Here is a 56641-nt window from a genome sequence, read left to right as displayed (position 1 = left end):
GACGTCCTCCGCGCCATCGCCGCGGAGTAGCGGCGCGGTCGTATTCCGTTCCCCTCAGGCGCCTGGGGCGACCCAGATCACAACCGCCCGGGAGTCACATTCGGCCGGGCCGTCCGGTCGTAAGAAGCGTAACCACCGATCACACAGGGAGGGCACGGTATGCGCTCTGGCATGCGACGCGCCACGGTTCTGGTCTCCGGCCTCGCACTGGCGGCGGGGGGCACGACCATCACCGCGACGGCGGCTTGGGCCGGCGAAGACGAGTCCATCACGACCGAACGCGGGAGGGTGGCCTGGGTCTCCTACGGAGACAAGGTCTACGTCTCCGACACCAAAAAGGACGGCATCTCCATCGTCGGGTACTACAAGGGACAGGCCGGCATCGAGCACGACCTCCGCGCCTCCGGCGTGGGCGAAACGGTGTACAAGACCTACGACCAGCGCGAAGGTTCCCCCGTGTACATCCAGATGTGCTACCGGGACGGCAACGTCATCATCAAGTGCAGCCAGTGGCAGAAGGGCACGGCATAACCGGATCGGCCACGGACGTCGGCCACGGACGTCGGCCCCGGACATCGGCCGGGGGCCGCCGCCACCGTCCCGGCGTTGATCAGCCCGGACGGACGGGCCCGAGCGCGGCGGCCTCGGCCGCCAGCTCGCGGATCCGCTCCCAGTCGCCGGAGCGGACGGCGTCGGCGGGGGTGAGCCACGTCCCGCCGACGCAGCCGACGTTCGGCAGCGCGAGGTAGTCGGCGGCGTTGCCCGGCTTCACCCCGCCGGTCGGGCAGAACCGCACCTGCGGGAGCGGGCCGTTCAGCGCCTTCAGGTACGGGATGCCCCCGGCGGGCTCGGCCGGGAAGAACTTCATCGCGGTGATCCCCGCCTCCAGCAGCGCGATGGCCTCCGACGCGGTCGCGGCGCCCGGCAGGAACGGCAGGCGTCGCCGCCATCGCCGTCTTGGAGGCGTTCGGTGCAGCCGGGGCTGACGAGGAAGCGGGCGCCCGCGGCGGGCGCGCGCTCGGCGTCGTCCGGGCGGACGACCGTCCCGCGCCGACGACCGCCGTCCGGCACCTCGGCGGCGATCCGGGTGATCGCCTCGATCGCGACCGGTGTCCGCAGCGTCACCTCGATCGCCGGGAGGCCGCCGCGGACGAGCGCGCGCGCGAGCGGCACGGCGGCGTCGGCGTCGTCCAGGACGACGACGGGGACGACGGGCGCGAGGTCGAACAGGTCTTCGGCGTTCAAGCGGACTCCAAGGGTCGTGCGGGTTCGGGGGCGGTCTGCGCGAGCCGCATGGCCGCGCCGACCAGCGCCGGGCCGGGGTGGACGATCAGTGCGGTCGGGATCGCGCGCAGGTAGCCCTCGACGGGGGGTTTCCCCTCGAAGCGGGCACGGAACGCGCTGTCCTTCAGGACATCGGTGATGCGCGGCAGGATGCCGCCGCCGAGGTAGACGCCGCCGGTCGCGCCGATCGTCAGCGCGACGTTCCCGGCGAGCGAGCCGAGCAGCTCGCAGAACATCGCGAGGGTCGCCGCGCAGCGCGGGTCTTCCTTGTTCTCGACGATCCGCGCGGCCGTGACCGGCTCCGGCGGAACGCCGTCGATGATCGCGAGGTAGCGGTGGATGCGGGCGAGGCCGTCCCCCGACAGCAGGTACTCGGCGGTCGCGGCGCCGCGCTCGGCGCGCAGCAGCCGGACGACCTCGACCTCCCGGTCGGTCCCGGCGGGCGCGTCGACCTGGCCGCCCTCCCCCGGCAGCGGCACCCAGCCGCCGCCCGGCGCGGGCACGAGCCCGCCGACGCCGAGGCCGGTGCCGGGGCGACGACCGCGAGCGGCCCGTCCGCCGCCGGGTACCGGTCGCCGACCGGGACCAGGTCGTCGGCGGCCAGCCGGGGCAGCGACATGGCGAGCCCGGCGAAGTCGTTGACGATCTCCAGGTGCGGGACGCCGAGGCGTTCGCGCACGTCGTCCGGGGTGCCGACCGGCCAGCCCGCGTTCGTCAGGTGGAACGTCCCGCCGGTGACGGGCCCCGCGACGGCCAGGCACACGGCGGACGGCCGGACGCCCGGGGCGTGCCGGGACAGGTACGCCAGCGCGGCGTCGGCGAGGTCGGCGTGCTCGCGGGTGGGCAGGGCGCGGACGTCGCGGGGCGCGCCGTCCGGGCCGTCCACGAGCGCGAACCGCGCGTTCGTCCCGCCGATGTCGCCGACCAGCCACGGGCCGGTCATCCGAACACCCCGGCGCCGCGCACGGCCTGGCCGACCGCCGCGCGGAAGGCCGCGAACAGCTCGCGTCCGGTGCCCGACCACCGGTCGGGGTCGGGCACGCCCCCCTCCGGCTCCAACGCGGCGAACTCCTCGTCGGCACCAGCACTTCGAGGAGGCCCTTGTCGGCGTCGAGCCGCACGACGTCGCCGTCGCGGACGCGCGCGAGCGGGCCGCCCGCCGCCGCCTCCGGCGTCGCGTGGATCGCCGCGGGCACCGCCCCCGACGCGCCCGACAGCCGCCCGTCGGTGACGAGCGCGACCCGGTGGCCGCGGTCCTGCAGCACGCCCAGCGGCGTGATCAGCCGGTGCAGTTCGGGCATCCCGTCGGCGCGCGGGCCCTGCAGCCGGACGACCGCGACGAGGTCCCGGTCGAGTTCCCCGGCGGCGAACGCGTCCTGCAGTTCCTCCTGCGAGCCGAACACGCGGGCGGGCGCCTCGACCGTCCGGTGCTCCGGCTTGACCGCCGACACCTTGATCACCGCGCGGCCGAGGTTGCCGCGGACGGTCCGCAGCCCGCCGTGCGTGTCGAACGGCTCCGCGACGGGACGCAGCACCGCCGCGTCGCCCGTGGCGGTGGGGCCGTCCTCCCAGACGACCCGGCCGCCGTCGAGGCGCGGGACCTTGCGGTATTCGGCGAGGGTCGCGCCGCCGACCGTCCGGGCGTCCTCGTGCAGGAGCCCGGCGTCGATCAGCTCGCCGATCAGGAACGCGGTGCCGCCCGCGGCGTGGAAGTGGTTGATGTCGGCCGTGCCGGACGGGTAGAGCTGCGTGAGCAGCGGCGTCACCTGCGACAGCTCGTCGAAGTCGTCCCAGGTCAGCTCGATGCCCGCGGCGGCGGCCATGGCGGGCAGGTGCAGGGTGTGGTTGGTGGAGCCGCCGGTGGCGAGCAGCGCGACGATCGCGTTGGCGAACGCGCGCTCGTCCAGCATCTCGCCGACCGGGGTGTACTCGTCGGCGAGGTCGGTGATCTGCAGGACGCGGCGTCCGGCGGCGGCGGTGAGGCCCTCGCGCAGGTCGGTGCCCGGCGGGACGAAGCTCGCGCCCGGCAGGTGCAGGCCCATGACCTCCATGAGCAGCTGGTTGGAGTTCGCGGTGCCGTAGAAGGTGCAGGTGCCGGGCGAGTGGTAGGACGCGGCCTCGGCGGCGAGCAGTTCGTCGCGTCCGATCTCCCCGGCCGCGTACCGCTTGCGGGTCTTCGCCTTCTCCGAGTTCGGCAGCCCCGACGCCATCGGCCCGGCCGGGACCAGGATCGCGGGCAGGTGCCCGAACGACAGCGCGCCGATCACCAGCCCGGGGACGATCTTGTCGCAGACGCCGAGCAGCAGCATGCCGTCGAACATGTCGTGCGACAGGGCCACCGCCGTCGCCATCGCCACCACGTCCCGGCTGAACAGCGACAGCTCCATGCCCGCGCGGCCCTGGGTGATGCCGTCGCACATCGCCGGGACGCCGCCCGCGAACTGCGCGGTGCCGCCCGCCCGCCGGACGGCGGCCTTGATGACGTCCGGGTAGTCCTTGAGCGGCTGGTGCGCCGACAGCATGTCGTTGTACGACGAGACGATCGCGACGTTCGGCGTGACGTCGCCGCGCAGCCACAGCTTGTCCTGGACACCGCACGCCGCGAAGCCGTGCGCGAGGTTCGCGCAGCCCATGCCGCCGCGCACCGGCCCGGCCGTCCGGGCGGCGCGGATCCGGCCCAGGTACTCCTCGCGGCGGTCGGCGCTCCGCTCCGCGATGCGCCGCGTCACCTCTGCCAGCACGGGATGCACAGCCATTCGATGCTCCAGACCAGGGGGAATGTCCGCTTCGCAAACTACCGAGACATACGCTGCCCGCACAACCCACTTTGAAAATCTGACTTACAAAAGTCTCCGCTGTTTCACCAACTGGACGTACCGAAGACGCGCATGCTTGACTGGCCGGATGCCCGTCACCCCGGCCACGACCGGCGACGTCCTCCGCCTCATCCGCGAGCAGGGCGTCGACACCCGCGCGGACCTCGCCCGCCACACCGGACTGTCGCGTCCCACCGTGGCGTCCCGCGTCGCCGACCTCATCGGCCGCGGCCTCGTGGTCGAACGCGCCGACGGGCCGTCCACCGGCGGCCGTCCCCCCGCCCGGCTGCGGTTCCACGCGGCGGGCGGCGCCGTGCTGGTCGCCAACCTCGGCCAGTCCCGCGGGCAGCTCGCCGTCTGCGACCTCGCCGGGACGGTCCTGGCCCGCGCCGACGGGCCCCCGGCCGACGTCACGCCCGACAAGACCATCCCGAACCTGCTCGACCTGTGGTGCGAGCTGCTCAAGAACACGGGCGTCCCGCTCGACCGCGTCCGCGGCGTCGGGCTCGGCGTCCCCGACGCCGTCGAGCACGTCGCGGGCCGCTGGGACGCCGTCGAGATCGGCCCGCGCGTCCGCGAGCGGTTCGGCGTCCCCGCCTACCTCGACAACGAGGTCAACGCGGCCGCGCTCGGCGAGCACCAGGCCCACCCCGGCGTGGACGACCTGCTGTTCGTGAAGATCTCCACCGGGATAGGCGCCGCGATCATCGCGGGCGGCGCCATCCGGCGCGGCGCGCTCGGCGCGGCCGGGGAGATCGGCCACGTGCCCGTCCCGTCCGACGTCGAGCGCCCGTGCCGCTGCGGCAACCTCAACTGCGTCGAGGCGATCGCCGGCGGCGCCGCGCTGCTCGCCCGCTCCAGCACGTCCGACCTGCCCGCCCTCGCGCGCTCGCCCGCGCCGGCGACCCCGCGACCGTCGCGCTGCTGCGCGACGCGGGCCGCCGCATCGGCGAGGTCGTCGCCACCGCGGTCAACCTGCTCAACCCCGCCGTGGTCGTGCTCGGCGGCGACCTCGTCGGCGCGGACGAACCGCTCATCGCGGGGCTGCGCGAGATCGTCTACCAGCGCGCCACCGGCCTGGCCACCCGCAGCCTGCGGATCGAGCCCGCCCGCCTCGGCGAGGCCGCCGGGCTCACCGGCTGCGCCGCGATGGTCCTCGGCAAGATCCTCTCCCCCGAGGCGATCGACTCGGCCCGGTAGGACCCCTCCGATACCGGTACGGGCGCGCGACGACGTCGCGCGCGTTCTCGTTTCCCCGAGATCGTCGCGAACATACTCGGACCAGGGCATTGACGATGTCGCCGAAATTGTTGACAATCTTGGCACCAGTGACGTCGACAGGAGGCGCCGAGCATGACCGACCACCCCGAACCGTCCGAACGGGCGCGTGCACTCGTGCGGGGCGCATACGACGTACACATCCACGTGGCCCCCGACGTGATGCGGCGGCGCATCGACGACCTGTCCCTCGCGCCGAAGTTCGCCGCGGCGGGACTGGGCGGCTTCGTGCTCAAGTCCCACTACCTGCCCACCGCGGAGCGCGCCGCCGTGGTGCGCGCCGCCGTCCCCGGCTTCGACGCGGTCGGCGCGATCACGCTGAACGGCTCCGTCGGCGGCATGAACCCCATCGCCGTCGAGATCGCCGGACGCGGCGGCGCCCAGGTCGTCTGGATGCCGACCGTGGACAGCGCCAACCAGCGCGAATGCACCGCGCACGACCCCGAGGGCGCCAAGCCGCCGATGTGGGCGCGCCTCCAGGAGGAACTGCGCGCCGACGGCATGGCCGCCGACCCCGTGGACGTCGTCACCGCCGACGGGACGGTCACCGAGGCGACCCGGCAGGTGCTGCGGGTGATCGCCAAGCACGACATGACGCTCGCAACCGGCCACCTCAGCCAGACCGAGATCGACACCGTCGTGAACGCGCGCCGCCCCAAGGCGTCCGCCGCATCGTCGTCACCCACCCCGAGTTCACCTCCCAGCGGGTCGGCGCCGAACGCCAGCGCGCCCTCGCGGCGAAGGGCGCCCTGATGGAGCGCTGCTTCACCACCCCTTACACCGGGAAGGTCTCCTGGGACCTCTGGATCGAAAACATCAAGGCCGTGGGCCCCGAGCACTCCGTGCTGTCGAGCGATCTCGGCCAGCCGTTCAACCCGCCCGTCGAGGACGGGCTCGCGCTGATGGCCGACCGGCTGCTCGCCGAAGGCTTCACCGAGGACGACATCGAGGTCATGGCCGTCCGCAACAGCCGCTGGCTCGCCGGTGCCGACCGAGCCGAGGAGGCTCGACAGTGACATCCGTACTCAAGACCCGGAACCTGCACAAACAGTTCGTCAAGGACGACCAGGGCATCGTCGCGCTCCGCGACTTCGACCTCGACATCGAGCAGGGCGGATTCGTCAGCGTCCTCGGCCGCAGCGGCTGCGGCAAGTCCACGATGCTGAACCTCCTCGCGGGCCTCACCACGCCCACGTCCGGCGAAGTCCTCTACCGGGACGAACCGGTCACCAAGCCGCGCATCGAGGTGGGCTACCTGACCCAGTCCGACACGCTCATGCCCTGGCGGACCGTCCGGCGCAACATCGAGATGCCGATGGAACTGCGCGGCGTCCCGTCCGGCACCCGCCGCGAGCGCGCCGACGAGCTGATCGAGCGGGTCGGCCTCGGCGGCTTCGACCGGCACTACCCCCGCGAACTGTCCGGCGGCATGCGCCGCCGGGTCAGCCTCGCCCGCATGCTCGCCTGCGACCCCGAGACCCTGCTGATGGACGAGCCGTTCGGCGCCCTCGACGCCCAACTCCGCCACGACCTGCAGAAAGAACTCCTCCGCCTGTGGCAGGGCAGCGGCCAGACCGTCGTGTTCGTGACCCACGACATCGAAGAGGTCCCTCTTGCTCGGCGACCGCGTCGTCGTCCTCGGCCGCCTCGGCCGCGTCGTCCTCGACGAGACCGTCGACCTGCCCCGCCCCCGCGACCCCGACGAGTCCCGCGTCGACCCCCGGTTCGTCGCCCTCCACCGCAAAATGACCGACGCACTCCGCGAGGGGGCACGATGAGCGCCGACACCATCAAGGGATCCGCGCCCGAGACCGTCCCGGTCCAGCGGAGCTTCTGGGCGAAGAACGGCACGACGGTCCTGGTGTGGACCGCCCGCATCGTCCTCGTCGCCGCACTGCTGCTCGTCTGGCAGTGGGCCGCCGACCGCTGGTTCGACGTCATCTTCACCAGCCGCCCGTCCGAGATCTGGAACCGCCTCGTGCAATGGCACCAGGACGACATCCTGTGGTCGAACACCTGGGTCACCGTCCAGGAGATCCTCTACGGGTTCGCGCTCGGCGCCGCGGCGGGCGTCGTCCTCGGCTTCCTGCTGGCGTCGGCGACGCTCGTCTACCGGGTGCTCGACCCGTTCATCATGGCCCTCTACTCGATCCCGAAGGTCGCGCTCGCCCCCCTGTTCATCGTGTGGTTCGGCATCGGCATGAACATGAAGGTGCTGCTCGCCGCCGCCACGGTGTTCTTCCTCGTGTTCCTCAACACCGTCGCGGGCGTCCGCCAGGTCGACCAGGGGCTGATCGACGCCGTCCGGCTGATGGGCGGCGGACGGTGGCAGATCACCTTCAAGGTCGTCCTGCCCGGCTCGATGACGGGCGTGCTCACCGGCCTCAAGGTCGCGATCCCGTACGCGCTGATCGGCGCGGTGATCGGCGAGCTCGTCGCGTCCAACCGCGGCCTCGGCTACCTGATCAACGACGCGGCCGCCCAGTTCGACACCGCCGGGGTGTTCGCCACCCTCGTCGTGCTGAGCGTCATCGCGGCCGTGCTGAACCTCCTCGTCGGCCTCCTCGACCGCAGGCTCAGCCGCTGGAAGCCGGTGGAAGCACGATGAAACGCCTGCTCGCAGCGCTGCTCGTCCTGGTCCTGACCGCCGCGGGATGCGCGAGCCGCACCTCCACCACCCCGCCGGGCGTGCTGAACGTCGGCCAGATCAGCAACTCGATCGCGTTCTTCCCGCTGTTCATCGCCGAGAAGAAGGGCTACTTCGCGCAGGAGGGCGTGAAGCTCGGCGACCGTCCCCGCCTCGGCACCGGCGCGAAGGTCGCCGCCGCCCTCAAGTCCGGCAGCATCGACGTCGGCGCGGGCGTCCTCACCGACGCCCTCAACCTCGCCCGCATCGACGACGGCACCCAGCTCGTCGCCAACCTCGTCGACAAGTACTACGTCGACATCATCGTGTCGGAGAACTGGAACGGCCCGCCGGTCTCGGCCCCGCTCGACCAGCGGATCCGCGCGCTGAAGGGCAAGAAGATCGGCATCACCGGCCCCGGCAGCGGCACCGAAGCCCTCGTCACCTACCTGTTCGAGCGCGTCGGGATGCGCTCCGACACCGACGTCGAACTCGTCAACCTCGGCGCCAAGGCCACCTCCGCCATCGGCGCCCTGAAGGCCGGACGCGTCGACGCCCTCTCCTTCTTCCAGCCGATCGCCCAGCAGGCCGAAGCGGCCGGCGCCGGGAACCTCTACATCTCCCCCTCCAGGGGCGACATTCCCGGCTTCGAGAAGACCGCGCACGGCGTCGTCTTCACCACGCAGAAGCTGATGGACAAGAAGAGCAAGGAGATCGCCGCGTTCCAGCGCGCCATCGCCCGCGCCGAAGCCGACATCCGCGAACGCCCCGAAGAGATCCCCGCTCTCCTCGCCGAATACAACAAGGCCACCGACCCCCAGGCCCGCGAGGCGCTCGTCCCGATCCTCCGCGAGGAGTCCCCGACCAGATCGGCTTCACGCGAGAAGCGATCGACACCGCCCTGGAGTTCCACCGCACGACCGGCCTCGTCGAACGCCTCCCGAAATACGAAGAGATCGTCCCCCCGAACCTCCGAGTCTCCGGAAACGACTGACCCCGCGCCCCGGCCGATCCCACCGATCGGCCGGGGCGACAATCGTCGACGCACCGGCCCCCGCCGCACTAGCCTGATCACGAACTGCCATCGTGCGGTCGAGGGGGCCGACACGTGAATTCGTTCTTCCCCGTGGTGCCGTCCGGTTCCGGAACGCCCGAACACCGGCGCGACGGCGAGATCACCGGACGCGACGCGCCCGCGACGCACCGTCCGGGCGAACTGTCGCTCGGCGGCGAGGGCACACGCGAGGAGAACTGGCGGACGATCGGCGCGCGAACCGTCCGACGCCTCACCGAACTCTCCGGCACCCCCATCGACTGGTTCGCCAACCTCGATACGTCCAGCGGAGACGGCCGCAGCTACGCGGTCACCCTCGGGGAGTCGGGGCTGTCGTTCGCCGAACCCCGGGTGAACGCCGAACACCGCCCGGTGTACGCGATCTCGTCGTTCCAGTTCGCCCCCGGCTCGCTGCGGCACGTCCCGGTGAACCACCGCCCGGCGCCGCGTGCGGCCGGACCGTCCGCGCCCGGCGCTCCCCCGCCCGACCTCGGCCTGTCCCGCCGGGCCCGCGAAGTGCTCGGCAACCTGCCCGCGCAGGCGCAGGAACTCCTGCAGGCGCCCTTCCTCCAAGGCCAGAAGATCCTCCGCAACCAGTGGTACTACGAGGGCTGGGAACAGCATCTACCCTGCTTCGTCTTCGTACTCGCCGGAGCGAAGGACGTCACCGCCGCCACCGGCTCCATGGTCGTCCCCGCGGGCCACTCCGCCGCCACCGCCCACTGGACGCTCACCTGCTACCGGGCCTCGGTCGCACGCAGGATCGGCCGCTGACCGTGTCCACCCTGTTCGGCGAGCTGGCGGGCAACGACGCCTACGAACTCCTGGACGTCCCCCCGGACGCCTCGGCGGACGAGATCCAGCGCGCCTGGCGTGAACAGGCGAGCGCGCACCACCCCGACCGCGTCACCGACCCCGCGGCCAAGGCCGCCGCCGAAGACCGCCTACGTCTGATCAACGCCGCACGCGACGTCCTCACCACCCGCCGCACCGCCTACGACGCCGCCCGCACCGAACCCGGGACACCGGACGCCGAGGAGATCATCGACGACGACCCCTGGGCCACCGCCGCCCCGGACGACCCGTGGGAAGGCGCGTCCCCCGGACGACGGCCGCCGCCCCCGCCTCGATACAGGGGGCCGCAGTACCGGGCCCGCAACGGCCCGGGTACTCGCTTCGCCATCGGCTGCGGGATCTTCTTCGCCATATGCTGGGTGCTCTTCCTGGGCACCGTCGTGGTGATCGCATTCCAGCCGGACGGCCCGAAGCCCGAGGCGTCCGTGCCCGACGACCTCACCGGAACGTGGGCGGGCACCGTGAAGCAAGTCGCGGGCGACCGGAGCTCCTGGGACGTGGAAATGACCCTTGAAGAAGGCCTGAACCTCGGCGAAGTGCGCTACCTGGAAGGTAAGTGCACAGGCACCGCCGTCCCGGTCGCCGACAACGGGAAGACCCTCACGGTCGAGACGGACTTCCCGGACGACAAGTCCGAATGCGACGTCGGCGCTTGCACCTCACGCCACGCAAGGACGGCGAAGCCGACATCGTCTATTACGCGGCGAACGGAGAGAAAGCCGCGACGGGTACCCTCCGCCGCCGTTGACCGGGCCGATGCCCCGGCGGCCACCCGTCACGGGTCCGGTGCTTGACGCCCTCAAGGAGCGCGTCTCCCCGGCCGGGCGTCTTGCACTCGCCGACGAGCGGATCCCGTTCACGAACAGGACCTCGTCCGGCACGATGCGCTTGCCCCTACGTCCCGGGCACGTCCACCCGGAACTGGGAGACGACGTGAAGTCGTTGCGGTCCCAGTGCCGCCAGTCGATCAAGCGGACGCGCTGGACCCGGCCGCCGTCCCACCCGGAAAGCCCCTCGACGGCCACGCCGTCCAGCAGCGGGGCGGACGCCTTCTGGGTGGCCTCCATCAGCCCGGGACGCCGCCAGCCGAGTCGAGCCACGATCCGCCGCCCGGCCGAACGTTGATCTCCCGCAGCGCCGTCCAAAGCCGGTCGACGAGCAGCACCTCAACGCATATCCCACGACCGGACGCCCCGGGCCCGCTCGGCACGGACGTCCCCGGCGGCGCCCCGACCAGGTGACCCCAGCCCATGTCCTCAAGCTGCCGGATCAGCGGCGCTTCCACCTGCGAATACTCGGGACCAGCCACGAACTACCCCGCTCACCTCGCCGTCGCTCCGGCCCCGTCCTCCCCGGATGGATCAAGGCTCGCCACTGGAATTCTCAGGAACCCGGACATCCGCCGGACTCAGTCGTCGAGTTCCCCACGCCGGATACGCGCCAGAAGCCCGCCGAAATCATCGCGACTGAACCCGAGCCGAGGCCCTTCCGGATCTTTCGAGTCCCGCACACCGACGTTCCCCTCTAGATTGGCCAGCTCAACACACGCGTCATCGTTGCCGCCGCCACTGTGAGAGCTCTTGCGCCACCGGATCACTCGTAGCTCCTCATTGTCTGCTCGATCAGTTCCCTCGAAGCATCCCTGGAAAGGGCAATTGCCCCGATCTGATCGAACCATAGCGCGAGGGTGCCAACCTCGTCACCAGCCTCGATCAAGCGTCCTCCGATCTGCGCGCCCGCATAGGCCAACTCCCGAGACTTGATCTTGAAGATCTGGAACGGGCCATCATGCCCCGGGTGCCATCCCACCTCGGTGGCCACGACCCGGACCATGGTGCGCGGGCTCTCCCCCATCTTGAGTAGATGCGCAAGCTGATCGCGCATAACCGATTTACCGCCGATCGGGCTTTCTAGAACCACCTGATCTAGCAAGATCCAGAGGTACGGAGGCTCCTTTCCCTCCAAGACCCCTTGACGTCCCATCCGCACCTTGGTCTCCATCGCGACCTCATGCGTTCGGCCAGCGGCTTGCAGCAACGCTTGCGCGTACTCTTCCGTCTGCGCCAGGAGGGGAATCGACTTCCCATGATAGACCTTGATTATATCCGCGGACTTCTCGTACTGGATGAACTGCTTGAACCAGTCCGGATCGTGACCAGTGCGGGCGTAGTACAGCAGTCTCCGGAAGTGTCCGCCTGTATCCCACGCCTCATCGAGTATGGCCATGCACTGCTCACTGGGGCGCAGCCGCCCCGCTTCCCAGTTGGAGACAGTTCCACGCGCAACGTGCACGATTTGAGCAGTTTGCGCGAGCGAGAGCCCTCGACGAGTCCGGTAGAACCACAGGTCGAAGGCCAACCAGGCCCAGAGCGAAGAGTTCGGGTCGATCGTTTCGCGGACGCTCATCAGGACCTCCGTGTATCCAACGGATTCCAATCCATCACACGCTAACTCTTCCGAGCCGATCCTGTGAAGCAGATTACCGAGAAACAGGACGGCAACAATGAATAATCAAGAACAAATACGCCAACTGCCCGAATCGGACGAAATCCGAATGAACCTCCTCGGAGTGAACTCCTCCGTCGTGTTCGCCCGTGAACTCGTCCGGTACGCGCTCACCAAGTGGGGCTACAGTCGCCCTCTGATCGACGAATCGATTCTCGTCATGAGTGAAATCACCACAAACGCCGCCAATGCGGCCCCCGGCCACACCCTCCGCATACGCGTCGCCGTGCACAACGGCGCCCCGCTCCTGGAGTGCTGGGACCCGGCTCCCGAAGTGCCCCTGGCCACCGCTCTCGACCTGGACGCCTTGAGCGGACGCGGCATGGCGATCGTCGCGGCCTACGCCAAGGACACCGGCGTCCGTCCGTCGGCTACCGGAGTCGGAAAGATCGTCTGGGCACTCATGCCCACGTGACCGACCAAACGATCAAGCCTTACACCAGAAGAGTCGCGGCAACCTTCAACGTGCGAGACGAGCAGCACTCACAGCGATAGCGGCCGCCCCGCCCTTTGCCGCACCACCGCCTCCGCACGCCAGACGCCTTACCTGACGGCAAGGAAACCGTCACCCGGCGCCAACCCAACACATCGGACCAATATCGCCCAGCACCACCAGCACCACCTCCCAACTCCACACATGGCGCCCACCTTGAGTCACGTGGCCCCATCCCAGCCCTCTTGTCGCTTTTGAGCACTTCTGCGAGAGTCTCAATAAGGGTGACGATAGGAAGTGGGTTCAGCATGACCAGACCGTGGGACGCCGACCATGACGCAGAGTTTCAGCGCAGACTGGGCAAGACGGCCGCAGAGGTGGGCGCCAGCCGAACCACTCAGGACTGCCCGGAGATCTGGGAGCTGGACAACGGCGATATCGCCGTGATCGGCCGCGAGGCGACCGACGCATATGCCGGCCGCCTCCCGAAGGGAGTAAGCATCGGACAGGACGAGCGCCTCGTCATCATCCCGGGTCGCATGCTCTCGGCCGCCAAACCAGACATCCGAGACGCCTGAGCCTCCCACCATCGAGAATCAGCGGTTCGACGCCCAAGGTGTCGCCTGTCCCGGCAGACGGACACGCCACCGCAGGGAGTGTCCTGAGCTTCACCAGCGACCACACTCGCTGAAAACCGCGTGATGCGACCGGTTCATGTTTGCGGCGGATGGCCCGGCATCCCGCGCATGGGCGATCCGCCGCAATCCGGACCATCACGCGAAACAACAAGCCGGTCACGTCGTCATCAGCCGCTTTACCAGCGAGCAAAACACCTTATGGCTCCGAGGAAGAAGAAGATCCGTATCGCATCGCCTTGAATACGAGCCGGCGCCCCACCAGCGAGCTTAGGCTCGCGCCATGTCCTCCGACCACCCGGGAAGCCGCGCGAGATCCACGTTCGTCCTCGTTCTCTCCATCCTCCTCACCGCCGCCCTCGTAGCCCTATTCACGATCGCTCTGCGGAACTTATTTCACGAGGAGTCGAACTGGATCGGCCTCACAACACTTGCGGGTGCCGCTCTCGGCACCGCCCCGGGAATCATTGCTCTACTCAACTTCCAAGCACGAGCCACAAAGGTCGAACGCGAAGAGGCACGGCGCATCGCGATAGCCGAACTCCTCAAGATGGCGATGGACGACCCCGACCTCGATGAGGCGTGGGGACCGGTACCGGCCAGGGAGGACCGCAAGACCCGGCGTCAACTCATGTACATCAACATGATCGTCTCCGAATGGCAGATGTCCTTCGAGACCAAAGCCCTCCCCGAGTCCCGCCTGCGCGCCATCTCCCGCGAGATGTTCAGCGGCCGTCCCGGACGCACCTACTGGCAGGACGCGCGCCAGGTCCGCATCGACACCTCGGAGACCAAGCAGGCCCGCCGCTTCCACCAAATCCTGGACGAGGAATACAACCAGACCACCGCTCCCCCGCCCGACAACCCAGGCTCACGCCGCTGAGAAGCCACCGGCACGGGAATCTACGCCACAGCCAAGCTTCGATACCGGTCAAATTGACGATCGGCTCCCGTAGCCCCACTGCCGCATTGCGTCGGCCAACTCACCCGCGAAATCAAAATCTGGGGGCATGACCGTGAAGTCCTGGCGGAGCCTGCAGAAGCCCCTCTTGGGACGTAAGACCGACGCCGCGGGCGCCGCCGGGCACAGACCGCTGCCGCATAATGAGGCCGTGGATTTCGAGGTGCATCGTGGCGAGTTGGTGGCGTTCTGTTATCGGATGATGGGCTCGGTGCACGAGGCCGAGGATCTGGTTCAGGAGACGTTGCTGCGCGCCTGGAAGGCCCGTGACCGGTACGATCCAGCGCGCGCGTCGGTGCGGACCTGGCTGTACCGGATCGCGACCAATGCGTGCCTGACCGCGTTGGAGGGACGCGGGCGGCGTCCGCTGCCGTCCGGGCTGGGAGCGCCGAGCGACGATCCCGAGGCGCCGCTGGCTCCGGCGCTCGACGTGCCCTGGCTGGAGCCCTTCCCCGACGCGCGGTTCGATGTGGAGGTCAGGGCGGATCTGCGGCTCGCGTGGGTGGCGGCGGTGCAGGTCCTTCCGGCGCGGCAGCGGGCGGTCCTGGTGCTGCGCGAGGTGCTGGCGTTCACCGCGGCCGAGGTCGCCGAACAGCTGGGGACCACGGTCCCGGCGGTCAACAGCGCGCTGCAGCGCGCCCGGGCCGCCCTCGCGGACGCGGGCGACGCGGGTGCGGTCACCGAGCCGGACGATCCCGAGGTGCGGGCGGTGGTCCGGCAGTACATGCGGGCGTTCGAGGCGGCGGACGTACCCGCGCTGGTGCGGCTGCTGGTCGACGACGCGGTGCTGGAGATGCCGCCGGTGCCGTTGTGGTACCGGGGCGGCCGGGACTACGGCCTGTTCATGGAGCGGGTGTTCCGGATGCACGGCACGGGTTGGGGCGTGCGGGAGCTCACCGCGAACGGGCAGCCCGCGCTCGCCGCGTACGCGCCGGTGCCCGGCGGCGGGCGCCGTCTGCACACCGTGCAGGTGTTCACCGTCGCCGACGGCCTGATCGCGCGCAACGTCGTGTTCGCCGATCCGCGCGTCTTCGACGCCTTCGGTCTGCCGGACGAGTTCCGCCGGGAGCGATGAGTCCGGGCGGTGCGGCCGGTACATACCGGTGAACACCGAACCGAAGGGATTTCATCGTGAGCGTCATCGTGATCGAGTTCATCACCCTGGACGGGATCGTGTCCGACCCGGACGGGTCCGAGGGCACGCCGACGGGCGGCTGGGCGTTCCGGCACGGTCCGGAGGCGGTCGCCGGGGACAAGTTCCGGCTCGGCCGCACGCTGGACGAGGGGGTGCTGCTGCTCGGGCGCGCCACTTGGCGGTTGTTCTCGCGGCTCTGGCCGGGCCAGGACGACCCGTTCGCCGCGCGAATGAACGCCGTCCCGAAGCTGGTGGCCTCCCGCACCCTGAGCCGCGACGACACCTCGGCGTGGTCGAACTCCCGGCTCCTCGACGGGGATCTGATCGATGCCGTCGAAGCCGAACGGCGGGACGTGGTCATCGCCGGGAGCCTGAGCGTCGTGGACCGGCTGATGGCCGCGGACATGGTCGACGAGTACCGGTTGCTGACGTTCCCTACCGTTCTCGGCACCGGCCGGCGGCTCTTCCCGACCGACGGCCCCCACAGGGAGCTGGAGTGCCTGGCCGCCGAGCAGGCCGGTGCCGCCGTGCTCGGCCGCTACCGGAGGGCCGCCCGATGACCGATCGCCGTCATCGAATTTGACGCCGCTACCGCCTTCCGCAGCTCGCAGATGATTTTTCCAAGGAGGGGAAAGCGCGATCATTTCTAGCTCGTCGGAAAGATCTACCTTTTGCCGCTTGATCAGATGCTTCCGTTGTCGGGTGGTATGGGTATTTCTTTTACAGACGACGATGAAGGCGGTGGCGCTCCATTGGCGGAAAAGCGTGATGCGATCTTGTGGGGGGCGGCGGGCGACGATCTCAAGGGGTCGGGGTATTCGCGGCTGGACGATCGGTACGGGCCTCTGACGATCCGGCGCGTGTACCAGCGTCCGGACGACGGGATACCGAAATCGTGGGCGCGGTCGAACGCCGCGTCCGATGTGGGGAAGCGCGCGAGCTGCTGGTCGGGGAAGCCGGACATGGGCGACGTCGCGTCCGGGGCGCTGGACGAACGGATCGTCGGGTTCCTCCGCAGCATCCCGAAGCGCCATGTCGCGTTCGTCACGATCTGGCACGAGCCGGACGCGAAGCTGAAGAACGGGACGTTCTCGCTGTCCACCTACCGGAAGGGGTTCCGGCGGTTCTGCGGTCTGGTCAAGCAGGTGCAGGACGACGGGTGGCCGCGTCTGTACACGGTGCAGATCGTCACGACGTGGGCGGGGACGAATCCGTCGAAGGGGCGCACGTACGAGGACATGTGGCCCGGGGACGGCTTGGTCGACTGCTACGGCGCCGACGGCTATTCGCACGTCGGGTCGAAGGGATCGCTCTGGGGTCCGGCGGTGGAATTCGCTCGGGCACGCGGCATTCCGTGGTGCGTGCCCGAGATCGGCTATGGCAATAAGGGATCGCGGGACGTCTCGTGGATGAACGATCAGATCGCGTACATGACTTCGACGGCCGCGGGCGGGAAGCACACGCGGTGCGCCTTCGCGTGCTGGTTCGACACCGCAGGGCCGATCTCCCGCCCGACGCCCGGCGATAATGGCGCGTGGATCGCGGCGGCGAAAAAGGCTTCGCGGAAGTACTTCTTCGAGCCGGGCGAGTTCATGCTCTAATGCAGGGTCTCGTCCGGGGCGGTGAAGGTCGCGTCGGTGAAGCGGACGGTCAGGCCCGCGCGTTCGGGCGCGCAGCAGTAGAGGCCTGCGCGGGCCTCCACTCCCACGGGGAACGGGGCGAGGCGGATCATTCGCCATGGTTCGTCGCCGGGACGGGCGCGGACGGTGACGGCGTCGCCGGTGCGGCTCGCGCGGATCGTCACCTCGCGTCCCGTCCAGTCGACGGGCGCCGACGACCAGTCGGACGTCCCGTGCGTGACGACCGCTCCGAGTTGGAGGGCTCCGTCGCAGTACTCCAGCCCGGCCTTGATCCACGTCGCCGCGTCCAACCGGACGAGCAGTCCGGCCTGGTCGAACTGGTGGTCGTAGTCCGCGACGAACGACACCTCGATCGCGGCGTCGGCGGCGAACGGGGCGAGGAGCGCGTGCCCGCCGTCCCGGTCGTAGCCGTAGGAGGTCGTCCGCCAGAAGTCGCTGCCCCGGACGGCGGTGACGAGCAGGTCGTGCCCGTCCTCGACGACTCCGGCGGGCGCGTTCAGCCATTCGCCTTCGATCATGCCGCCAACATACGGGCGGTCAGGCCATCGCCTCGACCTCTTCGCGGGTGAGGACGGGGTCGGGCGCGGTGGGGGCGGTGGACGCGACGGGGGTGGTGGTGCCCTTCGCGACGCGGGCCTTCGCCTCGCGGAACTCGCGGATGGGGCCGGTGGCCTCGTACAGGCCGTTGATCGCGGTCCAGAGGGCGGCGCGGCGGGCGCGCAGGGCGAGGGGGTTCGGCGGCTTGTAGAGGGCGAGTTTCTGCGCCCATTCGGGGAGCATGTCGCGGGCGGCCCAGTCCATGAAGGCGCTGCCGGGCTCCCACGGCTTGGCTTCGCTGTCGCGGAGGTTGGGGCCGGTGCCGAACGCCTTGATCGGGGTCACGGCCAGGCGGGGCAGGTAGGACTCCAGGCATTCGGCGGTCTCGGCCTTGGTCGTCGGCAGGTCGGTGCCGCCGAGGGACTCGCCGACGCGGACGAACTCGCGGTAGTAGCGGTCGATGTCGCGCAGTGGGCGCCGGTGGTAGCGCTCGTGGGCGGTCGCGAGGCCCCAGACGACCGTGGCGTAGTTCCACCGGAGCCAGTCGGGGTCGTCGGCGTCGTAGGCGAGCCCGTCGGGGCGGGTGCCCTTGATGGTGTGGTGCATGGCGCGGACGGTGCGGGCGAGCCGTTCGGCGGTCTCGGTGGAGCCGTAGGCGGTTCCGATGAAGAACGAGACGGAGTGGCCGAGCCGGACGGTCGCGCCGTGGACGTCGACGTTCCCGGTGGGGATGCCGTTCTTGTCCCGTTCGGGGATGCGGGAGTGGTCGTAGGCCATCCAGCTGATGCTGGGGTCGAGCCCCTCGATGTAGGCGGCGCCGACGAGGCCGAGGATCAGCGTGGGCAGGTGCGAGTGCACGTACCAGACGGCGCTGCCGGGGCCGAACCAGCCGGGGTCGCCCTCGGGGCCGGCGAAGTCGAGGCCCTTGAAGAACTTCGCGCGGATGTCGGCATCGAACCCCTGCTCGAACTTGGTCGCGATGATGTTGCTCTTCGACGGCATCGCAGGCTCCTAATCTGGATACGACTGTAGCCAGAATAAGTGTCTGGTTACGTCCGTGTCCAGACTTGGTACTGTGACCCGCATGACGACCCGGTGGGCGGGCGTCCCCGCGTCCCGGCGCCGGGACGAGCGCCGCGAGATGCTCGTGCGCGCCGCGTTCGGCCTGTTCGGCGCGGGGGGCGAGGCGGTCCTGACCGTCCGCGCGGTGTGCCGGGAGGCCGAGCTCCACACGCGGTACTTCTACGAGAACTTCACCGACACCGGCGAGCTGCTCGCGGCCGTCTACGACCGGCAGGCGGAGGCGCTCGGCGAGGTGCTCGCGAGCGCACTGGAGGAGGCCGGGCAGGATCCGGAGGCCCGCACGCGCGCGGGCGTCCGGGACGTGCTGCGGTTCATCAGCGACGACACCGCGACCGCGGCCGCGTCCTGTTCGCCGAGGCGCCCGGCAACGAGCCGATGGCCGCGCGGCGCCGGGCGGCCGAGACGGCGCTGCTGGACGGGCTCGTGGCGATGGGCCCGCGCGACGACCCGACGGTCGTGATCGCCGCGACCATGTTCACCGGCGCGATGATCGAGCTGGCCCGGCAGTGGGCGGACGGACGGCTCGGCGACGACCTCGGCGCGGTCGTCGACACCGCCGTCGAACTGTCGACCGCCCTGCACGCCAAGGCCGTCGAGCGCCTCGGCCGGTGACCGTCAGGCGGCCCTGGCCGCGGCCGGGGACGTGACGTCGCGGGCGAAGCGGCCGATCTCGTCGATCGCGGGCAGTCCCTCGCGGGAGAGGTCGGCGAAGACCTGGAAGACGTGCAACTGCCCCTCCCAGATCTGCAGGGTGCAGGGCACGTCGGCGGCGCCGAGGCGTTCGGCCATCAACTCCGCGTCGGAGCACAGCACTTCGATGCCGCCGACCTGGATCAGGACGGGCGGCAGTTCGCGCAGGTCGGCGTGCAGGGGGGACAGCCGGGGGTCGGTCGGCTCGACGCCCGGGAAGACGGTCCGCACCAGGTCGCCGAGGCGGCGGGCCGGGATGAACGGGTCGAGCGGCTCGTTGGCGTGCGCGACGCGCGCGTCGAGGTCCAGGTCGATGAAGGGCGACAGCGCGGCGATCCCGGCGGGGCGGGGCAGCCCGTCGCGGACGGCGTCCAGGACGGTCGTCAACGCGAGGTAGCCGCCCGCCGAGTCGCCCGCGACCACGATGTTCCCGGGGTCGACGCCGCGGCCGAGCAGCCACCGGTAGGCGTCGACGCAGTCGCCGATGGACGTCGCGATGGGGACCTTCGGCGGCATGCGGTAGGCGACCGAGAGGACCGGCATCCCGGCGGCGCGGGAGATCCGCGCGATCAACCGGCGGTGGGTGCGCAGGCCGCACGCGACGAACCCGCCGCCGTGGAAGTAGAGGATCACCCGGCGGGGGTCGGCGGCGACTCCGCGCCCCACGACCCACTCGGCGGCGCAACCGAGACCGTTGACCGCGGCGGTCCGCGTGCCGCGCGGCGCGAGCAGGAGGGCGCCCGCGAGCTCGATCAGCCCGGCGAAGCGGAGGGTGAGCGGCGTCCACGGCAGCCGCGCGACGAACGGCCGCACGAACCGGCGCATCAGCGCGGCGAGCAGCCGCGCGCCCCGCCCGCATCCCGCGCGCTCTTCCACCACCGCTGCGACCGTCATCCCTGCCTCCCGTCGGGTGCCCGGCGGGAGATTACCCTAGTAAGCGCTTGGTTACAAGAGGTCAGCGGGCGGGGATCGCCAGGAGGTCCAGGTGCCGGACCTCCAGGGCGAGGTCGCCGGTGGCGCAGTCGGCGAGGCGGCGGCGCAGGTAGGCGGGCGCGTCGGCGGCGAGGGCCGGACGGTGCTCGACCGCGGCGGCGACCTGGCCGCGCAGCCGCTCCGCCGTCAGGACGGAACGGGCCGGGCCGAGCCGCCACGGGCTGGGCCGGGTGCGGACGGTCGCGCCGCGCCGGGCGAACGCGTCCGCGGCGGCGAACGCGAGCGTCGGTGCCGAGCCGGCCCGTCGCGGCGGCGGTGGGCGTCGGCCGCGGCGGCGAACTCGATGTCGAGCGGGTCCGCCGGATCCAGCCGGACCCGTCCGATCGGGGCGAGGGTGAGCAGCACCGGACGGCACGCCGTCGCGGCGAGCGCGTCGATCTCGGCGGCGTCGAGGCGGTGCAGCACGTGGCAGGCCGCGAGGACGGACGCGCCGAGGACATCGGCGGCGCGCAGGTCGGCGAGGTCGCCCGCGCGGGTCTCGACGGTGGCGGCGGTGCCGTCGGCGGAGGTGTAGGTCCGCCCGGCGCGCGGGCGAGGCGGGCCGGATCGGAGTCCTGCAGGATCCAGTGCTGCGGGCCGCGCAGGCGTCCGGCGAGCCACCGGGCGAGGGCGCCGTCGCCGCAGCGGGCGTTCCAGACGGTGACCGGACGGTCCGCGGGCAGTTCGGCGCGCAGGACGTCGAGCAGCGAGCCCGCGCGGGCGGCGGCGTCGGCGGGCTCGCGCAGTTCCGCCCAGGACGGGTCGGCCGGGCTGGCCACGGTCATGACGGCTCCCTTCGCGGACGGCTCCCCCGTGCCGTCCGCGGAGAAAGATCCCCTGGTCATCGGTGTCGCAACCCCACCGGAAGGTTCAGTCGTGGTATAGGTCGCCCAGCCGGGTCCGGACGACGAGGTCGTGCAGCGCCCGTCCCGCGCTCGGCCGCTCGGGGAGCGCGCTGCGGTCGCGTTCGTCTTCGAGCAGGGCCGTGAGCGCGGCAACGTCGGCCTGCAGGGTCGGACGGTCCGGGGCACCGGACGGGACGCCCGAGTGTTCGGCCTCGCGCTTGGCGGCGATGAGGTCGGGGACGTACGGCGGCGCGTCGTCGAGCAGCGCCGTCAGGTCGGTCACGAGCTCGCCCGTCCGCATGAGGTGCACGCCCGTCAGGAGGGTGCGGAACACGTAGAGCAGCGGCTTGAGCTCGTCGCGGTTCTCGAACATGCGCCACTGGCCGCGCGCGAAGCCGAGGTAGTGGCCGGCGTGCCGGGAGGTGAGCAGGCCCGGCATCAGGTCGCGCAGCTCGGCGTGCAGCGGCGAGGACTCCACGACGATGGACGAGCCGAGCTGCTCGACGGCGTGCCCGTTCGGCTTCAGCAGCATGTCGCAGAACTTGCCGAGGTCGTAGGTGACGATGTCGGCCTCGACGCCGCCGTGCTCCCACACGGCGGTGCACTGGTGGCGTCCGGTGAACAGGCCGATGACCTGGTCGAGGGGCAGCAGGTGGACGCCGCGCAGGTCGATGTCGGAGTCGCGGGACTCGAAGCCGTAGATGTGCGACCCGCTGACCGTCAGGAACGCCCGCGGGTAGGGGTGCTCGGCGGTGAAGCGGTCGAGCAGGCCATCGGGGAGTTTCACCAATCCAGGCTCCTTCGGCGGACGGAGATCAGGAAGTCCTCGACGCGGTCGCGGTCGGGGAGCTCGGGCAGCGGGCTCGCGTCGAGCGCCCCCTGCATCTGCGCGGTGAGGCCGGTGCGCCAGGCGTCCACCTCGTCCGGGGGCAGCTCGCCGCGCTTGACGGCGAGGAACCGGTCGCGCAGGTCGCCGACGTCGACGAGCGGCTCGCCGGTGCGGACGAGGCGCAGGCCGCTGTGCAGGAGGCGGAGCATGTGCATCACGTGCTTCCAGTTCGGTTCGCCGTCCTTGCGCAAGTCGCCTTGCATCTTGCGGAACTGGCTGTCGGCGTAGCGGAGGAACGTGCGGTGCGCCTGCCGGGACAGAAAGGCCGTGCGGATCGCCAGGAGCTCCTCGCCGATCGGGGTGACGCGCTCGACGAGCGGCGACCACAGGCACTCCAGGACGGTCGGGTTCGCGGCGAGCGCCAGCTCGCAGAGCCGTTCGAGCTCCCACGAGAACTGCTCGGGCAGCGGGCCGTCCAGGTGGGTGGGCGGCTTGTCGAAACGCCAGTACAGCGGGGCCGGGGCGACGAAGACGCCGCGCCGGTCGACGTCGCTGTCGGCGGTCGCGAGGCCGTACGCGCGCGAACCCGTCACGACGGACAGGATCGTGTGGTCGCGGACGAGCCGCAGGTCGGTGCTCACCGGATCGCTCACGGAACGAAGCCTGACGCAACGGGCGTCCCGCGTCGACCCGGTTTCGCGGCCGTTGCAGGACCTCCTGCAAGTTGGTTACAGCTCGGATACGAGCTTGCTGAAACTTTCTGCAAGCTATTTACCTCCTTGCAAACCGTTGCTAATGTCCCCGATCAACCACCACCCCCATCCACGGAACGGCGGGACGGCGGCCGGCACGGCCCGTCTCGCGAATGGAGGACCCCATGCGGCGCATCCCCCGGATCGGCGGCGCGGTCGTCGGCGCCGTCCTCGCCCTCTCGCTGGCCGGCTGCGGCGGCGACGACGGCGACGGATCGTCCGGCACGTCGGCGGACGACCTGCAGGGCCGCGGCCCGATCACGTTCGTCACGGGCAAGGACCGGTCCGGCAACCTGCAGAAGCAGGTGGACGGCTGGAACTCCGAGCACCCGGACGAGAAGGTGCGGATCATCGAGCTGCCCGACGAGCCGAACGAGCAGCGGCAGCAGATGATCCAGAACGCGACGACCAAGTCGGACGCGTACACGGTGCTCAACCTCGACGTCGTCTGGACGGCGGAGTTCGCGGCCAACCGGTGGCTGACCGAGCTGCCCGAGGAAAAGATCGACCTGTCGAAGATGCTGCCCGCGACGATCAAGACGGGCCGGTACCGCGACCGGCTGTACGCGGTGCCGTCCACGTCCGACGCCGGGATGCTCTACTACCGCAAGGACCTGCTGGAGAAGGCGGGGATCTCCGAGCCGCCGAAGACCTACCAGCAGATGTGGGACGCCTGCGAGAAGGTCAAGGACCTGGACGAGGCGAAGGACATCGACTGCTTCTTCACCGAGGTCAACAAGAGCGAGAGCATGACGATCTCGATGGTCGAGGCCATCGGAAGCGCGGGCGGCTCGATCATCGGCCCGGACGGCAAGCCGACCGTGAACACGCCGCAGGCGAAGCAGGGCCTGGAGTTCCTCGTCAACGCCTACGAGGACGGCATGATGCCGAAGTCGGCGATCACGCTCGACACCGAGGGCGGGCGCCGCTACTTCCAGGACGGCAAGCTCGTGTTCCAGCGGCAGTGGCCGTACCAGTACTCGCTGGCGAACGAGGACGACGGGTCGTCGAAGGTCGCCGGGAAGTTCGCCGTCGCGCCGCTGCCCGGCCCGGACGGCCCCGGCGTCTCCAACCTCGGCGGGCACAACCTCGCCATCTCGGCGTTCGCGAAGAACAAGGCGACCGGGCTCGACTTCGTCCGCTACCTGACCGGTGAGCAGGCGCAGCGCGACAACCTGCTGGCCACCTCGCAGGCCCCGACCGTCGCCGCGCTCTACGACGACCCCGAGCTGGTGAAGAAGTTCCCGTACCTGCCGGTGCTGAAGGCGGCGATCGAGAACGCCACGCCGCGTCCCGTCGCGGTGAAGTACGGCGACGTGACCGCCGCGATCCAGGAGGCCGGCTACTCGGCCGTCACCGGCGACGCGCCCGCCGACAAGGCCCTCGCCGACCTGCAGGGCAAGCTCGAAACCCTGACCGCCCAGAAGTGACACCCATGACGACGACGCACGACGAGCGGTCCGCCGCGGCGCACGCCGCGGCGGCACCGCCGCGCGGGCGGGGACGCAAGTCCCGCAAGGGCGGGGACGCGCGCAGCCAGCGGCGGCTCGCCGCGCTGCTGCTCTCCCCGACCCTGCTGGTACTGGCCCTGGTCATCGGCTACCCGGTGCTGGCCGGGTTCCGCGAGTCGCTGTTCGCGCGCGGCGAGGGCCTGGACGAGAACGGGTTCGTCGTCGAGGGGACCCGGTTCGTCGGCCTCGACAACTACACCGCGATCTTCAGCGGCGACAGCGCCGACGCGTTCTGGAACGCGTTCGGCAACACGTCGTTCTTCACCTTCACGACGGTGATCCTGGAGACGGTGATCGGCGTCGGGATGGCGCTGATCATGCACCAGGCGTTCCGCGGGCGCGCGTTCGTCCGGGCCAGCATCCTGGTGCGTGGGCGATCCCGACCGCGATCTCCGGCCTGCTGTGGCGGTGGATCTTCCAGGCGGACGGCGCCGCGAACGCGATCCTGCGGCAGCAGATCCTGTGGACGGCCGACGGTTTCCCGGCGAAGCTCGCGGTGATCACCGCCGAGGTGTGGAAGACGTCGCCGTTCATCGGGCTGCTGGTGCTGGCGGGGCTGCAGATGATCCCCCGGGACGTCTACGAGGCGGCCCGCGTGGACGGCGCGACCGCGTTCCAGCAGTTCCGCAGCATCACGCTTCCGCTGGTGAAACCGGCGCTGCTGGTCGCGGTGCTGTTCCGGATGCTGGACGTGCTGCGCATGTTCGACCTCCCGGCCGTCCTCATCGGCGTCAACCAGGACTCGGTGGAGACGCTCACGATGATCGCCTGGTTCGAGGCGTCCAACCTGCGGTACGGGTCGGCGGCGGCGTACGCGACGATCCTGTTCGTCTACATCGCGCTGATCGCGTACCTGTTCGTGAAGCTGCTCGGCGCCGACATCATCGGCGAGGCCCGCGAGCAGACGAAACGCGCGAGGCACACCGACCGGCGGCGGAAGAAGAAGGCGGACCAGAAAAAGGCGGACCAGAAAAAGGCGGTGGCCTCATGACCGGCTCCCGGGCCCGGCGGATCCTGTCGTACGTCGGGATCGCGGCCGTGGCGGTCTACTGCCTCGCGCCGTTCTACTGGATGACGATCTCGGCGTTCCGGCGCCCGCAGGACCAGTTCGACAACTCGATCGTCCCGATCCGCTGGTCGCTGGAGAACTTCACCGCGGTGTTCCAAGGCGACAACGGCTTCGGCCGGGCGCTGCTCAACAGCGTCATCGTCGCCGGGATCACCACCGTGCTCACGCTGATCATCGGCATCTTCACCGCGTACGCGCTGGCCAGGCTGCAGTTCCGGTTCAAGAACGCGCTGCTCGGGCTCATCATCGCCACGACGATGTTCCCCGGAATCTCCCAGCTCGTTCCGTTGCTGAAACTCTTCACCGACATCGGTTGGATCAACACCTACCAGGCGATGATCGTGCCGAGCCTCGGTTTCGCGCTGCCGCTGTCGATCTGGCTGCTGAACGCGTTCTTCCGGCAACTGCCGTTCGAACTGGAGCAGGCGGCCATGGTGGACGGCTGCACGCGCGGCCAGGCGTTCCGCAAGATCATCGTCCCGCTGGCGGCGCCCGGGGTGTTCACCACGGCGATCCTGACGTTCATCGCCGCGTGGAACGAGTTCCTCATCGCGCTGTCGATGGTGAACGAGAAGGACATGCAGACCGCCACGGTGGCGATCTCGAAGTTCACCGGCGTGTCCGGCTTCGACCAGCCGTTCGGCACCCAGATGGCGGCGGGCGTCATCGTGACCGTCCCGCTGATCGTCGTCGTGCTGATCTTCCAGCGCCGGATCGTCGCCGGGCTCACCGCCGGCGGCGTCAAGTGAGACCGGTCGAATGAGGACCGGTCGAATGAGGACCGGTCGAATGAGGACCGGTCGAGTGAAAGCCCGAAACCGCTCCCGACACGAAGGACGTTCATGACGCACGACACCCTCGCCGTCCCCGCGCCCCGGGACGGCGCCGAGAGCAGTGCCCGCTGGTGGCGGGACGCCGTCATCTACCAGGTGTACGTGCGCAGCTTCGCCGACTCCGACGGCGACGGCGTCGGCGACCTGCCGGGCGTCCGGTCGCGGCTACCGTACCTGGCGGCGCTCGGCGTGGACGCGCTGTGGCTGACCCCGTTCTACGTCTCCCCCATGGCCGACTTCGGCTACGACGTCGCCGACTACCGCGACGTCGACCCGCTGTTCGGGACGCTCGACGACGCGCGCGCGCTGGTCGCCGACGCGCACGGCCACGGCCTGCGCGTCATCGTGGACGTCGTGCCGAACCACACCTCCGACCGGCACGCCTGGTTCCGGGCGGCGCTCGCCGCCGAGCCCGGCTCGCCGGAACGCGCCCGGTACGTCTTCCGGGACGGCCGCGGCCCGGACGGCGCCGAACCGCCCAACGACTGGGAGTCGGTGTTCGGCGGCCCCGCGTGGACGCGGGTGCCCGACGGGCAGTGGTACCTGCACCTGTTCGCGGCCGAGCAGCCCGACCTCGACTGGGAGAACCCCGAAGTCCACGCGGAATTCGAGGGCATCCTGAAGTTCTGGCTCGACCTCGGCGTCGACGGGTTCCGGATCGACGTCGCGCACGGTATGGCGAAGGCCCCCGGACTGCCCGACGTCGGCCACCCGAACCAGGTCGAGATGCTCGGCACGGCCGTCCTGCCGTACTTCGACCAGGACCCGGTGCACGACATCCACCGCGCGTGGCGCCGCCTCCTCGACACCTACGACGGCGAGCGCGTCGCGGTCGCCGAGGCGTGGGCCCCGACCCCCGAGCGCCTCGCCGCCTACACCCGTCCGGACGAGCTCCACCAGGCGTTCAACTTCCACTACCTGTCGGCCCCGTGGGACGCCGCCGAGATGCGCGCGGTCGTCGACGAGTCGCTGCGCACCGCCGCGGCCGTCGGCGCCCCCGCGACGTGGGTGCTGTCGAACCACGACGTGAAACGGCACGTCACCCGGTACGGCGGCGGCGAGACGGGACTGGCGCGGGCCCGCGCCGCCGCGCTGCTGACGCTCGCGCTGCCCGGCTCGGCGTACGTGTACCAGGGCGAGGAGCTGGGGCTTCCCGAGGTGCTCGACCTGCCGGAGGAGTTCCTCCAGGACCCGCAGCGGCTGCGCGGCGAGGGCCAGGGCCGCGACGGCTGCCGCGTGCCGCTGCCCTGGGCCGGGGACGAGCCGCCGTTCGGCTTCGGGACCGGCGCGGCCACGTGGCTGCCGATCCCGCCGGCCTGGCGGTCCCTCACGGTCGCCGCGCAGGAGGCCGACCCGGACTCGATGCTCGCGCTCTACCGGGACGCGCTGCGCGTCCGGCGCGAGCACCCGGCGCTCGGCGACGGCCGCCTCCGCTGGCTGGACGGCCCGGACGACACGCTGGCGTTCGTCCGGGACGCCCCGGGCGGCGGGGCCGTCGGCTGCGCGGTCAACATGTCCGGACGGACGCTGCGCGTCCCCGCCCGCGGCACGCCGCTGCTGGCGAGCGGGCCCGTCCAGATCGGCGACGAAGGCGCGGATCTCCCCCCGAACACGGCTCTATGGTGGGAGATCGAGGAGCGATAATGAAACCCATGACGACGCGCCTGGCGGACATCGCGGCCCACGCCGGAGTGAGCGAGGCGACGGTGAGCCGGGTGCTGAACGGCAAGCCGGGCGTGTCCCCCACCACGCGCCAGGCGGTGCTGACCGCCCTGGACGTGCTCGGCTACGAGCGCCCGGCCCGGCTGCGCCAGCACCGGGCCGGGCTGATCGGGCTGATCATCCCGGAGCTGACCAACCCGATCTTCCCGGCGTTCGCGGAGGTCATCGAGAGCGCGCTGGCCCGGCACGGGTACATGGCGGTGCTGTGCTCGCAGGCGCCGGGCGGCGTCGCCGAGGACGACTACATCGAGATGCTGCTGGAGCGCGGCGTCGCCGGGATCATCTTCGTCAACGGCCTGCACGCCAACGCCAACTCCGACCGGGCGCGGTACGCGCGGCTGCTGGAGAAGGCGCTGCCGATCGTGCTGGTGAACGGGTACCGGGCCGACATCGACGCGCCGTTCATCTCCAACGACGACGTCGCCTCGATGGAGGCCGCGGTCGGGCATCTGGCCGCGATGGGCCACCGCCGGATCGGGCTGGCGATCGGGCAGGACGTCTACGTCCCGACCCGCCGCAAGACCGAGGGGTTCCGGCGCGGGATGGCGGCGCACACCGGCCTGTCCGCGGCCAAGGTCGACGCGCTGGTCGTCAACACCATGTACACGGTGGAGGGCGGGCAGGCCGCGGCGGCCCGGCTGCTGGACGAGGGTTGCACGGCGATCTGCGGCGGCAACGACATCATGGCGCTCGGCGCGATCCGGGCGGCGCGGGCGCGCGGGCTGCGCGTCCCCGAGGACGTGTCGGTCACCGGCATGGACGACTCGCTGCTGACGGCCTACCTCGACCCGCCGCTGACCACGATCCGGCAGTCGGTGCGGGAGATGTCGATGGCGGCGGTCAGCACGGTGCTGGACGAGATCCGCGGCGAGCGCGCGCCGCGCACCGAGCTGCTGTACCGGCCGGAACTGGTCGTGCGCCGCTCGACGGCGCCCGCGCCGGCGGGGGCGCGGCGCGGGGACGTCCCCGCGCCCGCCTCCGGGAACGTTCGCGGGCCGGTTCACCAGCCCGTTCCCGAAGGTTAGGCGGTCCGTCGGGCCGGCGTCGGCGGCGCCGGGCCCGGCGTGCGGCACGCTGATCGGTTCGGATTCGGCCGATAACGGTTCAGTCTCGGCGATTGACAGTGACGGCCATCACCGTCTTTGCTTCGTGGGAGCGCTCCCACACACGAGGTACATCACAACTGGAAGGGGTCCGCGATGAGGGCCAGCATGCGGCGCGGACTGAGCACGGCGGTGGCCGCGTTGCTCGTCGGCGGCCTCGCCGTCGCCTGTGGCGACGACGGCGACTCCGGCGGCGACGGCACGGTCGAGCTGACCGTCGACGTCTTCGGCGAGCCGGGCTACGAAGAGCTGTACAAGCAGTACGAGGCGTCGCACCCGAACGTCAAGATCAAGCAGCGCAAGGTGTCCAGCCTGGACGACTTCAAGCCGCGCATCCAGCAGTGGATGGCGACCGGCAGCGGCGCGGGCGACGTCGTCATGCTGGAAGAGGGCATCCTGCCGCTGTACATGCAGCAGCCGGACAAGTTCGTCAACCTCTTCGACCACGGCGGCAAGGAGCTCGAGCAGAACTTCGTGTCGTGGAAGTGGCAGGCGGGCGTCACCCCGGACGGGAAGCAGCTCGTCGGTCTCGGCACCGACGTCGGCGCGCTCGCCATGTGTTACCGGACCGACCTGTTCGAGAAGGCCGGGCTGCCGACCGAGCGCGACGAGGTCTCCAAGCTCTGGCCGACGTGGGACGAGTACCTGAAGGTCGGGCAGGACTTCCAGTCGAAGATGAAGGACAGCAAGTGGCTGGACGGCCCGACGGCCGTCTGGCGCGTCACCGTCCTGCAGCAGGCCGGCGCGGGCCCCGGCTACAGCTACTTCGACAAGTCGAACAAGCTGGTCTTCGACTCGAACCCGGCGGTGAAGAGCTCGTTCGACACCGCGCTGAAGTTCGAGCAGAACAAGCTCACCGCGGACATGTCGATCTTCACCCCGCCGTGGCAGACGGCGCTGAAGCGCGACACGTTCGCGACCGTGCCCTGCCCGTCCTGGATGCTCGGCGGCATCAAGGAGTTCTCCGGCGACTACGGCAAGGGCAAGTGGGACGTCGCCTCGGTCCCGGGCGGCAGCGGCTACTGGGGCGGCTCGTGGCTGGCCGTGCCGAAGCAGACCGACCACGCCAAGGAGGCCGCGGAGCTGGCCAAGTTCCTGACCTCGCCGGAGGGCCAGGTCGCGCGTTCAAGGCCGCGAACGTCTTCCCGTCCTCGCCGCAGGCCGCGAAGGACCCGGCGGTGGCCGAGGCCAAGGACGAGTACTTCAACAACGCGCCGGTCGGTGAGATCTTCGGCGAGATGGTGGCGAAGGCCCAGCCCGTCTACCTCGGCCCGAAGAACGAGGACGTGCGCCAGGCCGTCGAGAACGTCCTGATCAGTGTCGGCCAGGGCAAGGTCGACGCGGGCGAGGCGTGGAGCAAGGCCGTCGAGGAGGCGGAGAAGGCCGCCCGGTGATCCCGGCCCGGTCCTGATCCGCACGCCCCACCCCGGACGACCACCAGACCATCAGACGACCCACCACACCGGCCAGGCGGTGGCGCCGTGCCTCACCTCCCCGTGCGGCGCCACCGCCTCTTCCATGCCCCGAAACTTCCGTCCCGGACACCGGACGGACCGCCCCCGAAAGGAGGCGCATGACCACCGATCTGCGCGCCGGCCGGAAACGACCCCGGCCCGCGCCGGGCGACGCCGACCGCCGTCCACGCTCCACCTGGCGGGGCCGGCTGGCCAAACTCGACGTGAAGGCCGCTCCCTACGCCTTCATCTCGCCCTTCTACATCGTCTTCCTGATCTTCGGCCTGTTCCCGCTCCTCTTCACGCTCTGGGTGTCCCTGCACGACTGGGGGCTCGCCTCGGGCACCCGCGACTGGGTCGGCCTGGACAACTACGAGTACCTGCTGACCGACTCCGACTTCTGGCACGCGACGGTCAACACGCTCGGCATCTTCGTGATGGCGACGATCCCGCAGCTGCTCATCGCGCTGTTCATCGCGAACGCGCTGAACCGGCGCATCCGGATGCCCACGCTGTTCCGGATCGGGATGGTCGCGCCGCTGGTCACCTCGACCGCCGCCGTCTCGATCGTCTTCACCCAGATGTTCGACACCGACTGGGGCATGTTCAACTGGGCGATCGGCCTGGTCGGCATCGACCCGATCGACTGGAGCGCCAGCCGCGGCTGGTCCTGGGTCGCGATCGCCATGATGGTGAACTGGCGCTGGATCGGCTACAACGCGCTGATCTACCTCGCCGCCATGCAGTCGATCCCGCGCGACCTCTACGAGGCGGCCGCGATCGACGGCGCCTCCCGGACCCGGCAGTTCTGGCAGATCACGGTGCCGATGCTGCGCCCGACCGTCATCTTCACGGTGATCATCTCGACGATCGGCGGCCTGCAGCTGTTCACCGAGCCCGTGCTGTTCAGCGTCCGCACGCCGAACAACATGGACGGCGGCGCGCTGCACCAGTTCCAGACGATCACGATGTACATGTACGACAACGCCTTCGGGTCGGACCGGTACGGCTACGGCGCCGCGGTCGCCTGGGCGCTGTTCATGATGATCATCGTGTTCTCCCTGATCAACTTCCTGATCGTGCGACGCACGGGAGGCACGAAATGACGACGCTCCTCGCCGGTCCCGGGCAGCCCGGCAAGCACGCCCGCCCGACCGGGAAGATGCGCGGCCTGTGGGAGGCCAGCCCGCTCACGTACGTGGCGCTGATCGTCGCGGTCGCCATGTCGCTGTTCCCGATCTACTGGATGATCGTCGTCGCGACGCGGACCAACGACGTCGTCTCCGCCGTGCCGCCCCCGCTGCTGCCCGGCGGGGAGGGCGGCGACAACGTGGGGCGCCTGTTCGACAACCCCGACGCCTACTTCGCGCAGGGCCTGCTGAACTCGGCGATCGCCTCCACCGTGGTGACGGTCTCGACCGTGTTCTTCGCGTCGCTGGCCGGGTTCGCCTTCGCCAAGCTGCGCTTCAAGGGCAAGAACGGGCTGCTGCTGACCATCATCGCGACGATGATGATCCCGGTCCAGATGGGCATCATCCCGCTCTACATGATCATGGTGGAGCTGGGCTGGCAGAACCAGCTGCAGGCGGTGATCGTCCCGTTCCTGGTGACCGGGTTCGGCGTGTTCATGATGCGGCAGTACGCCTCGCAGGCCATCCCGGACGAGCTGATCGAGGCGGCGCGCGTCGACGGCTGCTCCACGTTCGGCATCTACTGGCGCGTCGTGATGCCCGCGCTGCGCCCGGCGGCCGGCGTCCTCGGCCTGCTCACGTTCATGCAGACGTGGAACGAGTTCATGTGGCCGCTCGCGGTGCTCGCCCCCGACAACCCCACCGTGCAGCTGTCCATCAACAACCTGGCGAACGCCTACTTCGACGACTACACGCTCATGTTCGCCGGTACGACCGTGGCGGTGCTGCCGCTGCTCGTCGTGTTCATCGTGTTCGGCCGCCAGATCATCGGCGGAATCATGGAAGGTGCGGTAAAAGCGTGACCTCGCTACAGGACGACACCGGTGCGGCCGAGGCCGCGCTGTTCCCGGCCGGGTTCCGGTGGGGCGCGGCCACGGCCGCCTTCCAGATCGAGGGCGCCGCGGCCGAGGGCGGGCGCGGCCCGTCCATCTGGGACACGTTCTGCCGGACGCCCGGCAAGGTCCTGAACGGCGACACCGGCGACGTCGCCGTGGACCATTACCACCGCTTCCGCGAGGACGTCGCGCTGATGGCCGATCTCGGCCTGACGGCGTACCGGTTCTCGGTCTCGTGGCCCCGGATCCAGCCGGACGGCGCGGGCGCCGTCAACGAGGAGGGCCTCGACTTCTACCGGCGGCTCGTGGACGCGCTGCTGGAGGCGGGCGTCGAGCCGTGGCCGACGCTGTACCACTGGGACCTGCCGCAGCCGCTTGAGGACGCGGGCGGCTGGCCCGAGCGGGACACCGCGCACCGGTTCGCCGACTACGCCGCGCACGTCCACGGCGCGCTCGGCGACCGGGTCCGGAACTGGATGACGGTGAACGAGCCGTGGTGCGGGGCGTTCCTCGGCTACGCGTCCGGGGAGCACGCGCCCGGACGGCTCGAACCGTCCGCGTCGCTGCTGGCCGCGCACCACATGCTCCTCGGGCACGGGCTCGCGGTGGAGGCGATGCGGGCGCGGCGCCCGGACAACCGGTTCGGCGCGGCCGTGAACCTGTACGCGGTCTCCCCCGCGTCCGACCACGAGGCGGACGTGGACGCGGCCCGCCGCATCGACGGCCTGCAGAACCGGCTGTTCCTGGACCCGCTGCTGCTCGGCCGCTACCCCGAGGACGTCCTCGCCGACACGGCCGAGCACGGGTTCGACCCGTCCGCGGAGGACCTGCGGACCATCAACCAGCCGCTCGACCAGCTCGGCATCAACTACTACACGCGGCACACCGTCGCGGGGACGCCGGGCGAGGCCGCGCAGACGGCGTCGTCGCCGTTCTCCACGCACTCCCCGTGGGTCGGCAGCGAGCACGTCCGGTTCGTCCCGGCGGGCCGTCCGGTGACGGGGATGGGCTGGGAGATCGACGAGCGCGGCCTGTTCGAGGTGCTGACCCGCCTGCACCGCGAGTACCCGGCCGTCCCGCTGTACATCACCGAGAACGGGGCGGGCTACGACGAGGTCCTGGACGGCGATGGCACGATCCAGGACACCGGACGGATCGCCTACGTCGACGCGCACCTGCGCGCGTGCCACGACGCGATCGCCGAAGGCGTCCCGCTGCGGGGCTACTTCACGTGGTCGCTGCTGGATAATTTCGAATGGGCCTGGGGCTATTCGAAGCGCTTCGGGCTGGTGCACGTGGACTACGCCACGCAGCGGCGCGTCCCGAAGGCGAGCGCCCGCTGGTACGCGGACGTGATCCGGCGGGGCGGGCCCGCGTCCGGCTGAGATTCCGGGGTGTGAACGGCGGGTTCCGACCGTTTCGGAGCAGGATCGACGGAGGGGGCGGGATGACGGGCAGGAGCACGCGGCCCACGTTGGAGGAGGTCGCTGCGCGGGCCGGGGTGGGCCGCGGCACGGTCTCCCGGGTGATCAACGGGTCGCCGCGGGTCAGCGCACAGGCCCGCGAGGCCGTGCTGAAGGCGATCGACGAGCTGGGGTACGTGCCGAACCGCGCGGCCCGCACGCTCGTCACCCGGCGCACCGACACGGTGGCGCTGGTGGTCGCCGAGTCCGACCAGCGGCTGTTCGGCGAGCCGTACTTCGCGGGCGTCGTCCGCGGGATCGGCAACGGGCTCGCCGACACGGGCCTGCAGCTCCTGCTCGCCATGGCCCGCTCCCCCGCCGAGTACGCGCGGCTGGAGAACTACCTCACCCCGCAGCACGTCGACGGGGTGCTGCTCACGTCGCTGCACGCCGAGGACCCGCTGCCCGCGAAGCTGGAGGCGGCGGGCGTCCCGACGGTGCTCGGCGGCTGCCCGCCGGGGGTGTCGCCGGTCAGCTACGTGGACGTCGACAACCGCAGCGGCGCGCGGGAGGCGGTCGGCCATCTGATCAGCGGCGGGCGGCGGCGGATCGCGACGATCGCCGGGCCGCAGGACATGGGCGCCGGCATCGACCGGCTCACCGGCTACCGGGACGCGCTCGCCGCCGCCGGGCTGCCCGAGTGCGTCGCGTTCGGCGACTTCGGTGAGGCCAGCGGCATCACCGCCGCCGAGGAGCTGCTCGCCCGGGACCCGCACCTGGACGCGGTGTTCGCCGCCGACGACCCGATGGCGCTCGGCGCGCTGCGCGTCCTGCACCGGCAGGGCCGCCGCGTCCCGGACGACGTCGCGGTGATCGGCTTCGACGACTCGGCCGCCGCCCCCCTCGCCGACCCCCCGCTGTCGAGCGTCCACCAGTCGCTGGAGGAGATGGGCGTGGAGATGGCGCGGCTGCTGGTGTCGCGGATCGGCGGCGAGACGGTCGCCGAGCCGGTGGTCGTCCTGAAGCCGCACCTGGTGCTGCGCGAAAGCGCCTGACCTGGGCGGGCGTAAGATCATCGGTATGGGCTACGAACCGACGCCGGAAGAACTGTCGTACCTGCGCCGCTGCGTGGAGCTGGCCGCCGAGGCGCTCGCGGACGGCGACGAGCCGTTCGGGTCCGTGCTGGTCTCGGGGGCGGGCGAGGTGCTGGCCGAGGACCGCAACCGGGTCGCGGGCGGCGACCGCACCCGGCACCCCGAGTTCGAGCTGGCCCGCTGGGCCGCCGAGCACATGACGCCGGACGAGCGCGCCGCCGCGACCGTCTTCACGTCCGGCGAGCACTGCCCGATGTGCGCGGCGGCGCACGGCTGGGTGGGACTCGGCCGGATCGTGTACGTCGCGTCGTCCGCGCAGCTCGGCGGATGGCTCGCCGAGCGCGGGCTGCCCCCGGCGCCGGTCCGTCCGATCCCGGCCGGGGAGGTGGCTGCCGGGCGTGCGCGTCGAGGGGCCGGTCGCCGCGCTGGAGGCCGAGATCCGCGCCCTGCACGCCCGCGCCTACGGCTGACCGCCCCCGCGTTTGCCGAGACGGCAAACGATTTTGCCCGTCCGCGCGTCCGTCGCCCAAGATGCGGGAAGGCAACGGACAGGAGGACCCATGGGCAACGAGACCGAGGAGTTCTGGGAGGAGCGCTACCGCTCCAGCGACCGGGTGTGGAGCGGCAACCCGAACCCCGTCATGGTGAGCGTCGTCGAGCCGCTCGACCCGGGCACCGCGCTCGACCTCGGCTGCGGCGAGGGCGCCGACGTCGTCTGGCTCGCCCGCCGCGGCTGGCGGGTGACCGGCGTCGACGTCTCCACCGTCGCCCTCGACCGCGCGGCCGCGCACGCGTCCGACGCGGGCGTCGACGCCGAGTTCCGGCAGCACGACCTGAGCCACGGCTTCCCGGAGGGCTCCTACGACCTGGTGTCGGCGCAGTTCCTGCAGTCGCCGCTGGAGTGGGACCGCGCCGCGATCCTGCGGAAGGCGGCCGCCGCCGTCGCGCCCGGCGGGCTGCTGCTGATCGTCGAGCACGCCGCCGCCCCGCCCTGGTCGGACCACCACGACCACCGCTTCCCCACGGCCGACGAGACGTTCGCCGACCTGGCCCTCGACCCTGCCGGGTGGACGACCGAGCGGTGCGGCACCCACGAGCGCGAGGCGAAGGGTCCCGACGGGCGGCCCGGCACCCTGCTCGACAACGTCATCGCCGTCCGCCGCACCGGGTGACGCCGCACGGGCGAGCCCGCCCCGGAACGGCCGGGGCGGGCTCGGTACCGGTTACTTCAGGGTGATGTCGCTCAGGCGGGTCTCGCCGTCGAACACCAGGTAGACGTCGTGCCTGCCGCCGGTGCGGCGCAGGTCGGCGGTGATCTCCCGGTAGGTGTAGATCCCGCCGGTGGACGGGACGGCGAGGGTGCCGATGCGCGGACCGTCCGGGCCGTCGAGGCGGACGTCGATCGTGGCCGCCTCGGTGCCCGCCACGCGGGCGGTGATCTCGCCGGTGCTGCGGCCGAGGTCCACGCCCGCGAACTCGATCCAGCCGTTCGCGGCGCCGCCGACGGCGTCGCCGTCGGTCTTGGTCTCGTCGACCAGGACGATGCCGTCGTGGTCGTCGAAGTCGGCGGCGCGGGTCGGCTCGGACAGGTCGCGGGCGGGGATCCGCTCGCCCCGGACGTTGATCTTCGCGCGCTCCCGGATGTCACCGGACGACGAGCCGATCAGGACGTCGTGGTGGGCGCGCTCGACCGTCCACTTGTTCCGCGTGACGTCCCAGAACGCCAGGTCGGACGCCTTGATCTCCAGCTTCACGCGCTCGGTCCCGCCCGGTTCGAGCGCGACCTTGGCGAAGTCGCGCAGCTCCTTGACCGGCTGCTTCACCCGGGACTTCCGCTGGTGGGTGTACAGCTGGACGACCTCTTCGCCCGCGCGCTTCCCGGTGTTGGTGACCGGGACGGTGACCTCGATGGTGCCGTCCGCGCTCATCGAGCGGCGGCTCAGCTTCGGCTCGCCGTACTCGAACGTGGTGTAGGAGAGGCCGTACCCGAACTCGTAGAGGGGGTCGCCCTCGAAGTACAGGTACGTGCGGTCGGAGTCGATGACGTCATAGTCGAGGATGCTCGGGAGCTGTTCCGCCGAGCGGTACCAGGTCTGCGGCAGCTTGCCCGACGGGTTCTCGTCGCCGAACAGGACGTCGGCGAGCGCGTTGCCCGTCTCGGCGCCGGCGTGGCTCGTCCACAGGATCGCCGGGACGTTCGCCTCCGCCCAGGTGAGGGTGGTGGGGTAGCTGTTCTCCACGACGACGACGGTGTTCGGGTTCGCCTTCCGGACGGCCTTGATCAGTTCGAGCTGGCCTTCGGCGAGGTCCATCGTGGTGCGGTCGTGGTCCTCGCGGCCGTTGATGAACGGCATGCTGCCGACCACGACGACGGCGGTGTCGGCCTGCTTCGCGGCGGCCACGGCGGACTCGGTGCCGCTGCTGACGACGTCCTTGGCGAACGGCGTCGCGTCGGCCTTCGCGGCGAGGGCGAGGGTGCCGTCGTCGAGCACCCGGACGTAGGCGTCGGCCGGGTTCTCGTAGCCCGCGTAGCGCAGCAGGTGATTGCCGTCGGACTGCTGCTCCAGCTCGAACATCTCCTGGACGAACCAGCCGTTCGGCTGCGCCTGGCTGTTCGACAGGTTCGAACCCCAGTTGTGACGGCCGACGGTCTTGCCGTTCGCGACGCTGCGCAGGGTCACGATCCCCTGGCCCCAGTCGAAGACGTCGAACTGGGTCGTGGCGTCCGGCGTGGTCGGGCCGGTCTTGAGGACGGCGCCGTCCGCGCCGGTACCGCCCGCGACGTACTCGCCCGTCCGGACGTCCTTGAGCGCGATGCGGTCGACGCCCTCGCTGGTGGTGACGTTCTCCGCACCGGCCCGGGCGCGGACGCCGTCGAGCGGGGTGACCTCGTACGGGAGGGCGCCGGAGTACCAGTCGGTGTAGAGGGTGTCGGAGAGCGGGCCGACGACGGCGACCTTGCCGCCGGAGGCGACGGGCAGCGCCTTCTTCTCGTTCTTGAGCAGCACCATCTGCTCCACGGCCGCCTTGCGGGCGAGCGCGCGGTGCTCGGGGCTGTTCACCGTCTTCATGGTGATGCCGGCGTAGGGGCCGCCGTCCGGGTCGAACTCGCCGAGCCGCATCCGGATGTTCAGGATGTGCCCGACGGCCTCGTCGATGTCGGCCTCGGTGAGGAGCTTCCGGTCGAGGGCCTCTTTCACGGCCCCGATCGTGATGGACGACTTGGTGTCGTCGACCGTGAAGCTGTCGACGCCCGCCTTGATGGTGGCGGCGTCGGCGGCGGGCAGGTCGGAGAAGTAGTTCTGCGAGCCGATGAGGTTGTTCGGGCCGCCCGCGTCGGTGACGTTGAACAGCGTCTCGTCCGTCCACGACCGGACGAGCCCGGCGGCGTCCGGCGTGACCGTCGCGGGACGGCCGTTGACCTTGTTGTACGCCGTCATGATGCCGGTGACCGCCTCATTGGAGATCGGCATCTTGAACGGGACCTCGTAGTACTCCTTCTTGTTGCGCGGGCTCAGGGAGGAGGAGGTCTCGGTGCGCTTGTACTCGTTGTTGTTCGCGAGGTAGTGCTTCAGGACGGGCGCGGTCTTGAGGTGCTCCGGGTCGTCGCCGCGCATCCCCCGGCCGTAGGCGGTGGCGAGCAGGCCGGTGAGCAGCGGGTCCTCGGAGTAGCCCTCCTCGTTGCGGCCCCAGCGCGGGTCGCGCAGCAGGTTGACGACCGGCGCCCACAACTGCAGGCCCCAGACGTCGGGATTCTCGCTGTTGTAGCCGCGCGCCTCGTCGCCGACGACCGCGCCGACCTGCTTCATGAGCGCCGGGTCCCAGGTGGCGCCGAGGCCGACCGACTGCGGGAACACGGTCGCCTTCGCGGTGCGGACGGCGCCGTCCGCGTGGACGTCGGTGGTCCAGGCGAGCCCGTGCAGGGCCTCGGTGCCGGTCTTGAACCGGCCGATGTCCAGGCGCGGGATCGGCGCCTGGTACTGGTGCAGCAGCCCGATCTTCTCGTCGAGCGTGAGCCGCCCGAGCAGGTCGTCGACGCGGGCGGCCACGGGAAGGTCGGGGTCGCGGAACGGGAGGGTCTCGCGGGCGCCGCCGGTGCGGCCTGGATCAGGGGCGCGCGAGCGCGGCGGCAAGGACGAGGGTCAGCGGCCGGCTGCGCCGGCCGGGGGAACGGGGTCTGCTTCGGCTGAGGTTCAACCTGGCTCCTTGGTGAACTCGCCCCCGATGATTCTTGAGTTGTCGAAGCGCTTCGACGATGAGCGCCCGGAAAGTCCTCCTTTCCCGGTCTGCGGTGGTGGTGGTGGTCGTAGTGGTCCGGTGGTCAGCGCGGGGCGCTGCTGGCGCGCGGCGTCAGCGTCGGCGGCAGCAGCGTCGCGGCCGGGACCGGCTCGCCGTCGAGCTTGGCCATCAGCAGCTCGACGGCCCGGCCGCCCACCTCCACGGCGGGGATCGCGACGGACGACAGCGGCGGATCGGCGTGCTCGGCCAGCTCGTCCGGGCAGATCGCCACGATCGACACGTCCTCGGGGACGCGGCGGCCCTCGGCGCGCAGCGCCCGCACGACCGGGTCGACGATCGGCTCGTTGTGGACGAGGATCCCGGTCAGGTTCGGGCGTTCGGCCAGCAGCCGTCCGACCAGGTCCTTCGCCGCGTCCGCGCTCGCCTCGCACGGGTGGACGTCGCCGGTCATGCCGTGCTCGCGGACGGCCTCGGCGAACCCCTCGGTGACCCGCTGCGCGAAGCCGGTCTCCCGCTCGTACACCTCGGGCGGCGAACCGATCATCGCGACCTCGCGGTGCCCGAGCGCCGCCAAATGCCGGGCGCAGGCCGCGCCCGCCGCGTGGAAGTCGAGGTCGATGCAGGTCAGGTCGTCGGCGTCGGCGGGGAACCCGATGAGGACGCTGGGCCGGTCGAGCGACCGCAGCAGCGGCAGCCGCGGGTCGCGCAACTGGACGTCCATGACGATCAGCGCGTCGACGAGCGCGCTGTCGGCGACGCGGCGCAGCCCGTCCTCGCCCTCCTCCTGGGTGAGCAGCAGGACGTCGTGGTCGTGCCGGCGGGCGGCGGTGACGACCGACGTCGCGAACCCCATCACGACGGGGACCGCGACGCCGCTGCGCAGCGGCAGCATCAGCGCGACGACGTTGGAGCGGCTGCTGGCGAGGGCGCGGGCGCCGGCGTGCGGGCGGTAGCCGAGCTCCCGGATGCTGGCGCGGACGCGCCGCCGGGTCTCCTCGGAGATCGAGCGCTTGCCGCTCAGCACGTAGGAGACGGTGCTCGGCGACACGCCCGCGTGCCGCGCCACGTCAGTGATCTTGACCACGGACCGTCCCGTCGTCGTCCGGGTCGTTGATCTTAGCCCCGTTCGCCGCGATCGTGTCGCGATACCAGAACGCGCTGTCCTTCCACGTCCGCTCGCCGGTCGGGTAGTCGACGCGGATGATGCCGAAGCGCTTCGAGTAGCCGTAGGCCCATTCGAAGTTGTCCAGCAGCGACCAGGCGAAATAGCCCCGGACGTCCGCGCCCGCGCCGATCGCGCGCCCGACGGCGGCGATGTGGTCGCGCAGGTACGCGACGCGGCGCGCGTCCCGGACGCCGCCGTCCGCGGCGACCTCGTCGTCGAACGCGGCGCCGTTCTCGGTCACCATCAGCGGGACGCCCGGGTACTCGCGGTGCAGCCGCAGGAGCAGCTCGTCCATGCCGGTCGCGTCGATCGGCCAGCCCATCGCGGTGTACGGGCCGGGCTGCACGGCGAACTCGACGTCGTCGCAGCCGACGAACGGCGTCGCCGCGCCCTGCCGGTGCCCGTCGGCGTACTCGCGCGGGGACGTCCCGTCGTAGGTCCGGACGAGGGTCGGCGAGTAGTAGTTCACGCCGAGGACGTCCAGCGGCGCGGCGATCGTCTCCTCGTCGCCGTCGCGGACGAACGACCAGTCGGTCAGGTCGGCGGTGTCGCTCTTGAGGTCGCCCGGGTAGCCGCGGCCGAGCATCGGGTCGAGGAACACCCGGTTCGACACGGCGTCCACCCGCCGGACGGCCTCGTCCTCGCCGCGCAGGTGGTGCAGGTTCAGGGTGACCGAGTGCAGCGCGGACGGCGCCACGACCTCGCGCAACGCCCGGTTCGCCATGCCGTGCGCCAGGTTGAGGTGGTGCGCGGCCTTCAGCGCGTCGACCGGATCGGTGCGGCCGGGCGCGTGCACCCCGGCCGCGTAGCCGAGGAACGCCGAGCACCACGGCTCGTTCAGCGTCGTCCAGGTGTGGACGCGGTCGCCCAGGGCCCGCCCCAGCCGTTCGGCGTAGTCGGCGAAGCGGTTCGCGGTGTCGCGGGCGGGCCAGCCGCCGGCGTCCTCGATGTCCTGCGGGAGGTCCCAGTGGTACAGGGTCGCGACGGGCGCGATGCCGTGGTCGAGGAGCTCGTCGACCAGCCGCGAGTAGAAGTCGATCCCCTTCCGGTTGGGGACGCCGCCGGGCAGGACGCGCGACCACGAGATCGAGAACCGGTACGCGCCGACGCCGAGCCGGGCCATCGCCGCGACGTCCTCGCGCCACCGGTGGTAGTGGTCGGTGGCGACGTCACCGGTGTCGCCGTCCAGCACCTTGCCGGGGGTGCGGCTGAAGGTGTCCCAGATGGACGGCGCGCGGCCGTCCTCGGCCGCCGCCCCCTCGATCTGGTAGGAAGCCGTGGCCGTGCCCCAGAGGAAGCCCTCGGGAAACCCCATCAGTTCTGCCCTTCTTCCAGCGTGATGGCGACTTCGCCGCCGGACGCCTCGACGAGCACGCCCAGCGGATGTTCGGCGGCCGCACCGCCCTCGACCGCGGCGGCCCGCGCGTTGATCAGAAGAACGTTCCAGGCGCCCGCGCCCGCGCCCGCACCCGCGCCCGTGCCCGTGCGCGTCACGCGGACGGTCGAACCGTCGCGTTCGGTGGTGAACGTCGCGTCCCCGACCTTCGTGACGACCCGGGCGCCGTCCGCCGGTTCGTACACCCGGAGCGTGACGCCGTCCGCGTGGTCGTAGTCGGGACGGTCGTCGACCGCGCCCTCCGCGATCACCGCGCCCGGACGGACGAGCAGCGGCACGCTCTCGAACCCGTGCGTCTCCCGCACCCAGCGGCCGCCCGCGACCCGTTCGCCCGTCAGGTAGTGCGTCCACGTACCGTCCGGCACGTAGTACGCGACGGTGCCGTCCGGCGAGAACACGGGCGCGACGAGGAGATCGTCGCCGAGCATGTACTGGCGTTCGAGGTGCGTGCAGGCGGGGTCGTCGGGGAAGTCGAGGACCATCGCGCGCATCATCGGCGCGCCCTCCTCGTACGCCTGCCGCGCGGCGCCCGCGAGGTAGGGCATCAGCCGCATCTTCAGCTTCGTGAAGGTGCGCAGGACGTCGACCGACTCGTCGTCGAACTGCCACGGCACCCGGTAGGAGTGGCTGCCGTGCAGGCGGCTGTGCGACGACAGCATCCCGAACGCGACCCACCGCTTGAACAGGGCCGGGTCGGGCGTGCCCTCGAACCCGCCGATGTCGTGACTCCAGTACCCGAACCCGGACATTCCCAGGGACAGGCCGCCGCGCAGGCTCTCGCCCATGGCCTCGAACGTCGATTCGCAGTCGCCGCCCCAGTGGACCGGGAACTGCTGCCCGCCCACCGTGGCCGACCGTGCGAACACCACCGCCTCGTCCTCACCGCGCCTCTTCTGGAGCAGTTCGAACACGGTCTTGTTGAAGAGGAACGTGTAGTAGTTGTGCGCGCGCTCTGGGTCGGACCCATCGTGGTAGACGACGTCCGTGGGGATGCGTTCGCCGAAGTCGGTCTTGAAGCAGTCGACGCCCATTTCGAGGAGTGCGTCGAGCTTCGCCGAGTACCACTCGCGGGCCTCGGGGTTGGTGAAGTCGACGACCGCGAGGCCGGGCTGCCACTTGTCCCACTGCCACACGTCGCCGTCCGGGCGCGTCAGCAGGTAGCCGTTCGCGCGGCCCTCCTCGAACAGCGGCGACCGCTGCCCGATGTAGGGGTTGATCCACACGCAGATCTTGAGGCCGCGGTCCTTCAGCCGCCGCAGCATCCCGGGCGGGTCGGGGAACACCCGCGGATCCCACTCGAAGTCGCACCACTGGAACTCGCGCATCCAGAAGCAGTCGAAGTGGAACACGCTGAGCGGCAGGTCGCGCTCGGCCATCCCCTCGATGAACGAGGTGACGGTCTCCTCGTCGTAGGACGTCGTGAACGACGTCGACAGCCAGAGCCCGAACGACCAGTCGGGCAGCTTCGCGGGCCGTCCCGTCAGCGCCGTGTACTTGCGCAGGATCTCCCGCGGGGTCGGGCCGTAGATGACGAAGTACCGCATCGACTGGCCCTCGACGCTGAACGACGTCCGCGTCACGACCTCCGACGCCACCTCGAACGACACGAGGCCCGGGTGGTCGACGAACACCCCGTAGCCCGCGTTCGTCAGGTAGAACGGCACGTTCTTGTACGCCTGCTCGCTGGCCGTGCCGCCGTCGGCGTTCCACACGTCCACGGCCTGGCCGTTCTTCGCCAGCGGCCCGAACCGCTCGCCGAGCCCGTAGACGAAGTGGTCGACGCCGAGGTCGAGCTGCTCGCGGACGTAGTGCCGGGCCCCGTGCGGCCAGCGCTCGTCGGTGTCGACGATCGCCGCGGCCTTCGGGGCGCTGCCGGTGAGCCGCCGCCCGTCCGCGAGGAAGTCGACGCCCCACGTCCCGTCCCGCCGGATCCGCACGGTGAGCGCGCCGGACGTCAGCGTCGCCGCGTCCCCGGGGGACGGCGCGTCCACGACGACCTCCGGCGACTCCGAGGCCAGCTCGAACGCGGGGCCGCGGGAGCGCTCCCCGGCGAAGTGCGTGAGCGTCACGCCGATGACGTCCGGCATCGGCGACTCCGCCGTCACCGTCAGCACCGGGCCCTTCAGCAGGTCGCCGCGGTGGCGGACCCGCTGGACGGGCGCGTGCACGGTGAGCGAGTCCCGTGCGGCGTCGACGCCCTGGACCTCCACCGGATGACTCGCGTGCACACCCTCGCGCATCATCCAGTAGCCGTCGCTGAACTTCATTACTTGACCGCTCCTGCCGTGAGTCCGCGCGACAGCGTGCGCTGGAAGATGAGGAAGAAGACGACGGTCGGGAGCAGGCCGAGCAGCGAGGCGGCGCTGGACATCGTGGCGTCCATCATCCGCTGGCCCTGCAGGACGCCGAGCGCGACCGAGACCGTCTGGTTGTCGTTGGAGATCAGGAAGACCATGGGGATCAGGAACTCGTTCCAGGTCCACACGAAGAAGAAGACCATCAGCACCAGCAGCGTCGGCCTGATCACCGGGACCACGACCCGCCACAGGATCTGGAACCGGCCGGCGCCGTCGATGCGGGCGGCCTCCAGCAGCGGGCGCGGGAACGCCGACAGCACCGACGACAGCAGGTAGGTGCCGAACGCGCTCTGGATCACCGTGAACACGATGATCACCGCGATGCGGGTGTCGTAGAGGCCGACTTCCTTGCCCAGGTAGTACAGCGGGTAGACCAGCGCCTCCTGCGGCAGCGTGTTCGCCAGCAGCAGCAGGACCAGCACCCACATGCGCCCCTTGATGCGGCCGATGCCGAGCGCGTAGGCGTTCAGGACCGACAGCAGCACCGCGAGGACCGCAACCGAGCCGCTGATGACGGCGCTGTTGACCAGCACCTGGCCGAACTCGGTCCGTTCCCAGAACGCGCGCAGCCCGTCCAGGTAGACGCCCTCGGGCAGCGACAGGGGGCCGTTGGAGGAGTACTCCTGCGGGGTCTTCAGCGCGTTGAACAGCACGACGACGAACGGGATCAGCATGATCCCCGCCATCGCGATCAGCGCGACCAGCACCGCGTAGGCGCCCGGTCCGCGGCGGCGCCGCTTCGGCGCGTCGCGGCGGTCGCGGGCCGGCGTGCGGGTGCGCTTGGCGAGGGTCGCGGTCACCGGTCCTCCCCCTCCAGCTCACGTCCCTGCGCACGCAGGAAGACGACGGTCAGTACGATGATCACCAGGGTCAGCACGGTCGCGATCGCCGAGCCGTAGCCGACGTCCTGCTTGTCGAAGAAGTTCACGTAGGAGTAGTAGGACGGCACGTTCGTCGCGCCGCCCGGGCCGCCCTTGGTGAGGACGAAGATCTGCGGGAACGCCTTCAGCGCGGCGATCGTCGTCCAGAGCAGGACCACGAAGATCTCCGGGCGGATCTGCGGGATCGTGACGTGCCAGAACCGGCGCGCCCACGACGCCCCGTCGATCTCGGCCGCCTCGTACAGCGACGGGTCGACCCGCTGCAGCCCCGACATGAAGATCACGAGCGGGAACCCGATCTGCGTCCAGACCATGACGGCCAGGACGGACCAGAGCGCCGTGTCCGGGTCGCCGAGCCAGTTGTGCGCGAGCGAGCCGAGGCCCACCGCCTCCAGCAGCGCGTTGACCGCGCCGTCGTCGGGGGCCAGCAGCCAGCTCCACACCACGCCCGCGATGACGACCGGCAGCACCTGCGGCAGGTAGATGCAGGCGCGCAGGACGGCCGCGGTGCGGGACCCGAAGTGCCGGTCGATCAGGTCGGTCAGCGCGCCGGCCAGCACCAGCCCGACGATCGTCGGGACGATCGCCATGCCGATGATGACGAAGACGTTGTTGCGGAAGGAGGACCAGAACTTCTCGTCCCCCATCAGCTCCTTGTAGTTCTCCAGGCCGACCCACTCGGGGCTGCCGACGCCCGACCACTCGGTGAAACTCGTCCCGATGTTCATCAGGAACGGGATCCCGATCACGCCGACGAACAGCAGCAGCCCCGGGAGCAGGTAGGGGAGGTAGGCGAGCCGGCCGCCGAGGCCGCCGGCCCGCCCGGGCGACCGTCCGCTCACTTCGGCAGGCCGTCCTCGTAGGTGGTCTGGAGGGGGGCGAGGGACTCCTTCGGGTCCTCCCCGTTCATGACCTTCTGGAACTGGGCGACCAGGGCGTCATAGAAGCCCGGCACCGGCCAGTCCGGGTAGTAGGCGAGCTTGTCGCCCTCCGTCAGCTCGTTGAAGTCGGCGATGAGCTTCTTGGACTTCTCGTCGGTGATCGCGCTCGGGTCCGCCGCGATCGGGATGCCGCCCGCGTTGCCGAGCTGGTTCTGGATGTTCTTCTGCAGCGTGATGTTGATGAAGTCGTAGGCGAGGTCCTTGTTCTCCGACCCCTCCGGGACGACCCACAGGTTGCCGCTGGAGCCGAGCGTGAACTCGGCCTCGGGCCAGACGAACGTGCCCCAGTCGAACTTCGACTCCGCGTTCACCCGGCCGAACCACCAGCTGCCGGAGAACATCATCGGGTACTCGCCCTTCATGAAGGCGACCCCGGCCTCCTCGGCCTTCTGCCCGACGGTGTTCTTGTCGACGTAGCCCTTCTCCACCCACTGCTGGAACGTGGTCGCGCCGTGCGTCCAGGCGTCGTCGGTGAAGTTCACCGGGCCGGTGTAGCGCTGGTAGTTGCTGATCCAGTTGCGGTCGGCCTTGGAGAGCGCGAGCTGGTAGACGTACTGCTGCGCCATGTACTCCGCGCCCGCGTTGGTCAGCGGGGTGACGCCCTCGGCGACGAACTTGTCGAGAGCCGCGGTGAACTCGGCCATCGTGGTCGGGACCTCGACGCCGTGCTTCTCGAACAGCTCCTTGTTGTAGTAGACCATGACGTACTCGGCGTAGTTCGGGATGCCGAACCACTTGTCGCCGCCCATGGTGCCCTTGTCGTCGTACTTGGCGGTCACGGCGACGTTCGGGCTGATCATCTTGTCCCAGCCGCGCTCCGCGACCTCCGCGCTCATGTCGGCGAGGAGCCCCTGGGTGGACAACTTCCCGGCGGTGGCGCTGCCCTTGTTGTACTCCATGATGTCGGGGGCGTCGTCGGAGTTCAGGACCATCGAGGCGGTCTTCTGGATCTGTTCGAAGCCCTTCTCCTCGAACTCGACCTTGACGCCCGGGTGGGTCTTCTCGAACTCCTTGATCGCCGCGTTCCACGCGACGCCCATGGCGCTGTCGGGGGATTCGTAGTGCCAGAGCTTGAGGACGTTCGGGTCGGACTCGGCGTCGCCGCCGCCGCAGCCCGTGAGCGCGAGAGCGCTCGCGGCGACCGCCGCGAGCAGGGTCGCGCCCCTGCCTGCCTTCATCATGGGTGTTCCTCCGGGGGTGGAACGGAGTGGTTCCGGGGAGTTGGAGCGGGGTGAGCGAGGGTTCGAGCGAGGGATTGAGCGAACGGTCGATCGAGGGGTTGTCTCGTTCCAATCGAAGCGCTTCGATTCGCTCGTCGAAGCGTTTCGATTGCCGGGATGCTAGCCGTGGGATCGGACGGCGCACAATAGGCGGGCCCATGCCAATTTCTCGATCATGGCGTTGAGCTGGCCGAACTTCTTTGGGAGCGCTCCCAGCCGGGAGGGCTCAGCGGCACCGCGAGCCGTTCAGCGTGAACCCCTCGGGGGTCCCGTCGCCCTCGTCGCCCTCGTCGCCGTCGTCGCCCTCGTTGCTCCCGAGGAAACCGAACTCGACCGTGCCGCCCGCCGGGATCGACCGGTTCCAGCCCGCGGGCGTGACCGTCACCGCGGAGCCGTCCTGCACCGGCGTCCCGTTCCACAGCTGCGTGACGGCCTGCCCGTCCGGCAGGTCGAAGCCGAGCCGCCACCCGTCGATCGGGCCCGCGCCGAGATTGGTGATCCGCACCGTCGCCTGGAAGCCGGCCGACCACGTCCCGTCGACCCGGTACGCGACCTCGCACGGCGCGCCGTCCGCGACGGCGGCCGGGCCGTCGGACGTCCCGGCGGGCGGGGCGCCCGTGGACGGTCCGTCCCGCGGCAGCGTCGCCAGCACCACCGCGACCAGCGCCACGCCCCCGGCGACGGCGGCCGCGCTGACCAGCGGCTTCCGCGGCGACGCGGGCTCGTCCGGGAGGGGGTCGTCGAGGACGCGCGTCCGGTTCGTCCCCGCGCGGTCGTTCGCGGGACGGCGGCGGCGGTTCGCCCGGCAGAACGCGCGCGAGCCGGACGCCCGCCGCCCCGGCGAGCACGCGGGCCGCCTCGGCGGCGGCTGGCCGGACGCCCGGACGCGGATCGGGTGCAGCTCGCGCACAACCCGGCGACCTCGGCGGGCACGTCGGCGGGGAGGGCCGCCGCCTCGGGCGGCCCGCCGGTGAGGGCCTGCCGGAGGACGACGCCGAGCGAGAACACGTCCGCGGCGGGGGACGGCGGCGCGCCGTCCAGCAGCTCGGGCGCGGTGTAGGCGGGGGTGCCGAGGACCGGCCCGCCCGCCGGATCGGGCCCGGTGAAGGCGATGCCGAAGTCGAGGACCTTCACCCCGACCGGCGTCAGGAACACGTTCGCGGGCTTGATGTCGCGGTGCACGATCCCGGCCGCGTGGGCGGCGTCGAGCGCGTCCCCGATCGCCGCGCACACCGCCGCCGCCTCCCGCCACGGCAGCGGCCCGCGCGCCAGCCGGTCGGCGAGGGTCTCCCCGTCGAGCAGCTCCATCACGACGTACGGGACGCCGCGCCGCGCACCGGATTCGCGTTCACCGGATTCGCGGTCGCCGAAATCGTGCTCGCCGTAGTCGTAGACGCCGGTGATGTTCGGGTGCGAGAGCCCGGCGGCGGCCTGCGCCTCCTGCCGCAGCCGCCGGGTGAACTCCTCCGGCCAGTCGTCGCGGGGCACCTTGACGGCGACCGCGCGGTCGAGGACGAGGTCGTGGGCGCGCCACACGGCGGCCATGCCGCCGGTGCCGAGCGGCGCCTCGATCCGGTAGCGCTCCCCCGGCAGGTCGCCCGGGCCCACGGTCTCCGGCATGCCGCAAGCCTATGACAGGCGCGAACGTCCCCTGCTCAGGGCACCAGGTAGGCGGTGTCGCGCGCGTCGGTGATCGCCATGTGGCCGGGCGCGTGGCCGATGGCGAACTTCGGACGGGACGCCGCCACGGCCGCCTGCGGGGTGACGCCGCACGCCCAGAACACCGGGATCTCGTCCACCCGGACGTCCACGGCGTCGCCGTAGTCGGGGGCGCCGAGGTCGGTGATGCCGAGTTCGAGCGGGTCGCCGATGTGCACGGGCGCGCCGTGGACGGACGGGTAGCGCGCGGTGACGCGGACGGCGTCGGCGACCTGGGAGGCGGGCACCGGCCGCATCGACACGACGAGCGGGCCGCCGAACTCCCCGGCGCGCCTGCACGTCCGGTTCGTCCGGTACATCGGGACGTTGACGCCCTGCTCGACGTGCCGGATCGGGACCCCGGCGTCGCCCAGGGCCGTCTCGAACGTGAAGCTGCAGCCGATCAGGAACGAGACGAGGTCGCCGCGCCAGTACTCGGTGACGTCGGTGACCTCGGCGACCGGCTCGCCGTGCTCGTAGACGATGTATCCGGGCAGGTCGGTGCGCAGGTCACCGGAGAAGATCGGGGCGGAGACCGCGCCGGGGTCGGTGACTTCGAGGAGCGGGCAGGGCTTCGGGTTGCGCTGGGCGAACAGCAGCAGGTCGTACGCCTGGTCGCGCGGGACGGCGATGAGGTTCGCCTGCGTGCGTCCCGTGCACCAGCCGGCGGTCGGGACGCGGAGCCCCGCGCGGAACAGCGCGCGCGCCTGTTCGGGGGTCAGCGCCCCCGGGTCGAGGGGGACGGTTTCGTTCATGACGATGCCTTCCTGAGGTCCGGTGCGGGGATCGGACGGAACCGGAGCCGCTGCCCGGGACGGGCCTGGGCGGCGCGTCCCACGTCGGCGGTGACGACGACGGCGATGACCGGGTAGCCGCCGGTCACGGGCCGGTCTGCGAGGAACAGCACGGGCTGCCCGGACGGCGGGACCTGCAACGCCCCGGTGACCGTCCCCTCACTGGGCAACTCACCCCGATCCGCGTGGTTCAAACGGGGTCCGGCCAGCCGCATCCCGACGCGGTCGGTCTCGCTGGTGACCTCGAACGCCCCGGTGAACAGGGCGTCGAGGGCGCCGGGGACGAGCCGGTCGGCGCGGGGGCCGGGGACGGCGCGCAGCTCGACCGTCCCGGCGGGCGGCGGCGCGACGGGCAGGACGTCCAGCAGCGGCGGGGCGTCCGGGGGCGGGCCGACGGGCAGGACCGCGCCGGGTTCGAGCGGCGGCGGGCCGACGCCCGACAGCGTGTCGGTGGAGCGGACCGAGGACGGGCGCGACGGCGACGCCGCCGCGCACCGCGAGGTAGCTGCGCAGCCCGGTGGGCGGTGCGCCGAGCCGCAGCTCGGCGCCGTCCGGGACGTGCAGGACGGTGTTCGGCGGGGCCGGGCGCCCGTCGAGGACGAGCGGTGCCGGGGCGCCGGTGACGATCGCGAAGACGAGCCGCCGCGGCCGCGTATCCGCAGGCCGCCGAAGGTGACCTCGATCTGCCGGCGGCCTCGGGGTTGCCCAGGGCCCGGTTCGCCAGCCGCAGCGCCGCGGGGTCGGCGGCGCCGGACGTCCCGACGCCGAGCGCCGCGTGCCCGTACCGTCCGAGGTCCTGGACGGTGGCGAGGGGGCCGGTGGCCAGCACGTCCAGCAACCGCTTCACGGCCGCTCCCGGACGAACCGGACGTGCAGGCCCGGGCGGAGCAGGGCGGGCGGGTCGCGGTCGAGGTCCCACAGCGGGACGCGGGTGGACCCGATGATCTGCCAGCCGCCCGGCGAGTCGGCCGGGTACACGCCGCTGAAGCGCCCGGCGAGGCCGACCGACCCCGCCGGGACGCGCACCCGCGGGGTCGCACGGCGCGGGACGTCCAGCCGGGGGTCGCCGCCGTCGAGGTAGCCGAAGCCGGGTGCGAACCCGGTGAACGCGACCCGCCAGGACGCGGCGGTGTGGGCGGCGACGACCGCGTCGGCGACAGCCCGGTCAGCCGGGCGACCTCGGCCAGGTCCGGGCCGTCGTAGGTCACGGGGATCTCCACGGTGCCGGCGGTCCCGGCCGCCGGGACGGGACGCGCGGTGCGCACGGCGTCCGCGATGGCGCCGGGTTCGCGGCGGGGTCGAGCAGGAGGGTGAGGGTGCGGGCCGCCGGGACGATGTCGGCGACGCCGGGCGGCGGGGCCGCGGCCAGCGCCGCGTACAGGCCCAGCATCTCCGGCAGGCCGGGAAGTTCGACCAGGAGGGCGGCGTCGCCGCTCGGCAGGATCCGCACCCGTGCCTCACGCCCAGAGTTCGTCGAGGCCGGACAGCGCGTTCCAGCCGAGGTACAGCGACAGCAGCCAGGCGGCGACGCCGAGCGCGAGCAGCCACTTCGGGAACCGGTACCCGCCGAGCAGGTCGCGGCGCCGCGCCGCCACCCACAGCAGCACGGCCAGCCCGAACGGCAGGATCAGGCCGTTGAGGGCGCCCGCCAGGACCAGCAGCTTCGCCGGGGCGGTGCCGATGAACAGGTAGATCACCGTGGACACCGCGATGAACCCGACCACGATCTGGCTCCGGTACTTCTCCACCAGCGAGGAGAACGAGACCAGGAACGACACCGAGGTGTAGGACGCGCCGATCACCGAGGTGATCGCGGCCGACCACATGATCAGCCCGAAGACCCGAAGCCCGGCCTCCCCGGCGGCGTGCTCGAACGCCGACGCGCCGGGTTGGCCTCCGCCAACTTCACGCCGCCCGCGACGACGCCGAGCACCGCGAGGAACAGCAGGATCCGCATCACGCCGGTGACCAGGATGCCGGTGATCGCGCTGCGGTTGATCTGCTTGACGTGCTTCGGCCCGGTGATCCCGGACTCGATCATCCGGTGCGCGCCCGCGTAGGTGATGTAGCCGCCGACGGTGCCGCCGATCAGCGTGGTGATGATGAGGAAGTCGATCTCCTCGGGCGCGGCGGCCTGCACCAGCGCGTCCCCGAGCGGCGGATCGGACACGATCGCCACGTACAGCGTCATGAGGATCATGACGCCGCCGAGCACGACGACGATCCGGTCCATCGCGACGCCGGCCCGCTTGCTCAGGAAGATCGCGATGGCGACGAGCGCGGAGAGCGCCCCGCCGATCTTGACGTCGAGGCCGAACAGCGCGTTCAGCCCGAGCGCCGTCCCGGCGACGTTGCCGATGTTGAAGACGAGGCCGCCGAAGACGTCCAGTGCCGCCAGCGCGTAACCGCCGCCGGGCACGACCTTGTTGCCGAGTTCCTGGGCGCGCTTGCCGGAGACGCCGACGACGCGCCACACGTTGAGCTGGATCGCGATGTCCACCAGCACCGACACGACGATCGCGAAAGCCATCGCGGCGCCGAGCTGGGCGGTGAACACGGTGGTCTGGGTGATGAAACCGGGGCCGATGGCGCTGGTCGCCATCAGGAACATGGCGCCGACGAGTGCGCCGCGCCGGGATCGGTCGGGCGGCGCCGGGGTGGCGTCCACGGTGGTGGAGTCGGTCATGATCTGGCCCTTCGGGGGTTTCGGCTTTCCGTCAGAGTAAGGATTGTTCAACAATCCAGCAATCCCCTGGTCCGACATTTCTCTCGCCGTGCGCTACGCTGATCTCGTGACGTGGCTCGATGACATCGCGGCGGCCCGCCACGAGCTGGACCGCTCCAGCACCGCCGCCCGGGTCGCCGACCTGCTCCGCGACCAGATCACCGACGGCGCGCTCGTCCCCGGGGCCCGGCTCCCCGAAGAGGACCTGTGCCGTGCCGCCAAGGTCTCGCGCAACACGATGCGCGAGGCGTTCCGCCTGCTCGTCCAGGAGCGGCTGCTCGTCCACGAGTTCAACCGCGGCGTGTTCGTCCGGCGGGTCGGCGCCGACGGGCTGTCCGACCTGTACCGGGTGCGGCGGATCCTGGAGTCCGAGGGCGTCCGCTGCGCCCCCGCGCCGAACGGGACGCGCTCGACCGCGTCCGCGCGGCCGTCGAGGACGGCGAGGCCGCGGCCGCCGCCGCCCGCTGGCCGGACGTCGGCACCGCCGACATCCGCTTCCACCGCGCCGTCGCGGCGCTCGTCGGCAGCCCCCGGGTGGACGAGATGATCCGCCACCTGATGGCGGAGATGCGCCTGGTCTTCCACGAGATGGGGTCGCCCCGCGAGTTCCACGAGCCGTACCTTGCCCGCAACCGGCGGATGTACGACCTTCTCGCCGCCGCCGACTACGACGCGGCCGAACGGGAACTGCGGTCCTACCTCGACGACGCGGAGGCGCAGCTCATGAAGGCGTACCGCGACAAGGACTGACGCGGCCGGGAGCGCCGCCGGACGTCACGGAGCGTAGTTCATGACGTGGTCGTGCAGCATGCGCGGCGCCTCGGGATCGCGGCGGCGGAACGCCTCGATCAGCTCGGCGTGCTCGGCCGACTTGGAGTAGATCTCCGTCTGGTGCAGCCGCAGCGACAGCGTCGTCCACAGCTCGATGCCGAGCCCCTCCCACACCGACACCAGCAGCCGGTTCCCGGCCGTCTCGACGATCTCCCGGTGGAACGCGATGCTCAGCCGCATCTGCGCGTGCAGGTCGCCGTCCCGCGCGGCCTCCGCGAGGCGCCGGTTGTGCTCCTCCAGGGCGTCCAGCCGGTCGCCGATGTGCGGGAGGGCCAGCTCGACGGCCGTCCGCTCCAGCCCGGCGCGCACGGGGAAGATCTCGGCGAGGTCCCGTTCGGTGAACTCGCGGACGCGCGCGCCCCGGTTCGGCAGCGACTCGATGAGCCGCTGCGCTTCGAGCTGGCGGAGCGCTTCGCGCACCGGCCCCTGGCTGACGCCCAGCTCGGTGGCGATGCGCCGCTCGACGATCCGCTCCCCGGGCTCCCAGCGCCCGGAGCTGATGCCCTCCACGATGAACTCGCGGATCTGATCGGCGAGACCGGTGCGGAGCAACTGAGCGGGGATCGGCGCGTTCACGGTACTCCATCGTAGTCCTACGCCCAGTAAGTAAGACTTGACCGGTCGGCTGTCCGGCGGAGAGTAAGCGGGTCTTGACGAGGTAGAATATGATCGATCATAGATCAATGATGATCGGTGAGCGTCGTGGCGATCCTACGGCGTTACCCCTGAGTTAGGAAGGTCGCCGATGGCTGAGACGACCAGGTCGGCCGGCACTGCCGCCCCGGCCCGCACCCGCAGGACGCGCGGCACCAAGCCGTCCGGGCCCGAAACCGGCGGCGAGAGCGCGCCCGCGCCCGGCGCCGGCATCCCGGCCGACGCCGTCCCCGGCGGCGCCGCGCCCGGCGGCCCCGACGCGGAGACGCTCATCGGTTACTACCGGCAGATGCTGCTCATCCGCCGGTTCGAGGAGCGCGCCGCCCGCGCCTACACCGAGGCGAAGATCGGCGGCTACTGCCACCTGAACCTCGGCGAGGAAGCCACCGTCGTCGGGCTGATGTCCGCGCTGCGGCCCACCGACTACCTGTTCACGAACTACCGCGAGCACGGCTACGCGATCGCCAAGGGCATCCACCCCGACCGCGTCATGGCCGAGCTGTACGGCCGCTCCACCGGCGTGTCCAAGGGCTGGGGCGGGTCGATGCACATGTTCGACAAGGAGGCCCGGCTGCTCGGCGGCTACGGCATCGTCGGCGGGCAGGTCCCGCTCGCCGCGGGCGCGGCCCTCGCCGTCAACTACAAGGGCGGCGACGACGTCGTCATGTGCCAGATGGGCGACGGGACGACCGCGATCGGCGCGTTCCACGAGTCGCTGAACATCGCCGGGCTGTGGGATCTGCCCGCCGTCTTCGTTGTGATCAACAACGGACTGGGCATGGGCACCACCGTGGAGAACTCCTCGGCCGAGCCCGAGCTGCACAAGCGCGGCGCCGCCTACCGGATGGAGTCCGCCCGCGTCGACGGGACGGACGTCGTCGCCGTCCGCGACGCCGCGGTGCTCGCCGTCGAGAAGGCCCGCGCGGAGAGCCGCCCGTACCTGCTGGAGACGATGAGCCCCCGGCTGAAGGGCCACTCGGTCGTCGACCCGGCCCGCTACCGCTCCAAGGAGGAGAGGGAGGCCCTCAAGGCCGCCGACCCGCTGGCCCGGATGGCGCTGGACCTCGCCGACCAGGGGATCCTGTCGCACGACGCGCGGGACGCGCTCGACGCCGAGGTGACCGCCGAGGTCGACGCCGCCGCGGCGTTCGCCGACCGGAGCCCGGCGCCGGACGTCTCCACGCTGTTCGACTACACCTATGCCACTCCGGTCCCGGGCGAGCTGCGCCGCATGCCCGCGGACCCCGTATTCAGTTCCTGAGGAGCCCGTCCATGGCAACCGTCACCTACCGCCAGGCTCTCCGGGACACCCTCCGCGCCGAGATGATCAGGGACGAGAACGTCTTCCTGATGGGCGAGGAGATCGGGCTCTTCGAGGGCTCGTACAAGATCACCGAAGGGTTGCTGAAAGAGTTCGGGCCGCGCCGCGTGCGCGACACCCCGATCGCCGAGGAGGGGTTCGTCGGCGCCGCGATCGGCGCCGCCATGCTGGGCCTGCGCCCGGTCGTGGAGCTCATGACGATCAACTTCTCGCTGCTGGCGCTCGACCAGATCGTCAACCACGCCGCGAAGATCTACGGGATGTTCGGCGGGCAGACCAGCGTCCCGATGGTCATCCGCACCCCGGGCGGGGGCGGGCAGCAGCTAGGCGCCACCCACTCGCAGAACGTCGAGCTGTTCTACTCGTTCATCCCCGGCCTGAAGGTCGTCGCGCCGAGCACGCCCGCCGAGGCGTCCGCCATGCTCAAGGCCGCGATCCGCGACGACGACCCGGTGCTGTTCCTGGAGAACCTCGCCCTCTACAACACCAAGGGCGAGCTGCCCGCCGAGGTCGGCGAGATCGAGCCGACGCAGATCGGCCGCGCCGCCGTCACCCGTCCCGGCACCGACATCACGCTGATCGGGTACTCGCGGATGGCGCGCGTCGCCGCCGAGGTCGCCGAGACGCTCGCCGCCGAGGGGATCTCCGCCGAGGTCGTCGACCTGCGCAGCCTGCGTCCGCTGGACCGCGCGACGATCGTCGAGTCCGTCCGCAAGACCGGCTGCGCCGTCGTCGCCGAGGACGACTGGCTGACCTACGGCATCGGCGCCGAGATCGCCGCCACCATCCAGGAGGGCGCCTTCGACTGGCTGGACGCGCCGGTGCGGCGCGTCGCGATGGCCGAGGTGCCGCTCCCCTACGCCAAGTCCCTGGAGTCGGCGGCGCTGCCGTCCGCCGAGTCCCTGCTCACCGCCGCCCGCGACACCCTCCGCGCGACCGGCCGGCTCGCCCTGGAGACCGCCTCATGACCGAGATCCTCATGCCCCGCCTCTCCGACACGATGGAGGAAGGCGTCATCAGCTCCTGGCAGAAGCAGCCGGGGGACGAGGTCGCGGTCGGCGACGTCCTCGTGGACATCGAGACCGACAAGGCGGTCATGGAGTACGAGGCTTACGAGGCCGGCGTGCTCGAGAAGATCCTGGTCGGCGACGGCGAGACGGCGCGATCGGCGGCGCGATCGCCATCGTCGTCCCCAAGGGCGCGTCGTCCGGCGCGGCCCCCGCCGCGGCCCCCGCGCCCGAGCCGGCCGCGGCTCCGGCTCCCGAGCCCGCGCC

The 56641-nt window shown here is 71.1% G+C and carries 51 protein-coding genes and 11 pseudogenes; 35 read left to right on the top strand and 27 right to left on the bottom strand.

Annotation, left to right across the window (positions count from 1 at the left end; all coding sequences use genetic code 11):
• Positions 1-159 precede the first annotated feature (159 nt).
• Complete coding sequence (locus BJF79_RS27265) at positions 160-531, top strand: hypothetical protein (RefSeq protein WP_143220197.1); 372 nt, start codon at positions 160-162, stop codon at positions 529-531.
• Positions 532-610: 79 nt separating this feature from the next.
• On the opposite strand, the pseudogene eda reads toward BJF79_RS27265, so the two are convergent.
• From eda to edd, 3 pseudogenes are all read right to left on the bottom strand, one after another.
• A pseudogene (gene eda / locus BJF79_RS27260) lies at positions 611-1245 on the bottom strand (bifunctional 4-hydroxy-2-oxoglutarate aldolase/2-dehydro-3-deoxy-phosphogluconate aldolase).
• Positions 1242-2227: pseudogene (gene glk, locus BJF79_RS27255) on the bottom strand (glucokinase). The pseudogenes eda and glk overlap by 4 nt, the downstream one beginning before the upstream one ends.
• Positions 2224-4040 (bottom strand): annotated as a pseudogene (gene edd, locus BJF79_RS27250) (phosphogluconate dehydratase). Before edd ends, glk begins: the two co-directional pseudogenes overlap by 4 nt.
• Here edd and BJF79_RS67350 point away from each other — a divergent pair.
• From BJF79_RS67350 to BJF79_RS27215, 8 genes and pseudogenes are all read left to right on the top strand, one after another.
• Positions 4000-4905: pseudogene (locus BJF79_RS67350) on the top strand (ROK family protein); the annotation flags it as partial. The pseudogenes edd and BJF79_RS67350 sit on opposite strands and share 41 nt — an antisense overlap.
• A complete protein-coding gene (locus BJF79_RS67345; RefSeq protein ID WP_410050145.1) occupies positions 4893-5300 on the top strand; it encodes an ROK family protein in 408 nt (135 codons plus the stop codon). The pseudogene BJF79_RS67350 and the gene BJF79_RS67345, both read left to right, overlap by 13 nt.
• Positions 5301-5453: 153 nt before the next feature.
• On the top strand, positions 5454-6131 hold the full coding sequence (locus tag BJF79_RS27240; RefSeq protein ID WP_262402653.1) for a DUF6282 family protein: 678 nt from the start codon (positions 5454-5456) through the stop codon (positions 6129-6131).
• Complete coding sequence (locus tag BJF79_RS61845; RefSeq protein WP_262402652.1) at positions 6131-6394, top strand: hypothetical protein; 264 nt, start codon at positions 6131-6133, stop codon at positions 6392-6394. The genes BJF79_RS27240 and BJF79_RS61845 overlap by 1 nt, the downstream gene beginning before the upstream one ends.
• Positions 6391-7986, top strand: coding sequence for an ATP-binding cassette domain-containing protein (locus BJF79_RS61840; protein WP_262402651.1), 1596 nt, complete (start codon positions 6391-6393; stop codon positions 7984-7986). Before BJF79_RS61845 ends, BJF79_RS61840 begins: the two co-directional genes overlap by 4 nt.
• Complete coding sequence (locus tag BJF79_RS27225; RefSeq protein ID WP_075901603.1) at positions 7983-9116, top strand: ABC transporter substrate-binding protein; 1134 nt, start codon at positions 7983-7985, stop codon at positions 9114-9116. Before BJF79_RS61840 ends, BJF79_RS27225 begins: the two co-directional genes overlap by 4 nt.
• Positions 9113-9832: a hypothetical protein gene (locus BJF79_RS55900; protein ID WP_075901601.1), complete on the top strand. Its 720-nt coding sequence runs from the start codon at positions 9113-9115 to the stop codon at positions 9830-9832. The genes BJF79_RS27225 and BJF79_RS55900 overlap by 4 nt, the downstream gene beginning before the upstream one ends.
• Positions 9833-9834: 2 nt before the next feature.
• Positions 9835-10707: a J domain-containing protein gene (locus tag BJF79_RS27215; protein WP_075901599.1), complete on the top strand. Its 873-nt coding sequence runs from the start codon at positions 9835-9837 to the stop codon at positions 10705-10707.
• A 114-nt stretch (positions 10708-10821) separates the two neighbouring features.
• Here the strand turns inward: BJF79_RS27215 and BJF79_RS67340 are convergent.
• The 4 genes and pseudogenes from BJF79_RS67340 to BJF79_RS53820 all read right to left on the bottom strand — a co-directional run.
• A pseudogene (locus BJF79_RS67340) lies at positions 10822-10980 on the bottom strand (type I restriction endonuclease); the annotation flags it as partial.
• Positions 10980-11198: a hypothetical protein gene (locus tag BJF79_RS27205; RefSeq protein WP_143220196.1), complete on the bottom strand. Its 219-nt coding sequence runs from the start codon at positions 11196-11198 to the stop codon at positions 10980-10982. The gene BJF79_RS27205 and the pseudogene BJF79_RS67340, both read right to left, overlap by 1 nt.
• Before the next feature lie 123 nt (positions 11199-11321).
• On the bottom strand, positions 11322-11591 hold the full coding sequence (locus BJF79_RS27200; RefSeq protein WP_083733986.1) for a DUF397 domain-containing protein: 270 nt from the start codon (positions 11589-11591) through the stop codon (positions 11322-11324).
• A complete protein-coding gene (locus BJF79_RS53820; RefSeq protein WP_075901591.1) occupies positions 11507-12319 on the bottom strand; it encodes a helix-turn-helix domain-containing protein in 813 nt (270 codons plus the stop codon). Before BJF79_RS53820 ends, BJF79_RS27200 begins: the two co-directional genes overlap by 85 nt.
• Positions 12320-12416: 97 nt before the next feature.
• Here BJF79_RS53820 and BJF79_RS27190 point away from each other — a divergent pair, with 97 nt between their 5' ends.
• The 6 genes from BJF79_RS27190 (at position 12417) to BJF79_RS27165 (ending at position 17183) form a co-directional block, all read left to right on the top strand.
• The gene (locus BJF79_RS27190) at positions 12417-12833 is read left to right on the top strand and encodes an ATP-binding protein (protein WP_143220195.1); all 417 of its coding nucleotides are present in this window, start codon (positions 12417-12419) and stop codon (positions 12831-12833) included.
• A 326-nt stretch (positions 12834-13159) separates the two neighbouring features.
• Complete coding sequence (locus tag BJF79_RS27185) at positions 13160-13429, top strand: hypothetical protein (protein WP_075901587.1); 270 nt, start codon at positions 13160-13162, stop codon at positions 13427-13429.
• Between the two features lie 340 nt (positions 13430-13769).
• Complete coding sequence (locus BJF79_RS27180; protein ID WP_075901585.1) at positions 13770-14369, top strand: DUF6082 family protein; 600 nt, start codon at positions 13770-13772, stop codon at positions 14367-14369.
• Positions 14370-14496: 127 nt separating this feature from the next.
• Complete coding sequence (locus BJF79_RS27175; RefSeq protein ID WP_262402650.1) at positions 14497-15522, top strand: RNA polymerase subunit sigma-70; 1026 nt, start codon at positions 14497-14499, stop codon at positions 15520-15522.
• A gap of 56 nt (positions 15523-15578) precedes the next feature.
• Positions 15579-16142, top strand: a complete 564-nt coding sequence (locus BJF79_RS27170; protein WP_075901583.1) for a dihydrofolate reductase family protein — start codon at positions 15579-15581, stop codon at positions 16140-16142.
• 111 nt (positions 16143-16253) lie between these two features.
• Positions 16254-17183 (top strand): hypothetical protein, encoded by a 930-nt coding sequence (locus BJF79_RS27165; protein WP_143220194.1) that lies wholly within the window; start codon positions 16254-16256, stop codon positions 17181-17183.
• Here the strand turns inward: BJF79_RS27165 and BJF79_RS27160 are convergent.
• Together BJF79_RS27160 and BJF79_RS27155 are read right to left on the bottom strand one after the other, a co-directional pair.
• Positions 17180-17740 carry a DUF1349 domain-containing protein gene (locus BJF79_RS27160; RefSeq protein ID WP_075901579.1) on the bottom strand — a complete coding sequence of 187 codons (561 nt, stop codon included), beginning with the start codon at positions 17738-17740 and terminating at the stop codon, positions 17180-17182. The genes BJF79_RS27165 and BJF79_RS27160 overlap by 4 nt on opposite strands.
• A 19-nt stretch (positions 17741-17759) precedes the next feature.
• A complete protein-coding gene (locus tag BJF79_RS27155) occupies positions 17760-18761 on the bottom strand; it encodes an oxygenase MpaB family protein (RefSeq protein ID WP_075901577.1) in 1002 nt (333 codons plus the stop codon).
• 82 nt (positions 18762-18843) lie between these two features.
• Between BJF79_RS27155 and BJF79_RS27150 the strand changes: the two genes are divergently transcribed.
• Positions 18844-19302, top strand: a complete 459-nt coding sequence (locus BJF79_RS27150; RefSeq protein ID WP_262402649.1) for a TetR/AcrR family transcriptional regulator — start codon at positions 18844-18846, stop codon at positions 19300-19302.
• Positions 19299-19454, top strand: coding sequence for a hypothetical protein (locus BJF79_RS61835; protein WP_262402648.1), 156 nt, complete (start codon positions 19299-19301; stop codon positions 19452-19454). Before BJF79_RS27150 ends, BJF79_RS61835 begins: the two co-directional genes overlap by 4 nt.
• A gap of 3 nt (positions 19455-19457) precedes the next feature.
• Here the strand turns inward: BJF79_RS61835 and BJF79_RS27145 are convergent, their stop codons facing one another.
• The 4 genes from BJF79_RS27145 to BJF79_RS27130 form a co-directional block, all read right to left on the bottom strand.
• Complete coding sequence (locus tag BJF79_RS27145; RefSeq protein ID WP_075901575.1) at positions 19458-20426, bottom strand: alpha/beta hydrolase; 969 nt, start codon at positions 20424-20426, stop codon at positions 19458-19460.
• A gap of 225 nt (positions 20427-20651) precedes the next feature.
• Positions 20652-21125 (bottom strand): hypothetical protein, encoded by a 474-nt coding sequence (locus BJF79_RS61830; RefSeq protein ID WP_262402647.1) that lies wholly within the window; start codon positions 21123-21125, stop codon positions 20652-20654.
• Positions 21126-21374: 249 nt separating this feature from the next.
• Positions 21375-22136, bottom strand: a complete 762-nt coding sequence (locus tag BJF79_RS27135) for a DNA polymerase beta superfamily protein (protein ID WP_075901573.1) — start codon at positions 22134-22136, stop codon at positions 21375-21377.
• On the bottom strand, positions 22133-22831 hold the full coding sequence (locus BJF79_RS27130; protein ID WP_262402646.1) for a nucleotidyltransferase domain-containing protein: 699 nt from the start codon (positions 22829-22831) through the stop codon (positions 22133-22135). Before BJF79_RS27130 ends, BJF79_RS27135 begins: the two co-directional genes overlap by 4 nt.
• Before the next feature lie 224 nt (positions 22832-23055).
• Between BJF79_RS27130 and BJF79_RS27125 the strand changes: the two genes are divergently transcribed.
• From BJF79_RS27125 to BJF79_RS27065, 13 genes and pseudogenes are all read left to right on the top strand, one after another.
• On the top strand, positions 23056-24360 hold the full coding sequence (locus BJF79_RS27125; protein WP_075901621.1) for an ABC transporter substrate-binding protein: 1305 nt from the start codon (positions 23056-23058) through the stop codon (positions 24358-24360).
• Positions 24361-24365: 5 nt separating this feature from the next.
• Complete coding sequence (locus tag BJF79_RS61825) at positions 24366-24941, top strand: carbohydrate ABC transporter permease (protein ID WP_075901571.1); 576 nt, start codon at positions 24366-24368, stop codon at positions 24939-24941.
• Entirely contained in the window at positions 24830-25432 is a 603-nt protein-coding gene (locus BJF79_RS61820) for a sugar ABC transporter permease (protein ID WP_316043447.1), read from the top strand. Before BJF79_RS61825 ends, BJF79_RS61820 begins: the two co-directional genes overlap by 112 nt.
• Positions 25429-26259 (top strand): carbohydrate ABC transporter permease, encoded by an 831-nt coding sequence (locus BJF79_RS27110; RefSeq protein ID WP_075901567.1) that lies wholly within the window; start codon positions 25429-25431, stop codon positions 26257-26259. The genes BJF79_RS61820 and BJF79_RS27110 overlap by 4 nt, the downstream gene beginning before the upstream one ends.
• Before the next feature lie 93 nt (positions 26260-26352).
• Positions 26353-27987 carry a glycoside hydrolase family 13 protein gene (locus tag BJF79_RS27105; RefSeq protein ID WP_075901565.1) on the top strand — a complete coding sequence of 545 codons (1635 nt, stop codon included), beginning with the start codon at positions 26353-26355 and terminating at the stop codon, positions 27985-27987.
• An 8-nt stretch (positions 27988-27995) separates the two neighbouring features.
• On the top strand, positions 27996-29090 hold the full coding sequence (locus BJF79_RS27100; RefSeq protein ID WP_075901619.1) for a LacI family DNA-binding transcriptional regulator: 1095 nt from the start codon (positions 27996-27998) through the stop codon (positions 29088-29090).
• A 174-nt stretch (positions 29091-29264) separates the two neighbouring features.
• The gene (locus tag BJF79_RS27095) at positions 29265-30482 is read left to right on the top strand and encodes an ABC transporter substrate-binding protein (protein ID WP_262402645.1); all 1218 of its coding nucleotides are present in this window, start codon (positions 29265-29267) and stop codon (positions 30480-30482) included.
• 259 nt (positions 30483-30741) lie between these two features.
• Positions 30742-31728 carry a carbohydrate ABC transporter permease gene (locus tag BJF79_RS27090; protein WP_075901563.1) on the top strand — a complete coding sequence of 329 codons (987 nt, stop codon included), beginning with the start codon at positions 30742-30744 and terminating at the stop codon, positions 31726-31728.
• Complete coding sequence (locus BJF79_RS27085) at positions 31725-32615, top strand: carbohydrate ABC transporter permease (RefSeq protein ID WP_262402644.1); 891 nt, start codon at positions 31725-31727, stop codon at positions 32613-32615. The genes BJF79_RS27090 and BJF79_RS27085 overlap by 4 nt, the downstream gene beginning before the upstream one ends.
• Positions 32612-34033, top strand: coding sequence for a GH1 family beta-glucosidase (locus BJF79_RS27080; protein ID WP_075901561.1), 1422 nt, complete (start codon positions 32612-32614; stop codon positions 34031-34033). The genes BJF79_RS27085 and BJF79_RS27080 overlap by 4 nt, the downstream gene beginning before the upstream one ends.
• A 62-nt stretch (positions 34034-34095) precedes the next feature.
• Entirely contained in the window at positions 34096-35106 is a 1011-nt protein-coding gene (locus BJF79_RS27075) for a LacI family DNA-binding transcriptional regulator (protein ID WP_075901559.1), read from the top strand.
• Positions 35107-35131: 25 nt separating this feature from the next.
• A pseudogene (locus BJF79_RS27070) lies at positions 35132-35615 on the top strand (nucleoside deaminase).
• A gap of 90 nt (positions 35616-35705) precedes the next feature.
• Positions 35706-36317 carry a class I SAM-dependent methyltransferase gene (locus BJF79_RS27065; protein WP_075901557.1) on the top strand — a complete coding sequence of 204 codons (612 nt, stop codon included), beginning with the start codon at positions 35706-35708 and terminating at the stop codon, positions 36315-36317.
• A gap of 51 nt (positions 36318-36368) precedes the next feature.
• Here BJF79_RS27065 and BJF79_RS27060 read toward each other — a convergent pair whose 3' ends face one another.
• The 13 genes and pseudogenes from BJF79_RS27060 to BJF79_RS27000 all read right to left on the bottom strand — a co-directional run bounded on the left by BJF79_RS27060 (position 36369) and on the right by BJF79_RS27000 (position 52522).
• On the bottom strand, positions 36369-39278 hold the full coding sequence (locus BJF79_RS27060; protein WP_083733984.1) for a glycoside hydrolase family 3 protein: 2910 nt from the start codon (positions 39276-39278) through the stop codon (positions 36369-36371).
• A gap of 188 nt (positions 39279-39466) precedes the next feature.
• Complete coding sequence (locus BJF79_RS27055) at positions 39467-40468, bottom strand: LacI family DNA-binding transcriptional regulator (protein ID WP_075901553.1); 1002 nt, start codon at positions 40466-40468, stop codon at positions 39467-39469.
• Positions 40452-41864, bottom strand: coding sequence for a GH1 family beta-glucosidase (locus BJF79_RS27050; protein WP_075901551.1), 1413 nt, complete (start codon positions 41862-41864; stop codon positions 40452-40454). Before BJF79_RS27050 ends, BJF79_RS27055 begins: the two co-directional genes overlap by 17 nt.
• Entirely contained in the window at positions 41864-44212 is a 2349-nt protein-coding gene (gene yicI, locus BJF79_RS27045) for an alpha-xylosidase (protein WP_075901549.1), read from the bottom strand. Before yicI ends, BJF79_RS27050 begins: the two co-directional genes overlap by 1 nt.
• Complete coding sequence (locus tag BJF79_RS27040) at positions 44212-45102, bottom strand: carbohydrate ABC transporter permease (RefSeq protein ID WP_262402643.1); 891 nt, start codon at positions 45100-45102, stop codon at positions 44212-44214. Before BJF79_RS27040 ends, yicI begins: the two co-directional genes overlap by 1 nt.
• Positions 45099-46025 (bottom strand): carbohydrate ABC transporter permease, encoded by a 927-nt coding sequence (locus BJF79_RS27035; protein ID WP_075901547.1) that lies wholly within the window; start codon positions 46023-46025, stop codon positions 45099-45101. Before BJF79_RS27035 ends, BJF79_RS27040 begins: the two co-directional genes overlap by 4 nt.
• The gene (locus BJF79_RS27030) at positions 46022-47305 is read right to left on the bottom strand and encodes an extracellular solute-binding protein (RefSeq protein WP_075901545.1); all 1284 of its coding nucleotides are present in this window, start codon (positions 47303-47305) and stop codon (positions 46022-46024) included. The genes BJF79_RS27035 and BJF79_RS27030 overlap by 4 nt, the downstream gene beginning before the upstream one ends.
• A gap of 265 nt (positions 47306-47570) precedes the next feature.
• Entirely contained in the window at positions 47571-47843 is a 273-nt protein-coding gene (locus tag BJF79_RS61815; RefSeq protein ID WP_262402655.1) for a cellulose-binding domain-containing protein, read from the bottom strand.
• Positions 47726-48964, bottom strand: coding sequence for a serine/threonine-protein kinase (locus BJF79_RS53815; protein ID WP_075901541.1), 1239 nt, complete (start codon positions 48962-48964; stop codon positions 47726-47728). Before BJF79_RS53815 ends, BJF79_RS61815 begins: the two co-directional genes overlap by 118 nt.
• 35 nt (positions 48965-48999) lie before the next feature.
• The gene (locus BJF79_RS27015; RefSeq protein WP_075901539.1) at positions 49000-49797 is read right to left on the bottom strand and encodes a putative hydro-lyase; all 798 of its coding nucleotides are present in this window, start codon (positions 49795-49797) and stop codon (positions 49000-49002) included.
• Positions 49794-50674 (bottom strand): annotated as a pseudogene (locus BJF79_RS27010) (biotin-dependent carboxyltransferase family protein). Before BJF79_RS27010 ends, BJF79_RS27015 begins: the two are co-directional and overlap by 4 nt.
• A 5-nt stretch (positions 50675-50679) precedes the next feature.
• Positions 50680-51286, bottom strand: a pseudogene (locus BJF79_RS27005) (5-oxoprolinase subunit B family protein).
• Between the two features lie 7 nt (positions 51287-51293).
• A pseudogene (locus tag BJF79_RS27000) lies at positions 51294-52522 on the bottom strand (NRAMP family divalent metal transporter).
• A gap of 88 nt (positions 52523-52610) precedes the next feature.
• Here BJF79_RS27000 and BJF79_RS65825 point away from each other — a divergent pair.
• A pseudogene (locus BJF79_RS65825) lies at positions 52611-52811 on the top strand (GntR family transcriptional regulator); the annotation flags it as partial.
• Positions 52769-53311 (top strand): FCD domain-containing protein, encoded by a 543-nt coding sequence (locus tag BJF79_RS26995; RefSeq protein ID WP_316043446.1) that lies wholly within the window; start codon positions 52769-52771, stop codon positions 53309-53311. The pseudogene BJF79_RS65825 and the gene BJF79_RS26995, both read left to right, overlap by 43 nt.
• A 24-nt stretch (positions 53312-53335) precedes the next feature.
• On the opposite strand, the gene BJF79_RS26990 is transcribed toward BJF79_RS26995, so the two are convergent.
• Positions 53336-53968, bottom strand: coding sequence for a GntR family transcriptional regulator (locus tag BJF79_RS26990; protein WP_262402642.1), 633 nt, complete (start codon positions 53966-53968; stop codon positions 53336-53338).
• 169 nt (positions 53969-54137) lie between these two features.
• Between BJF79_RS26990 and pdhA the strand changes: the two genes are divergently transcribed.
• The 3 genes and pseudogenes from pdhA to BJF79_RS26975 all read left to right on the top strand — a co-directional run.
• Positions 54138-55307, top strand: coding sequence for a pyruvate dehydrogenase (acetyl-transferring) E1 component subunit alpha (pdhA, locus tag BJF79_RS26985; RefSeq protein WP_083733979.1), 1170 nt, complete (start codon positions 54138-54140; stop codon positions 55305-55307).
• 11 nt (positions 55308-55318) lie between these two features.
• Positions 55319-56335: an alpha-ketoacid dehydrogenase subunit beta gene (locus tag BJF79_RS26980; protein ID WP_075901537.1), complete on the top strand. Its 1017-nt coding sequence runs from the start codon at positions 55319-55321 to the stop codon at positions 56333-56335.
• Positions 56332-56641 (top strand): annotated as a pseudogene (locus BJF79_RS26975) (lipoyl domain-containing protein); the annotation flags it as partial. The gene BJF79_RS26980 and the pseudogene BJF79_RS26975, both read left to right, overlap by 4 nt.

The organism is Actinomadura sp. CNU-125, from assembly GCF_001942465.1.
Lineage (GTDB): Bacteria > Actinomycetota > Actinomycetes > Streptosporangiales > Streptosporangiaceae > Spirillospora.
The sequence above is the reverse complement of the archived record's forward strand: the minus strand, read 5'-3'. Positions and strand labels throughout refer to the sequence as shown.

What these genes read in the sequence shown, in the direction of transcription:
- BJF79_RS27180 (WP_075901585.1), top strand. Translation starts at nt 13,770, where the DNA reads ATGTCCTCCGACCACCCGGGAAGCCGCGCGAGATCCACGTTCGTCCTC.
- BJF79_RS26980 (WP_075901537.1), top strand. Translation starts at nt 55,319, where the DNA reads ATGGCAACCGTCACCTACCGCCAGGCTCTCCGGGACACCCTCCGCGCC.
- BJF79_RS53820 (WP_075901591.1), bottom strand. Translation starts at nt 12,319, where the DNA reads ATGAGCGTCCGCGAAACGATCGACCCGAACTCTTCGCTCTGGGCCTGG.
- BJF79_RS53815 (WP_075901541.1), bottom strand. Translation starts at nt 48,964, where the DNA reads ATGCCGGAGACCGTGGGCCCGGGCGACCTGCCGGGGGAGCGCTACCGG.
- BJF79_RS27160 (WP_075901579.1), bottom strand. Translation starts at nt 17,740, where the DNA reads ATGATCGAAGGCGAATGGCTGAACGCGCCCGCCGGAGTCGTCGAGGAC.
- BJF79_RS27065 (WP_075901557.1), top strand. Translation starts at nt 35,706, where the DNA reads ATGGGCAACGAGACCGAGGAGTTCTGGGAGGAGCGCTACCGCTCCAGC.
- BJF79_RS27050 (WP_075901551.1), bottom strand. Translation starts at nt 41,864, where the DNA reads ATGGGGTTTCCCGAGGGCTTCCTCTGGGGCACGGCCACGGCTTCCTAC.
- BJF79_RS27150 (WP_262402649.1), top strand. Translation starts at nt 18,844, where the DNA reads ATGACGACCCGGTGGGCGGGCGTCCCCGCGTCCCGGCGCCGGGACGAG.
- BJF79_RS61825 (WP_075901571.1), top strand. Translation starts at nt 24,366, where the DNA reads ATGACGACGACGCACGACGAGCGGTCCGCCGCGGCGCACGCCGCGGCG.
- BJF79_RS27145 (WP_075901575.1), bottom strand. Translation starts at nt 20,426, where the DNA reads ATGACGGTCGCAGCGGTGGTGGAAGAGCGCGCGGGATGCGGGCGGGGC.
- BJF79_RS27085 (WP_262402644.1), top strand. Translation starts at nt 31,725, where the DNA reads ATGACGACGCTCCTCGCCGGTCCCGGGCAGCCCGGCAAGCACGCCCGC.
- BJF79_RS27015 (WP_075901539.1), bottom strand. Translation starts at nt 49,797, where the DNA reads ATGAACGAAACCGTCCCCCTCGACCCGGGGGCGCTGACCCCCGAACAG.
- BJF79_RS27175 (WP_262402650.1), top strand. Translation starts at nt 14,497, where the DNA reads ATGACCGTGAAGTCCTGGCGGAGCCTGCAGAAGCCCCTCTTGGGACGT.
- BJF79_RS27225 (WP_075901603.1), top strand. Translation starts at nt 7,983, where the DNA reads ATGAAACGCCTGCTCGCAGCGCTGCTCGTCCTGGTCCTGACCGCCGCG.
- pdhA (WP_083733979.1), top strand. Translation starts at nt 54,138, where the DNA reads ATGGCTGAGACGACCAGGTCGGCCGGCACTGCCGCCCCGGCCCGCACC.
- yicI (WP_075901549.1), bottom strand. Translation starts at nt 44,212, where the DNA reads ATGAAGTTCAGCGACGGCTACTGGATGATGCGCGAGGGTGTGCACGCG.
- BJF79_RS61845 (WP_262402652.1), top strand. Translation starts at nt 6,131, where the DNA reads ATGGAGCGCTGCTTCACCACCCCTTACACCGGGAAGGTCTCCTGGGAC.
- BJF79_RS27240 (WP_262402653.1), top strand. Translation starts at nt 5,454, where the DNA reads ATGACCGACCACCCCGAACCGTCCGAACGGGCGCGTGCACTCGTGCGG.
- BJF79_RS27125 (WP_075901621.1), top strand. Translation starts at nt 23,056, where the DNA reads ATGCGGCGCATCCCCCGGATCGGCGGCGCGGTCGTCGGCGCCGTCCTC.
- BJF79_RS27030 (WP_075901545.1), bottom strand. Translation starts at nt 47,305, where the DNA reads ATGATGAAGGCAGGCAGGGGCGCGACCCTGCTCGCGGCGGTCGCCGCG.
- BJF79_RS27105 (WP_075901565.1), top strand. Translation starts at nt 26,353, where the DNA reads ATGACGCACGACACCCTCGCCGTCCCCGCGCCCCGGGACGGCGCCGAG.
- BJF79_RS27095 (WP_262402645.1), top strand. Translation starts at nt 29,265, where the DNA reads ATGAGGGCCAGCATGCGGCGCGGACTGAGCACGGCGGTGGCCGCGTTG.
- BJF79_RS27075 (WP_075901559.1), top strand. Translation starts at nt 34,096, where the DNA reads ATGACGGGCAGGAGCACGCGGCCCACGTTGGAGGAGGTCGCTGCGCGG.
- BJF79_RS27200 (WP_083733986.1), bottom strand. Translation starts at nt 11,591, where the DNA reads ATGGTTCGATCAGATCGGGGCAATTGCCCTTTCCAGGGATGCTTCGAG.
- BJF79_RS27190 (WP_143220195.1), top strand. Translation starts at nt 12,417, where the DNA reads ATGAATAATCAAGAACAAATACGCCAACTGCCCGAATCGGACGAAATC.
- BJF79_RS27090 (WP_075901563.1), top strand. Translation starts at nt 30,742, where the DNA reads ATGACCACCGATCTGCGCGCCGGCCGGAAACGACCCCGGCCCGCGCCG.
- BJF79_RS27155 (WP_075901577.1), bottom strand. Translation starts at nt 18,761, where the DNA reads ATGCCGTCGAAGAGCAACATCATCGCGACCAAGTTCGAGCAGGGGTTC.
- BJF79_RS27185 (WP_075901587.1), top strand. Translation starts at nt 13,160, where the DNA reads ATGACCAGACCGTGGGACGCCGACCATGACGCAGAGTTTCAGCGCAGA.
- BJF79_RS27110 (WP_075901567.1), top strand. Translation starts at nt 25,429, where the DNA reads ATGACCGGCTCCCGGGCCCGGCGGATCCTGTCGTACGTCGGGATCGCG.
- BJF79_RS27100 (WP_075901619.1), top strand. Translation starts at nt 27,996, where the DNA reads ATGACGACGCGCCTGGCGGACATCGCGGCCCACGCCGGAGTGAGCGAG.
- BJF79_RS27265 (WP_143220197.1), top strand. Translation starts at nt 160, where the DNA reads ATGCGCTCTGGCATGCGACGCGCCACGGTTCTGGTCTCCGGCCTCGCA.